Source organism: Marivirga aurantiaca (genome assembly GCF_016679925.1).
GTDB lineage: Bacteria > Bacteroidota > Bacteroidia > Cytophagales > Cyclobacteriaceae > Marivirga > Marivirga aurantiaca.
In genome coordinates this window covers 115344-173014 of the sequence record NZ_JAEQBW010000004.1, presented here as the reverse complement: position 1 = coordinate 173014, position 57671 = coordinate 115344, and the positions used below count along the sequence as shown (strand labels likewise).

At 38.1% G+C, this 57671-nt stretch carries 50 protein-coding genes (2 of these 50 cut by a window edge); 26 read left to right on the top strand and 24 right to left on the bottom strand.

All coding sequences use genetic code 11. The features are described 5' to 3' along the window. Positions 1 to 123 carry the final stretch of a hypothetical protein gene (locus tag JKA74_RS11075; RefSeq protein ID WP_201431257.1) on the top strand. 717 nt of this gene lie to the left of the window's left edge, so 123 of the gene's 840 nt are visible here — the last part of the coding sequence; the start codon falls outside the window, past its left edge; the stop codon is at positions 121 to 123. A 21-nt stretch (positions 124 to 144) separates the two neighbouring features. Here the strand turns inward: JKA74_RS11075 and JKA74_RS11070 are convergent, their stop codons facing one another. The 4 genes from JKA74_RS11070 to ppsA form a co-directional block, all read right to left on the bottom strand. Beyond that, a complete protein-coding gene (locus JKA74_RS11070) occupies positions 145 to 666 on the bottom strand; it encodes a VIT1/CCC1 transporter family protein (protein WP_201431256.1) in 522 nt (173 codons plus the stop codon). A 24-nt stretch (positions 667 to 690) separates the two neighbouring features. Further along, positions 691 to 1686: a 2-hydroxyacid dehydrogenase gene (locus JKA74_RS11065; RefSeq protein ID WP_236587710.1), complete on the bottom strand. Its 996-nt coding sequence runs from the start codon at positions 1684 to 1686 to the stop codon at positions 691 to 693. Continuing rightward, positions 1686 to 4928: a cation-translocating P-type ATPase gene (locus JKA74_RS11060; RefSeq protein WP_201431255.1), complete on the bottom strand. Its 3243-nt coding sequence runs from the start codon at positions 4926 to 4928 to the stop codon at positions 1686 to 1688. The genes JKA74_RS11065 and JKA74_RS11060 overlap by 1 nt, the downstream gene beginning before the upstream one ends. Positions 4929 to 4995: 67 nt before the next feature. Further along, positions 4996 to 7377, bottom strand: coding sequence for a phosphoenolpyruvate synthase (gene ppsA, locus JKA74_RS11055; RefSeq protein ID WP_201431254.1), 2382 nt, complete (start codon positions 7375 to 7377; stop codon positions 4996 to 4998). A 261-nt stretch (positions 7378 to 7638) separates the two neighbouring features. On the opposite strand from ppsA, the gene JKA74_RS11050 reads away from it, so the two are divergent. Further along, on the top strand, positions 7639 to 8070 hold the full coding sequence (locus JKA74_RS11050) for a glyceraldehyde 3-phosphate dehydrogenase NAD-binding domain-containing protein (protein ID WP_201431253.1): 432 nt from the start codon (positions 7639 to 7641) through the stop codon (positions 8068 to 8070). Between the two features lie 347 nt (positions 8071 to 8417). Beyond that, positions 8418 to 9422 carry a type I glyceraldehyde-3-phosphate dehydrogenase gene (gap, locus tag JKA74_RS11045; RefSeq protein ID WP_201431252.1) on the top strand — a complete coding sequence of 335 codons (1005 nt, stop codon included), beginning with the start codon at positions 8418 to 8420 and terminating at the stop codon, positions 9420 to 9422. Positions 9423 to 9494: 72 nt separating this feature from the next. On the opposite strand, the gene JKA74_RS11040 is transcribed toward gap, so the two are convergent. From JKA74_RS11040 to JKA74_RS11000, 8 genes are all read right to left on the bottom strand, one after another. Continuing rightward, the gene (locus tag JKA74_RS11040; protein WP_201431251.1) at positions 9495 to 10721 is read right to left on the bottom strand and encodes a cation:proton antiporter; all 1227 of its coding nucleotides are present in this window, start codon (positions 10719 to 10721) and stop codon (positions 9495 to 9497) included. A 34-nt stretch (positions 10722 to 10755) separates the two neighbouring features. Continuing rightward, positions 10756 to 12315 (bottom strand): 2,3-bisphosphoglycerate-independent phosphoglycerate mutase, encoded by a 1560-nt coding sequence (gene gpmI / locus JKA74_RS11035; protein WP_201431250.1) that lies wholly within the window; start codon positions 12313 to 12315, stop codon positions 10756 to 10758. Positions 12316 to 12355: 40 nt separating this feature from the next. Next, positions 12356 to 13306 (bottom strand): 1-phosphofructokinase family hexose kinase, encoded by a 951-nt coding sequence (locus tag JKA74_RS11030; RefSeq protein ID WP_201431249.1) that lies wholly within the window; start codon positions 13304 to 13306, stop codon positions 12356 to 12358. A gap of 12 nt (positions 13307 to 13318) precedes the next feature. Continuing rightward, positions 13319 to 16399, bottom strand: coding sequence for a cation-translocating P-type ATPase (locus tag JKA74_RS11025; protein ID WP_201431248.1), 3081 nt, complete (start codon positions 16397 to 16399; stop codon positions 13319 to 13321). Between the two features lie 20 nt (positions 16400 to 16419). Then, on the bottom strand, positions 16420 to 18843 hold the full coding sequence (locus JKA74_RS11020) for a glycoside hydrolase family 65 protein (RefSeq protein ID WP_201431247.1): 2424 nt from the start codon (positions 18841 to 18843) through the stop codon (positions 16420 to 16422). Positions 18844 to 18871: 28 nt separating this feature from the next. Further along, entirely contained in the window at positions 18872 to 20422 is a 1551-nt protein-coding gene (otsB, locus tag JKA74_RS20745) for a trehalose-phosphatase (protein ID WP_236587708.1), read from the bottom strand. An 87-nt stretch (positions 20423 to 20509) separates the two neighbouring features. Then, positions 20510 to 21127: an NAD(P)H:quinone oxidoreductase type IV gene (gene wrbA / locus JKA74_RS11005; RefSeq protein WP_201431246.1), complete on the bottom strand. Its 618-nt coding sequence runs from the start codon at positions 21125 to 21127 to the stop codon at positions 20510 to 20512. A gap of 70 nt (positions 21128 to 21197) precedes the next feature. Further along, a complete protein-coding gene (locus JKA74_RS11000) occupies positions 21198 to 22262 on the bottom strand; it encodes a class I fructose-bisphosphate aldolase (protein WP_201431245.1) in 1065 nt (354 codons plus the stop codon). Positions 22263 to 22562: 300 nt separating this feature from the next. Here JKA74_RS11000 and JKA74_RS10995 point away from each other — a divergent pair, with 300 nt between their 5' ends. Continuing rightward, entirely contained in the window at positions 22563 to 23249 is a 687-nt protein-coding gene (locus tag JKA74_RS10995) for a DUF6962 family protein (protein WP_201431244.1), read from the top strand. Positions 23250 to 23278: 29 nt separating this feature from the next. Here JKA74_RS10995 and JKA74_RS10990 read toward each other — a convergent pair whose 3' ends face one another. Beyond that, the gene (locus tag JKA74_RS10990; RefSeq protein ID WP_201431243.1) at positions 23279 to 23617 is read right to left on the bottom strand and encodes a tRNA-binding protein; all 339 of its coding nucleotides are present in this window, start codon (positions 23615 to 23617) and stop codon (positions 23279 to 23281) included. A gap of 136 nt (positions 23618 to 23753) precedes the next feature. Here JKA74_RS10990 and JKA74_RS10985 point away from each other — a divergent pair, with 136 nt between their 5' ends. Continuing rightward, a complete protein-coding gene (locus JKA74_RS10985) occupies positions 23754 to 24092 on the top strand; it encodes a hypothetical protein (RefSeq protein ID WP_201431242.1) in 339 nt (112 codons plus the stop codon). A 59-nt stretch (positions 24093 to 24151) separates the two neighbouring features. Here JKA74_RS10985 and JKA74_RS10980 read toward each other — a convergent pair whose 3' ends face one another. Next, positions 24152 to 24733 (bottom strand): hypothetical protein, encoded by a 582-nt coding sequence (locus tag JKA74_RS10980; protein WP_201431241.1) that lies wholly within the window; start codon positions 24731 to 24733, stop codon positions 24152 to 24154. 18 nt (positions 24734 to 24751) lie between these two features. Beyond that, on the bottom strand, positions 24752 to 27115 hold the full coding sequence (locus JKA74_RS10975) for a TonB-dependent receptor (protein WP_201431240.1): 2364 nt from the start codon (positions 27113 to 27115) through the stop codon (positions 24752 to 24754). A 174-nt stretch (positions 27116 to 27289) separates the two neighbouring features. Here JKA74_RS10975 and JKA74_RS10970 point away from each other — a divergent pair, with 174 nt between their 5' ends. The 4 genes from JKA74_RS10970 to JKA74_RS10955 all read left to right on the top strand — a co-directional run bounded on the left by JKA74_RS10970 (position 27290) and on the right by JKA74_RS10955 (position 33166). Next, a complete protein-coding gene (locus tag JKA74_RS10970) occupies positions 27290 to 29518 on the top strand; it encodes a M1 family metallopeptidase (protein WP_201431239.1) in 2229 nt (742 codons plus the stop codon). A gap of 188 nt (positions 29519 to 29706) precedes the next feature. Beyond that, positions 29707 to 31884 (top strand): B12-binding domain-containing radical SAM protein, encoded by a 2178-nt coding sequence (locus tag JKA74_RS10965; protein WP_201431238.1) that lies wholly within the window; start codon positions 29707 to 29709, stop codon positions 31882 to 31884. 21 nt (positions 31885 to 31905) lie between these two features. Continuing rightward, positions 31906 to 32301: a VOC family protein gene (locus tag JKA74_RS10960; RefSeq protein ID WP_201431237.1), complete on the top strand. Its 396-nt coding sequence runs from the start codon at positions 31906 to 31908 to the stop codon at positions 32299 to 32301. A 7-nt stretch (positions 32302 to 32308) separates the two neighbouring features. After that, complete coding sequence (locus JKA74_RS10955) at positions 32309 to 33166, top strand: ChaN family lipoprotein (protein WP_201431236.1); 858 nt, start codon at positions 32309 to 32311, stop codon at positions 33164 to 33166. A 145-nt stretch (positions 33167 to 33311) separates the two neighbouring features. Here JKA74_RS10955 and JKA74_RS10950 read toward each other — a convergent pair whose 3' ends face one another. The 3 genes from JKA74_RS10950 to JKA74_RS10940 form a co-directional block, all read right to left on the bottom strand. Continuing rightward, the gene (locus tag JKA74_RS10950) at positions 33312 to 34838 is read right to left on the bottom strand and encodes a sodium:proton antiporter (protein WP_236587706.1); all 1527 of its coding nucleotides are present in this window, start codon (positions 34836 to 34838) and stop codon (positions 33312 to 33314) included. Positions 34839 to 34916: 78 nt separating this feature from the next. Further along, complete coding sequence (locus JKA74_RS10945) at positions 34917 to 36143, bottom strand: Glu/Leu/Phe/Val dehydrogenase dimerization domain-containing protein (RefSeq protein ID WP_201431235.1); 1227 nt, start codon at positions 36141 to 36143, stop codon at positions 34917 to 34919. Positions 36144 to 36221: 78 nt separating this feature from the next. After that, positions 36222 to 37307 carry an anhydro-N-acetylmuramic acid kinase gene (locus tag JKA74_RS10940; protein WP_201431234.1) on the bottom strand — a complete coding sequence of 362 codons (1086 nt, stop codon included), beginning with the start codon at positions 37305 to 37307 and terminating at the stop codon, positions 36222 to 36224. Between the two features lie 33 nt (positions 37308 to 37340). Here JKA74_RS10940 and JKA74_RS10935 point away from each other — a divergent pair, with 33 nt between their 5' ends. The 12 genes from JKA74_RS10935 to JKA74_RS10880 all read left to right on the top strand — a co-directional run bounded on the left by JKA74_RS10935 (position 37341) and on the right by JKA74_RS10880 (position 48354). Beyond that, entirely contained in the window at positions 37341 to 38057 is a 717-nt protein-coding gene (locus JKA74_RS10935) for a type III pantothenate kinase (RefSeq protein WP_201431233.1), read from the top strand. Then, positions 38044 to 39345, top strand: coding sequence for a hypothetical protein (locus JKA74_RS10930; RefSeq protein ID WP_201431232.1), 1302 nt, complete (start codon positions 38044 to 38046; stop codon positions 39343 to 39345). Before JKA74_RS10935 ends, JKA74_RS10930 begins: the two co-directional genes overlap by 14 nt. A gap of 11 nt (positions 39346 to 39356) precedes the next feature. Beyond that, complete coding sequence (locus JKA74_RS10925) at positions 39357 to 40658, top strand: tetratricopeptide repeat protein (RefSeq protein WP_201431231.1); 1302 nt, start codon at positions 39357 to 39359, stop codon at positions 40656 to 40658. A 68-nt stretch (positions 40659 to 40726) separates the two neighbouring features. Next, on the top strand, positions 40727 to 41386 hold the full coding sequence (gene lptC, locus JKA74_RS10920; protein WP_201431230.1) for an LPS export ABC transporter periplasmic protein LptC: 660 nt from the start codon (positions 40727 to 40729) through the stop codon (positions 41384 to 41386). After that, positions 41373 to 41585 carry a hypothetical protein gene (locus tag JKA74_RS10915; protein WP_201431229.1) on the top strand — a complete coding sequence of 71 codons (213 nt, stop codon included), beginning with the start codon at positions 41373 to 41375 and terminating at the stop codon, positions 41583 to 41585. Before lptC ends, JKA74_RS10915 begins: the two co-directional genes overlap by 14 nt. After that, positions 41575 to 42861 (top strand): hemolysin family protein, encoded by a 1287-nt coding sequence (locus tag JKA74_RS10910; protein ID WP_201431228.1) that lies wholly within the window; start codon positions 41575 to 41577, stop codon positions 42859 to 42861. The genes JKA74_RS10915 and JKA74_RS10910 overlap by 11 nt, the downstream gene beginning before the upstream one ends. Before the next feature lie 66 nt (positions 42862 to 42927). Next, positions 42928 to 45036: a SurA N-terminal domain-containing protein gene (locus JKA74_RS10905; RefSeq protein WP_201431227.1), complete on the top strand. Its 2109-nt coding sequence runs from the start codon at positions 42928 to 42930 to the stop codon at positions 45034 to 45036. A gap of 92 nt (positions 45037 to 45128) precedes the next feature. Beyond that, complete coding sequence (locus JKA74_RS10900; RefSeq protein ID WP_201431226.1) at positions 45129 to 45389, top strand: DUF493 family protein; 261 nt, start codon at positions 45129 to 45131, stop codon at positions 45387 to 45389. A 61-nt stretch (positions 45390 to 45450) separates the two neighbouring features. Further along, positions 45451 to 45681, top strand: a complete 231-nt coding sequence (locus tag JKA74_RS10895) for a 4a-hydroxytetrahydrobiopterin dehydratase (RefSeq protein WP_201431225.1) — start codon at positions 45451 to 45453, stop codon at positions 45679 to 45681. 20 nt (positions 45682 to 45701) lie between these two features. Further along, positions 45702 to 46382, top strand: a complete 681-nt coding sequence (rsmI, locus tag JKA74_RS10890) for a 16S rRNA (cytidine(1402)-2'-O)-methyltransferase (protein WP_201431224.1) — start codon at positions 45702 to 45704, stop codon at positions 46380 to 46382. A gap of 11 nt (positions 46383 to 46393) precedes the next feature. Further along, positions 46394 to 47560 (top strand): lipoprotein N-acyltransferase Lnb domain-containing protein, encoded by a 1167-nt coding sequence (locus JKA74_RS10885; protein ID WP_201431223.1) that lies wholly within the window; start codon positions 46394 to 46396, stop codon positions 47558 to 47560. Beyond that, positions 47560 to 48354: an inositol monophosphatase family protein gene (locus JKA74_RS10880; protein WP_201431222.1), complete on the top strand. Its 795-nt coding sequence runs from the start codon at positions 47560 to 47562 to the stop codon at positions 48352 to 48354. The genes JKA74_RS10885 and JKA74_RS10880 overlap by 1 nt, the downstream gene beginning before the upstream one ends. Positions 48355 to 48437: 83 nt before the next feature. Here JKA74_RS10880 and JKA74_RS10875 read toward each other — a convergent pair whose 3' ends face one another. Further along, complete coding sequence (locus JKA74_RS10875; protein ID WP_201431221.1) at positions 48438 to 48932, bottom strand: DUF4168 domain-containing protein; 495 nt, start codon at positions 48930 to 48932, stop codon at positions 48438 to 48440. 117 nt (positions 48933 to 49049) lie between these two features. Next, positions 49050 to 49955, bottom strand: coding sequence for a TIGR01777 family oxidoreductase (locus JKA74_RS10870; RefSeq protein WP_201431220.1), 906 nt, complete (start codon positions 49953 to 49955; stop codon positions 49050 to 49052). 265 nt (positions 49956 to 50220) lie between these two features. Between JKA74_RS10870 and JKA74_RS10865 the strand changes: the two genes are divergently transcribed. Next, positions 50221 to 50919: a hypothetical protein gene (locus JKA74_RS10865; protein WP_201431219.1), complete on the top strand. Its 699-nt coding sequence runs from the start codon at positions 50221 to 50223 to the stop codon at positions 50917 to 50919. Positions 50920 to 51087: 168 nt separating this feature from the next. Here JKA74_RS10865 and JKA74_RS10860 read toward each other — a convergent pair whose 3' ends face one another. Both JKA74_RS10860 and JKA74_RS10855 read right to left on the bottom strand, forming a co-directional pair. Further along, on the bottom strand, positions 51088 to 51753 hold the full coding sequence (locus tag JKA74_RS10860; RefSeq protein WP_201431218.1) for a response regulator transcription factor: 666 nt from the start codon (positions 51751 to 51753) through the stop codon (positions 51088 to 51090). Continuing rightward, positions 51746 to 53008 (bottom strand): sensor histidine kinase, encoded by a 1263-nt coding sequence (locus JKA74_RS10855; RefSeq protein WP_201431217.1) that lies wholly within the window; start codon positions 53006 to 53008, stop codon positions 51746 to 51748. Before JKA74_RS10855 ends, JKA74_RS10860 begins: the two co-directional genes overlap by 8 nt. A 127-nt stretch (positions 53009 to 53135) precedes the next feature. Between JKA74_RS10855 and JKA74_RS10850 the strand changes: the two genes are divergently transcribed. Further along, positions 53136 to 53525 (top strand): DUF1573 domain-containing protein, encoded by a 390-nt coding sequence (locus JKA74_RS10850; RefSeq protein WP_201431216.1) that lies wholly within the window; start codon positions 53136 to 53138, stop codon positions 53523 to 53525. Between the two features lie 81 nt (positions 53526 to 53606). Here JKA74_RS10850 and JKA74_RS10845 read toward each other — a convergent pair whose 3' ends face one another. Then, on the bottom strand, positions 53607 to 53933 hold the full coding sequence (locus tag JKA74_RS10845) for a DUF721 domain-containing protein (RefSeq protein ID WP_201431215.1): 327 nt from the start codon (positions 53931 to 53933) through the stop codon (positions 53607 to 53609). Further along, positions 53920 to 55032: a DNA replication/repair protein RecF gene (gene recF, locus JKA74_RS10840; RefSeq protein ID WP_201431214.1), complete on the bottom strand. Its 1113-nt coding sequence runs from the start codon at positions 55030 to 55032 to the stop codon at positions 53920 to 53922. Before recF ends, JKA74_RS10845 begins: the two co-directional genes overlap by 14 nt. Positions 55033 to 55142: 110 nt before the next feature. Here recF and pdhA point away from each other — a divergent pair, with 110 nt between their 5' ends. The 3 genes from pdhA to ribH form a co-directional block, all read left to right on the top strand. After that, entirely contained in the window at positions 55143 to 56162 is a 1020-nt protein-coding gene (pdhA, locus tag JKA74_RS10835) for a pyruvate dehydrogenase (acetyl-transferring) E1 component subunit alpha (protein ID WP_201431213.1), read from the top strand. A 233-nt stretch (positions 56163 to 56395) separates the two neighbouring features. Next, on the top strand, positions 56396 to 57091 hold the full coding sequence (locus tag JKA74_RS10830) for a tetratricopeptide repeat protein (protein ID WP_201431212.1): 696 nt from the start codon (positions 56396 to 56398) through the stop codon (positions 57089 to 57091). Positions 57092 to 57196: 105 nt separating this feature from the next. Then, a protein-coding gene (gene ribH, locus JKA74_RS10825) for a 6,7-dimethyl-8-ribityllumazine synthase (protein WP_201431211.1) crosses the window boundary here: on the top strand, positions 57197 to 57671 show its 5' portion. 14 nt of this gene lie beyond the right edge of the window; 475 of the gene's 489 nt are visible here — the first part of the coding sequence; it begins with the start codon at positions 57197 to 57199; its stop codon lies beyond the right edge, outside the window.

The following is a 57671-nucleotide window of genomic DNA, read 5'->3' as shown; positions in this document are numbered from 1 at the left end:
TTGGACAGATGGAAACATTATGTGGATGATCCTGCTTACAAAATGATTTTTGACGATGAGCTAATCGATTTATCTCACCAGGTATTTGGTCATATTCCTGATGAAAGGTTGTTGGCCGGTTAAAGCAACAGTATTTAGCGAACTTTACTTCCATTGTTCGAGAAAGTTTCCAATAAAATAAGCTACCGAGGCTGCTGACCCTCCTATTAATAACATTTCAGTCCCCGCTCTTAAGGCACTGCCACCTGTGGCTTTTGTTCTTAATGCTCCTGATCCAAATAAAGCTATGGCAGTAGCAATACATGACAACAGGAAGGTATTATAATTGTCTGTTTTAAAAAAATAAGGAATTAAAGGGATAAGGCCTATTAAAACAAATGCTATAAAAGTAAATAAGGCTGCTATCTTAGGATTTTCTTTTTCCGTATTAGATGCTATTCCATTATTAGCTTTTCTTGCGTTTTCAGCTTTATTTGATAAAAAATTTGAAGAAGCCATAGAAAACCCATCAGCAAACAAAGAAGCAAAACCTACTATAAGTATAGCAGCTGTGCCTAGCTCAGCACCCTCAATACTGGCAACTATGGCAAAAGTGGTGACAATTCCATCATTTGCACCATAAACTAAGTCTTTAATATACCGTTTTAAAAGAATAACTGTTTTCATTTCCTAAACTTAAGAAAAACACAGTTACTCTAACTCATTTTCTGATGCTTCTCCATCAGCCCAGGCTTTTAAATTCCGAATAGTAGATTGTATATTATCTTTCAGGGCTTCATGAGTAAGAAAAGCCTGATGAGCAGTAATCAGCACATTTTTAAAGCCTGTCAAGCGCACAAAAAGATCGTCCTGAATAATATCGGAAGAATGGTCCTCAAAGAATAGGCCCTGTTCATGCTCATACACATCCATGCCCAAATAGCCAATTTTTCTACTTTTCAGCCCCTCAATAAGTGCCTCTGTTTTACAGATAGCGCCTCTGGCAACATTGATAATCATTACTCCTTTTTTCATCTTGTTGATTTTATCATGATCAATCAAATGATGAGTGTCATCCGTAAGTGGAGCATGAATAGATATAATATCTGATTGTTCACAAAGTTTATCAATCTCCACATAGCGGGCACCGTATTTCTCTTTCAATTCATCATTTTCTTTGATATCATAAATGAGCAATTTGCAACCGAAACCATGCAGAATTTTGGCGCTCACCTCACCAATATCACCTGCTCCTAAAATCCCGACAGTTTTACCATGCATATCAAACCCAACAAGTCCATTTAACCTGAAATCATTCTCCCTGATTTTTCTGTTGGCAATTACCAGTTTGCGGTTAAGGGCCAGCATTAAAGATATGCTATGTTCAGCCACTGAATAAGGGGAATAATCCGGCACATTGGCCACTTTTATTCCAAGTTCTTTGGCTTTTTCAGTATCAATATGATCCATGCCCATCGTGCGTGTAGCAACGTGCTTTACTCCTACATTTTTCAGTGCTTCCAGTACTTCGGCAGAAGCTTCATCATTGGTGAATATCACAACCGCTTCACTGCCATCGGCCAGTGAAACAGTGTCTTTGGTCAATCTTTCTTCTTTATAGAATAAAGTTAAACCAGAGATGTCCTGAGCTTGAAAGAATGGTCTTTCGTAGGGCGAAATATTATAAACAGTAGCTTTCATCATCATTAAAATAGGTTTTTCTTAAATTTTAGGTATTTGTATAATTCTCCGGCAGCTAAAATCAACACTGACATTATGATCAGTATGGCCAAATCCAAAACAGGTAAATCTTCAAATTTCATAAAATCTCTTATAGCCGGCACTTTTACTACTACGATTTGGAGTACTATTGCTGCAAGAAATGCCATGTTTACCCATTTATTTGTAAATACTCCTATTTCAAAAACTGAAAGCCTGAGTGATCTCAAATTATAGGCATTAAATAACTGGGTGGAAGAAACCACAATAAATGCACCTGTTCTGGCCATTACTTCTCCCTGAGGTAAATAATATTGAAAAGTCAACAAAGTAAGTGTCACCATTACCAAGGAGACCACAAGAATGTAAGGCACTACATCCCATTTAAGGATTTTCTCGCTTTTCTTTACTGGTGGTTGGTTCATGATATCGCCATGCCCGGGCTCCGTTGCCAGGGCTACATCCATTATACCATCTGTAATTAAATTCACATAGAGGATTTGTGCCGCTGTAAAAAGCAAGGGCCAACCAATAGACATTCCGAAAATATAGGCTATTGCAAAGGCAAAATTGGTAGTAAGCAGGAAATAGCTCGTGATTTTTACGTTGTTAAATACTATTCGCCCTTCTCTGATGGCATTAACAATACTACTGAAATTATCATCCTGCAATACAATTTCAGAGGCATCTTTAGCCACATCTGTACCACGGATTCCCATTGCAATGCCCACATCTGCCCGCTTTAAAGCAGGAGCATCATTTACTCCATCTCCTGTCATAGCAATTAAGGTATCTTTAGCCTGAAGCCTTTCCGCAATACGGAGTTTAGTACCAGGATTCATCCTGGCAAATACATTTATATTCTCAATATAATTATCAAACTCTTCATCGTCTACATCCAACTCTTTTGTTGTTATAGATGGTGGATGTTTATCATCTTCTTTTTCTTCTTTGCTTTCCAGTATACCCACATCTTCGGCAATGGCGGCAGCAGTTTTTTTATGGTCTCCGGTTACCATTATCACACGTATTCCTGCGGATTTACACTCTTTAATCGATTCTGGCACTCCTTCTCTCGGAGGATCAATAATACCGGTTATACCTACCCATACTATGTCTTTTACATCACCCGGTGAAATATTTTCTTTCCCTTCCGCTTTTTTATAGCCAAGAGCCAATACCCGCATAGCTTCACCTGCCCATTGATCCATTTTGCCATCTATTTCCTCTCTTTTTTCATCTGTAAGATCCTTTGGCCCTTCAGGAGTGAGGTATTGGGTGCTTAACTCCAATATCCTTTCCGGTGCCCCTATTGCAAATATTTCCGGCCCTTCTTCTGTATCTACCAAAGAAGCCCGAAATTTCTGTTCCGATTTAAAAGGTAAATCATCTAAAAGTTTGTATTGGTTAAAAGGCTCAGTTTCTTTCACTTTTGCTTTCTTTCCCACTACAAGCATGGCCGCTTCAGTAGGGTCGCCTGCTATCTCAGGTCCCTCTTCATTATCATTATCATCATCCTCTTCCTCCTCTTCTATTTCTTCCTCTTCTTCTTCCTCCTCCTCTATTTCTTCGTCTTCCTCATTAGTGTTTTTCTTTTTAGATTTCACGCTGACATCAATTTTTACTTTATCCGGCTCCACTTCTACATCAACATCTATGTCCTGATCCTTTTCCTTTTTACCTGCATCAGTTTCTCCTGATTTAGTTTCAGCTTTATCTTTTTGTGCTTCTTTCTCTTTACCGGATTCACTTTTCTGATCCACCTTTTTCTTTTGTTCTTCTTCTTTCTCCTTTCTTTCCATATCGTTTTGCTGTTTTCCTTTATCTCTTTCATCAGAATCAACAGAAGATTTTTCCTGTTTCTCTTTATCCTCTTCTGTTTTTATCTCCCCGGATTTTTTATTTTTATCGTGCCCGTCAGATTTGGAAGTTTCCTCCTTTCCATTTTTTTGTTCTTTAGCAGAAGGTTTATCTTGCTCATTTCCTGAGTCAGGTTTTTTCTCATGCTGATCATTTTCTTCTTTTCCGTCACCTTCTTTAATATGCGCATCATTACAAAAAGCGGCTATAGCCAAAAGCTTACTTTCAACAGGGTTGTCCTTTAAGTTAAATTCATTTCCATTATCTTTAAATTTACCTTCCAGCTGATATCCTGTGCCTGTGACAGCTAATTCTTTTCCGCTTCCGGTGAATATTTTCTTGATCACCAATATGCTTTGGGTGAGAGTACCTGTTTTATCCGCTAATATTACTGAAACAGAACCCATCATTTCGGTAGCTGTGAATTCCCTGATTAAAGCATTTTGCTTGGCCATTCTGTTAGCCCCAATTGCCAACACTATTGAGATTACTGCCGGTAAACCTTCCGGAATGGTAGATACCAATACAGCGATGGTTACCAACAAAATTTCCTGAAACTCATCTCCATGCACCCAATAGCCAAGGGAAAAAATTACGACAGCGGTAATGATGGCGATAACTGCCATTTGTTTACCTAATAAACTTGTCTTCTTTTTAAAATTGGAATCCTGCATCTCCATTTCGCCCATGGATTTGGCTATTTTTCCAATTTCAGTATTATTCCCAATGGCAGTAACTACAGCCTTGCCTTTTCCATTAACTACATTGGTGCTTTTCCATGCCATATTTATTCTGTCTCCAATAGGCGCATCTTCTTCTGCAGGCTCAGTATTTTTATCAACAGGCATAGACTCGCCAGTCAATGAAGCTTCGGCAGTACGTAATTCATGGGCTTCAATCAAGCGCCCGTCAGCAGGAATTGTATTACCTTCTTTTAAAAGAATTATATCACCGGGAACTACGTCTTCAGCTGGTATTTCCTGTTCTTTACCATCTCGCACTACAATGGCAAATTTTTGTTGAAGACTTTTAATAGCCTCAATAGCTTTTTCCGCCTTATATTCCTGGGTAAAGCCCATAATGGCATTAAATAATATCACTGCCAGAATAATATAAACATCCGCCATCTGATCGGCCCAAAATGCAACACCGGCCGCAATAAATAGAATCAGGATGAGAAAATCTTTGAACTGCTTTATAAAAAGTTTAAATGCATTAGTGCCTCCTTTTTCAGGCAACTTATTTTCACCAAACTCTTCCTGTCTCTTTTTGGCTTCATCAGAGGAAAGCCCTTCTTTTTTGCCTGATACTTTTTCAATTGCCTCATCAATTTCTATACTGTGATATGAGTATTTTTGATCAATTTCCATTATAGTTGAATTATTGTGGATGGGTTACAGCTAATGTTTATTGGTAACATTAGCATGGAAAAAGTATTTACTTGCTTTTTTCTGCTTCCAATATATTTTTTAATCCTTTTGCTACTGCATCCGGATTAAAGGAGATACTGTCAATTCCCTGTTCTACTAAAAATTGGGTGAAGTCTGGAAAATCACTTGGCGCCTGTCCACACAAACCTATTTTTCGATCTTTCTTTTTAGCGCGTTCAATGACCATACTGATCATTTGTTTGGCAGATGAATTCTTCTCATCAAACAACTTACTTACTAGTGCAGAATCACGATCAAGCCCCAAAGTCAATTGTGTAAGGTCATTCGATCCAATAGAAAAGCCATCAAATACTTCCGCAAACTCTTCTGCCTGAAGCACATTGGAAGGAATTTCACACATTACATAAATTTCCAGATCATTCCATCCTTGCTTTAAACCGAAATCGCCCATCAGGTTTATCACTTTTCTCCCTTCTTCGACTGTGCGACAGAAAGGGATCATCAGCTTTACATTGGTAAAGCCCATTTCATCTCTCACTATTTTCATGGCTTCACATTCCATCTGAAAGCCATCCTTATATTCTTCACTGTAGTACCTGGAGGCGCCTCTGAACCCCAGCATAGGATTTTCTTCATCAGGCTCAAATTCTTTTCCGCCTATCAGGTTCGCATACTCATTGGATTTGAAATCGCTCATTCTTACTATTACATCCCGTGGATAAAAAGCAGCAGCAATAGTGGCCACACCTTCTGCCAGTTTTTCAACAAAAAACAAATCTTTCTTTTCATGGGAGGCAGTAAGTTCTTTAATCTTCTTTTTAGCCTCTTTATCTTTTAATTGATCAAAATACCTTAAAGCCAATGGGTGAATTTGGATGGCATTGTTAATCACAAATTCCAGGCGCATCAATCCAACACCTTTTACAGGGTAATTGCTATAACTATAAGCAAGATCAGGGTCTCCCAATATGAGCATCACTTCTGTTTTTGGCTCTCCATGTTTACTGAAGTCAATTTCCTCCTCTTCCCATTCCAAAAATCCATCATAAATTCTACCCACATTTCCTTCTGCACTGGAAACTGTGATTTTCTGCCCGTCCTTTATTGTTTCAGTGGCATTTTCTGTACCAACAACTGCAACCGCTCCTAATTCGCGGGCTACTATAGCCGCATGGCTGGTTCTTCCTCCACTATTGGTGATAATGGCTGAGGCTTTTTTCATTACATTGTCCCAATCCGGATTGGTCATTTCGGTAACTAACACATCGCCTTCCTGCAACTTATCCGATTCGTCCGGTGAACTCAATATACGACTAACTCCTTTGGTGATTTTATCCCCAATTCCGGTGCCGCTAGTAAGCACTTTACCATCACCATTTAACCTATACTCTTTAATGGTGGATTTATCTTTTCCTGAATGAACAGTTTCAGGACGGGCCTGAACAATATACAATTCACCACTTTCTCCATCTTTTGCCCACTCTATATCCATTGCCCGTCCATACAACTCCTCTATCTCCAAAGACCAAGTAGCTAATTGTACTATTTCATTATCGGTCAAAACAAATTGATGTTGCTTTTTTGCGGGAGTCTTTTTATTGGTGGTTGTCTCATCACCTTTCTTGCCTGAAGCATAAACCATGGTTTTTCCCTTACTCCCCAGTTTTTTTGAAATGATGGAGCGCATACCTTTTTTCAGCGATTCTTTAAATACATAAAATTCATCTGCATTTACGGCTCCCTGCACTACATTGTCTCCAAGCCCCCAGGAGCCTGTCAGAAACAATACTTTTTCATATCCACTATCAGGTAAAATTGTAAAGCCTACTCCCGCACATGCCAAATCTGAACGCACCATTTTTTGTACCCCCGCAGAAAGGGCTACTTTCATATGGTCAAAACCATTATGCTCACGGTAGCGGATAGCTCTATCAGTAAAGAGGGAAGCAAAACATTTTTTACAGGCCTCCACGGTTTGTTCTGGCCCGGTAATATTCATAAATGAGTCATGCTGGCCTGCAAAAGAAGCTTCCGGTAAATCTTCTGCTGTTGCGCTGCTCCGTACGGCCACACTTGTTAATGACTCCTCCTGTTCTTCCAATTGATTGTAAGCTTGCGTGATGCTCTCTGCCAATTCATCCGGAAATTCTCCTTTCAATATGAGCTGCCTTATATCTTTACCAGTCCTTCTAAGATTCTTAAATGTTTCCTTATCTAATTCGTCAAGCTTAGAAGTAAGCTTTTCCCTCAGCCCGTTATGTTCCAGAAAATCCCAATAGGCTTGAGCGGTGGTGGCAAATCCTGCAGGAATTCTTATCCCTTTTGCACCTAACTGACTAATCATTTCACCAAGAGAGGCGTTTTTACCCCCTACTTCTGCAGTATCCCGGTTTCTTAAATCACTGAAAAATCGAATATAATTGCTCATCAAAAAAAATTTAGCTTTTAAAAAAATACCTCAACCAAAAGTGTCTAAGGCCGTAAAGGAGTTATTGAAAAATGCTTTCTAGCAATTCAAAAATGTAATTATTTCCATAATTCTAACGGATTAATTAATTAAAATATCATCCGTTTTTATTAACTGACGTATACAATTATATACAGAGATAAAATTTATTTGTTGTGCCTTTAGAGGCCTAAAAACTTGCTTTCTCTGTTAAATATATTTTTTAACCTAACAATTATTTTTATGAAAAATGTAGCAATAAACGGATTAGGCCGGACCGGGAGGGCCGCCTTAAAAATTATTCTTGCAAACGATGATCTAAACCTTGTAGCAGTAAATGACGCTGACCCTCCTGATGATCTTGAATTTCTTTTAAAATACGACACTCCCAGTGGTCGCCATCATACAAACGTTCAATTGAAGAACAATAAACTCCATATTGATGGAAAGGAATATCTGGTGTTTAATGAAAAAAACCCGGAAGATTTACCCTGGAAAGAATTGGAAATTGATTTAGTATTTGACTGCTCAGAAGTTTTCTCCCTTAGGAAAAATATCCAAAAGCACTGTAAAGCCGGGGCAAAAAAAGCCATGAGCTGGTATGATAACGAGTGGGGTTATATAAGCCAGATAGTAAGCAAAGCTAAAAACGTGCTGGGTCAGACAGCCGTCTAAACATTTAGATAATACTGTTCGAAAGCAAGAATACATTTTGATTAGGTAGAAAATGGGGAGTCACTTACATTCTTTAGACAAGTGGCAACCCTTCACTACTATGTTGTCCAACCAATCAGTTGGTTAGGAAAATTTTGTTCTCTTTTCTATTGAAAACTATTCCCCTGAACACTTCTATCCAAAAAGATAAGCGGCTTAATATTTAGCTGTAATTTTTGCCAAATATTACCATCCCTCTCTCATGAGTCACGTAATCTTAAATTAGAGGTAAGAAGTTTTAATGGGTATTAAAGTCCTTAATCCGTCTTAACCGCTACATACTTTTTTCACCTTAAAATATATTTTTTATGACAAATGTGGCAATAAACGGACTCGGCCGGATAGGTAGAGCAGCCCTAAAAGTAATCCTTGAAAGCGATGATTTAAAATTGGTTGCAATTAATGATTTGGTGCCTGCTGATAATCTCGCTTATTTACTCAGATATGATACGGCTTATGGTAAGTATCATAAAACTGTAGAAGCAAAGGATGATAAATTGATTATAGACGGGCAGGAATATCCGGTATTGAATCAAAAAAATCCTGCGGAAATTCCCTGGAAAGATTTTGAAGTTGAACTGGTTTTTGAATGCTCAGGAGTTTTTACCAATAGGGAAGATCTTGAAAAGCACTTAAAGGCGGGAGCTAAAAAGGTAATTTTATCTGCCCCTGCTAAGAGTGATGACATTAAAACGATTGTTTTTGGTGTGAACTCCGGTGAAGAAGAAGGGGATATTATTTCTTGTGCAAGCTGCACCACCAATTGCATTTCTCCTGTTGTAGAAATTCTCTCAAGAAGAATTGGCATCAAGAAAGCCAATATGACAACTATTCACGCTTATACTTCAAGCCAAAGCCTGGTGGATGGACCGCATAAAAAAGCCAGAAGAGGTCGTGCTGCAGGAGCCAATTTTGTGCCTACTTCTACCGGGGCAGCACAGGCAACCGCCAAAGCCTTACCACAGATGGAAGGTATATTTGATGGAGCAGCCATCAGAGGGCCTGTAGTAGTGGGTTCCATTGCAGATATTAATATGGTAATGGAGAAAGAAACAACGGTAGAAGAAATTAATGAAATTTTTAGAGAGGAAGCCCAAACTGAACGCTATAAAGGAATTATGGGAGCTTCTGAAGATGAATTGGTTTCCTCTGATATAATCGGGGACTCACGAGCTTCTATAGTGGACATGAGCATGACACAGGTAGTAGGAGGTGACCTGGTAAAGGTAATGAGTTGGTACGACAATGAATGGGGCTACGTGAACCAGATGGTAAGGGAAGCTAAAAATGTGCTGAGCCAGGTAGCTCATTAAAAAAATACGCTGCTAGTGGAAAAGAGGCTTTAAGGCCTCTTTTTTTTGAAATAAACAGAAGTTCATAATCAGCTATTCCTGAGAAATTTCCCCTGCTTTTTTAAATGCATATCGCACAAAGAATGGAGAAATCAATTCATTAATCAACGTTTTACCTATCACTATGCTTAACATGAGGTTAGCTAAAGCGGGTATTTCACTCCCCAATTTACCCTGTGCCTCGAGTATCAACCCTATTGCTACTCCCGCAGAAGGCAATAAAGCTAAACCTGTGTATTTTTTCACATTTATATGCGCATTGGTGAAATTAGCAGCTAATCTTGTCCCTCCATATTTACTTATAGCCCTGGCAATAAAAACCACAAGAACTAATATACCGGCAGAACCTGCCTTTGAAAGATCGAGATGTGCACCTGCAAGTAGAAAAAATACTCCTAAAATAGGTTCTTCTATTTTATCTATAGCTTTATAAGCTTTTTTAGCCAAATCTACCTGCGCAAAATTTTCAAGGTAAAAAGCAAAAACCATGATAGGTAACAAGTGAGAAAAATCAAATTTTTGAGCAATTCCAGCTATAAAAAATACAGCTCCTAATATAACACCTAATAAAATATCTTCTCCCGGGAAATACTTTATTACATATTTCATTATTATTCCAATCAGAAGGCCAAACGCAATAGCATAAAAGGTAGACAAGAGGGGCTCTAATAATCCTGACTGGAGATTAAAAGTTGAATCCGTTACTAGAACTTGAGCAATCGATAAAGCAAAAGAATAAAAGATCAATGTAATGGCATCATCGAGAGCAATAATTCCCAGTAGTACAGTAGTTAAATTCCCTTTCGCCTTATATTCGTGAATAAGACTCAAAACAGCAGCAGGGGCTGTTGCTGCTGATATTGCACCCAAAATCACACAAATGCTTAAGATTTCATTAACTGATTTATAGGGATAAAAGAAATATAAAACTGCAAATAATGTAATGGCCACAATTACTGTACAAAGTAATGCCTGTGTTAAAGTTATACCAAGAATAACCTTTTTATTGCTTTTGATTTTTTCTAGCCTTAAGGATGCACCTATAGAAAAAGCTATAATTGCCAAAGCCATTTCTGTAAACAAATCCATCTGTTCTACCAGTTGCTCATCAAACACCTTTAGCACATAAGGTCCAAAAACAATTCCTGAAATTAAATAACCCACTAAACGAGGGGCATTGAAGAAATTAGCGATTTTACCAAATACCTGACTAAGCAAAAAAAATAAACCTAGATAAATAAGTAAGTTCAAATCATTCATAGTGAAAACTTAATCGAACCAGATACTATTTATTCTACTTTGGAGTGCTTTGCATTTCTAGCAAAACATTCCCGCTCATTTCTTCAGGCTGCTCTATACCCATAATGGTAAGAATGGTAGGGGCAATATCACTTAGTTTTCCATTTTGCAGTTTCATCTCATCATCCACTCCCAGTAGGATGCACGGCACAGGGTTTACTGTATGTGCAGTAAAGGGTGTCCCATCTGGGTTTTTCATTTTCTCGGCATTTCCATGGTCCGCAATAATAATTACAGCATACTCATTTTCCAGTGCTGATTCCACAACTGCCTGGGTGCAAGCATCCACTGTTTCACAGGCTTTTATTGCGGCATCTATTTTACCTGTATGCCCCACCATATCAGGGTTGGCGAAGTTCAGACAAATAAAATCCGCTTCCTTATCTTTTATTTTGGGGATAATAGCATCTCGAATACCCTTCGCACTCATTTCTGGTTTTTCATCAAAAGTGGGCACATCCGGAGAATCGATCATTATGCGTTCTTCTCCCTCAAAAGCATCCTCCCTGCCATTGTTAAAAAAATAAGTAACATGTGGGTATTTTATTGTCTCCGCTATTCTGATCTGTTTTTTACCATTTTTCGCAAGCACTTCACCCATGGTGTCTTTCATTTCCCCGCTTTCAAATAAAATAGAAATGTTTTTATAGGTTTTATCATATTGTGTCATTGCCAGGTATTGCAGGTTCAGTTTCTTCATATCCTGATCACGATAATCCTCTTGTGTAAGTGCCTGCGTTATCTGCCGCGCCCTGTCAGTACGGTAATTAAAATTGATCACCACATCTCCTTCCCGGATAGTTGTCAAAGGCAGATCTTTATCGGTCATTACAATGGGTTTTAGAAATTCATCCGTCTCTTCCTTCTTATACTTTTCCTGTATAGCTTGTTTCCATTGATCAGCTGGTACCATTGTTTCAGCTTTACCTTTCACCATTGCATGATAGGCTTTTGCTGTTCTGTCCCAGTTTTTTCCACGGTCCATGGCATAATAGCGCCCCATTATTGTGGCTATTCTTCCTGTGGTATTTTGTAAATGCTGTTGCAACTCTTCAATGTAACCCATACCACTTTTAGGATCTGTATCGCGCCCATCGGTAAAGACATGGACGTATAGTTTGGATATTTCCTGTTCCCCTGCAATTGTGCATAAAGCTTTTAAATGATCTATATGCGAATGTATCCCACCATCAGAAACAAGGCCCATAATATGAACCCGCTTATCCTGAATATTGGCATAATCCAAAGCATCCAATAAAATTTTGTTTTTATGGAGGTTACGGTCCTCAATGGCTAAATTGATTTTCACCAACTCCTGGTATACCACCCTTCCAGCCCCTAAATTCATATGGCCTACTTCAGAATTTCCCATTTGGCCTTCAGGCAGGCCAACAGCAATGCCATGGGTTTTAAGCTGGGAATGTGGTTTTTCTTGCCAGACCTTATCCATAAAAGGAGTTTTAGCTTGTGCAATGGCAGATATTTCTTCATCTCCTTCGGCTGTAATACCCCAGCCATCGAGTATCATTAGCAAAGCTTTTTTGTTATTTTCCATCTTTGGTTCTTTTAAGGTTTTTAGTTGTTTAGCCCTTTTGTTATGTGCCGCCCCCGGCTGTTTCTTTTTGGTTCAACCAATCAAATATTTTTTCTGCATCCTTTTTACGGCAAAGCTCTGTACCGGGCGTCATAGTTGCCGCTGTACCGGCTGCAACTCCCCATTTTACCGCATCATGAAGTTCGTCTCCACGGGAAAGGGATAAAATCATTCCTCCCACCATGGAATCTCCTGCCCCGACTGTACTATTCTGCTTAACGGTAGGGGGCACAATGTATTCCAGATTGTCTTTTGTAACCAACATGGCACCTCTGGCCCCAAGTGATACTATCAATATTTGAGCTTTCCCTTCATCAATTACCTGCCGGGCTATTTCTTCCTGCTCCATTCCTGAAATTTCTTCTCTCCCTGCCAAACTGCTTAATTCACCCAGATTTGGTTTCATTAAACAAACACCTTTTTCTGCAGCAGCTTTAAGGGCTTTTCCTGATGTATCAATTACGCATTGAATATTTTTATTTCTGGCTATTTCCGCTATCTGAGCATAGAAATCGTCTGGTGCCCCGGGTGGAAGGCTTCCGCTTGCAACCAAATATTCTACATCTTCAGGCAAGTCTTTTACTGCATCTATGCATTGCTGTAGTTCTTTATCAGTTAGCTTGCTTCCGGGCATTCCAAACCTGTATTGATTTCCGGTGGATTTTTCCATCACCATCAGGTTTTCCCTGGTGGCACTTTGTATAGTTATTCGCTTTTGGTTAACACCTTCCTCTTTCAGGAGCGACTCTATTTTATCGCCTGCAGGGCCGCCTGCTGCATATATGGCCAGTGACTCCCCACCAAGTATATTAATGGCACGGGAAACATTAATTCCGCCCCCTCCGGGTTCATAAGAAGGTTCTTCGCAGCGGATTTTCTTTTCGGGTTGCAATAATTCAGTATAAGTGCTTTTATCAAGTGCCGGATTTACAGTAAGAGTTACTATTTTCATGTCATTTTATCTTTAGAGATTTTTTTTGAAAAATTTAAGACTTTGGATGATGATCAGAGGCAAAATGCTGGTAATTAATATTAATAGCCAGGCTCTTAGCTCAAGATTCTGGAATGAAAGTACTTCTGCAACAGGCGGTATAAAATAAGCCGCAATTAAGGCTACCAAACAAAAAGCAAGTGCCATCCAGATAAACTTATTATTAGTTACTTGATTTTTAAAAATCTGTTCCGAACCTTCCCGCATATTAAAAACATGTAGCAACTGGGCTAGGGCCAGGCTGAAGAAAGCGATATTATTGGTGACTCCTTCGGATTCCTGCCAAACAAAATGAGCATACAAATATGCTCCACAAATACAAATGGCTATTATGATACCGTAAATCACTATCTGTATCCAGTTATTCTTATTCAGAATTGGCTCTTCAGGATCTTTAGGTTTTTCTTTCATCACTTCAGGGTTACCCTTTCCAACACCTAAAGCAAGGGCAGGAAATACATCCGATAATAAATTCAGAAAGAGCAACTGCAAGGGAAGTAAAGCCAGGGTAAAAAGAGAAAAGCTTATGGCTGCTATTATAATAATTTCACTCAAATGGTAGGATAATTGATAAATAATAAACTTCCTGATATTTCCGAAAATAATACGCCCTTGCTCAATGGCATTAACAATGGAACCAAAAGCGTCATCTTTCAGCACCATATCGGAAACTTCCTGGGCAATTTGAGTACCTCTCTTGCCCATAGCAATTCCTATATTGGCTCTTTTGAGGGCGGGCGAATCATTTACCCCATCTCCTGTCATTCCTACCAGCTCTCCGGCCTCCTGAAAATGCTTGATCAGGCTTAGTTTTTGTGCAGGATCAACCCTTGAAAAGACATGTGTATTAACTAATTTTGAATCATCCTCGTTTTCAAGCTCTTTTTGCAAATCCTTCCCTGATATTACCAGGGCATCCTTTTCTTCCCCATCAGCGTAAATCCCTATTTCTTTTGCTACATTTTTGGCTGTTCCGGGATGGTCACCTGTTACCATTACTACTTTTATGCCGGCATCAGAACATATTTTTATGGCATCACCCACTTCTTTACGGGGAGGGTCTATGAATCCTATTAAACCTGTAAATGTTAAGTCGTGCAGGAAATCTTCCGCCTCTTCTCCCTGAGGGAGGGTATCAGTATTTTTATAGGCAAAGGCTAAAACCCGCAGGCCTTCATCAGCCAGTTGATCATTTTTATTATGCCAGTATTTCTTATCTTCTTCAGAAAGATCTGCTACCTCTCCATTGGAGAGTATTTTGGATGAGCGGTCAAGAATGGCATGGGCCGCACCTTTTCCTGCTACATAATATCCTCCGTTATCCTGATGTATCGCACCCATTACCATATTATCGGAATCAAATGGGTCATGAAGCTTTCTTTCTAAGCTTCGGTTTTTCTTATATAAATCAGCATCAAATTTTTTACTAAAGTTGAGCAAGGCTATATCAAGAGGATCTCCTTCTCCTTTTTCACTTTCTTCTTCATTACCATCGTCATTTTCTTCCTTCTGCTCTTCTTCCTCTTCCTCTTCTTCTATGTCATCATCTTTTGAAGCTTTCTTCTTATTCTCTTCCTGATTTTCCTTTTCTGTATTTTTAGTGGAAACGTGGATTTTAACCCGATTTTCATCTGCTGAAACATCTACATCTAAATTGGCTTTATCATCACTTTCAGTTTTTGCATCTACATCAACTTTGTCTCTTTCTACATCCAGACTAACATCTATTTCGCTGTTTCCCTCTTCATTACCTTCTGTTTCCTTTTGTCTGGATTTATCCTCAGTTTGCTCTTGAGAAGTTTTATCAGAATCAGCTTGTTTTTTAGTATTCACACCTTCTTCAATTTCCTTCCCGCTATTGAGTGTGGCATCATTAGCCAATGCTGAAATTTTAAGAATATGGCTGAAGTTTTGATTTCCATAAGGATCATCATGTTCCTTTATAGCCGGTTTAGCTCCTGAATGCCAATCCACATCCATTCTCACACCATCCGGAAAAGAGAAAGTATTTACCGTTAATTGGTTTTTGGTGAGGGTGCCGGTCTTATCAGTGAAAATTACTGTGGTTTCCCCCAATGTTTCAACTGCTTCTAATTTTTTAACAATTACATGCTGTTTACTTAAGCGCAACATTCCTCTTGCCAAAGCAATACTTGCCACTATAGGAAGTCCTTCAGGAATAGCTGCTATCGTCCATGCTATTGAGGTTTGGATAAGAGGATATATTTCTTTTCCTGCCAACCAGCCAAACAAGAAAAAGGCTGCTGCCAAAGCTATAGTGACAATTATCAGGTTTTTAGTGAGTTTATTGAGCTTTTGATTTAAAGGAACTTCATCTTTTTCCTCCTCACCTACCATTGCAGATATATCGCCCAATTCCGTTTGCATTCCGGTTGCGTACACCACCGCTTTAGCGGAACCACCTGTTACTGCTGTGCCTTTAAAAATAATATTTGTTCTGTCCGCTACACCTTTTTTCTCTTCCAAAGGCTCTGTTTGTTTGGTAACAGGAACCGATTCCCCTGTTAAGGGAGATTCATCCACACCTAATTCAGTAGCCTCAATAACCCGAGCATCGGCTGCTACTAAATCTCCTGATTCTACCAAAAGAATGTCTCCCGGGACAATTTCTTCGGCATTTATCTTTTTCTTCTCTCCGTTTCTCAATACCCTCGCCTGAATTTTATCCATTTGTTTGAGGGCATCCATAGATTTCTGAGCTTTATACTCCATCCAAAAACCTATGAGGGTATTAATCAAGAGCACCACTACTATTGCGATACCTTCCGGTATGTCACCATAAACGAAAGCCAATATAGCTGCAGCTGTAAGAAGATAAATAACAGGATTAGTTACCTGGTCAAGTAAAATTTGCCATACACCCCTCTTTTTCTGCTCCTCCAGAATATTGCGGCCAAATTTTTCTTTTCTTTTCTTTACCTCATCATCTGTAAGGCCTTTATCAGGATTAGCAGAAACTTTTTCAATTACTTCTTCACCGGATTTTAGATAGACATCTTCTATCAGCCTCTTAGATTCTTTTTTTTCTGCCATTTTTCACGCTTAAAATTGCTCTATTCTTTTTCTGCCTCTTCAGAAGACTTTACTCCTAGGGAAAACTCTCTTACTTCACCTTTCTCAAACTCATAAAGCTCACCCGCTACTCCTATATTTACTTTCTTACTCCAACCTTCTTCAAAAGCAATTTTTAATTTTTCGTGGGTGATAGTCACAAATATCCAGTGCTTTCGGTATTTGATACGCATTGAGACTTCTTTGATATTTTCAGGTAAATCAGGATTTATCCAGAGTGCATCATCACATATTTCCAAACCGGAATAACACCTTTGTATCAGGTTAAGGGAACCTGCCATAGCGCCTAAGTGAATTCCTTCAGGAGTGGTACCGCCTTGTATATCTTCAAAATCGCTGGTAAGCAAGGTTTCGAAATTCTGCCACGATTCCTTTTTATCATACTTGGCCAGTATCCAGGAGAAAACAAAGCGGCTCAAAGTTGACCCATGCGAAGTGCGGCTTCTGTAATAGTCAATATTCTTTTCAATTAGATCTTCACTAAAATCATATCCCAGCCTTTCGAAAATTGTCTTTACCTCATCTTTGCTAAAGAGGTAAAAAAGCATCAAAACATCAGCCTGCTTGTTTGCTTTATAATTATTGGGGCTATCTCCTTCACTTTCCAGCACGCGGTCCAGTCGCTGAATATCATCATACTTTTCCCTGTATTCTTCCCAGGGAAATTCTTTCAGCTCTTCATAGCCTTCAAACTGGCTGATAATATCATCCTCAATAAAAGGAATATACATTTCCCGGCTGATTTTATCCCAGAAATTAATTTCATCTTTATCTATTTCCAGAGCCTTTAATAGTTCCTCTTTCCGGGTTTTTTCAATCAACTCAAGAATTTCTACCGCTTTATTCATTAGCCAGGCGACCATCACGTTGGTATAGGCATTATTTTTCAGCCCCTGTTCATCCGAGTCAGGATAAGAAGTATGATATTCATCAGGCCCAACCACTCCATGGATTTCGTAGCGGTCTCTTTCCTTATTAAATTCGACCTTACTGGCCCAAAATAAAGCAATGCTTAGAAATATTTCTGCCCCCATACCGGAAAGAAATTGCTGATCATCGCTTGCCAGGAAATAATTCCAAATATTGAAAGCAATGGCGCAATTCACATGTCTTTGTAAATGTGTATCATCAGGAATCCAGTTTCCTGATTTGGGATTAAGGTGCACCACCTGACTTTCTTCACGGCCATTGCTCCCACTTTGCCAGGGAAACATTGCTCCTCTGTAGCCTGCTTCCTTTGCCGCATAGCGTGCTTCATCCAACCTTTCATAGCGGTACATGAGCAAACTACGAGTGATTTCCGGAAAGCGAAGGTTTAGAAAAGGAAAAATATACAATTCATCCCAGAAAATATGTCCGCGATATGCTTCGCCATGCAAGCCTCTGGATGGTACTCCTACATCCAGCCCAATAGTATTAAAAGATACTGTTTGCATTACATGAAAAATATGAAGTCGTAAAAGTTGTTGCTTTTTATCTCCGTCTTTAAGCACTATATCTGCCCGGTGCCAATACCTTTGCATTGCCTCTTCATGGCGTACTAGTAATTCCACAAAACGGCCATGACGTTCAATATCTTTTATGACTTCTAAAACAGGCTCTGTAATGGCCCTATCCTTAGAGGTATAAATAGCTGCTATTTTTTCAATAGTATAATTTTCTCCTTCTTTTACCTCCAAACGGAATACCTGGCCGATGGCTCCTTCTTTCTCATTGGTTTCTATTACTGGTTCCAGGGGCTCATCATTGAAATAAAAGGTGGTGCGTGCTGCCTGAGCCATCCTGATTTTAGATTGCTTTGTTTCAACAAGCAGTAAAATAGAATTGTCATTAATTTTCCTGCTCTCCAGAGCATTTAAATGCTGGCTTTCCAAATCACGATACCGCTCCACATTATCATTAATAACTGTTCCATCCAGGGCAGATCTAAATTCCGTTCTACCACTCCAGTTCTCAGGGGTGAAGAACCACTCAATGCCTACAAGATGTTTGTCGCGCATACTTACTATCCTGCGGCTACGAATTTTAGTTCTTCTTCCTTGGTCATCTTCTACACGAAACTCCCGAACCAAAACCCCTTTTTTCATTTCAAGAACTTGCCGGTAATCCAACACTTTCACTTTCTCCAGGTTCAGCCATTCACCTTCCTCAGGTCTGAAGTTCATGCAAAGCCAGTTGGGGAAATTGACAAAATCTTCGTTTTCCACCATTTTACCGGAAACTTCTGTTTTAGCCCGGTTATAACCTCCGGCTAAATAAGTGCCCGGATAATTGAATTCATTGTTTTTATTTTCCTCAGCAGCACCCCTGGTAGCAAAATAGCCGTTGCCTAAGGTGCAAAGTGCCTCCCTTAGCTTTTGTTCTTTTGGTTTCCATTCAGAATATTCAATATTGAAGCCTTCCATAATAATTGATTAATTGCTGGTGAAATATTCATTTCAATAACCTCTTTTGCAGACGATCAAGAAATTCAATAGCCTCTTCTGTATTCTTCAGGCGGTAAGTGGCAGCTGTTTTTTGATCATGTGAGCCTACCATAATCCCAATACCCTTATCTTTTACTGCTTGCAGTGCATCTTCATCAGTAATGTCATCTCCTATAAAAATGGGGATGTATTCATTAGCATCTAATTTCAGCTCCTCCATTAACCAGTTCAGTGCTTTCCCTTTGTCCCAGTCAATATCAGGTTTGAGTTCCAGGATCTTTTTGCCGCTTCCTTTTTTCAGTTCCCTATAAACTTCCAATTCTTCCAAAACAGCATTTTTAACAACTTCCACTTTTTTATCCGCTACATTTCGGTAATGAACTGCAATGGCAAATTTTTTACGCTCCACCCATGCACCTTCAACGTCCTGCAGTTTTTCATTCAGCCTTTTTTCAGCTTCATCCAGTGCCGGTAAAGTTTTTCTGCCTGGCTCATACTGCATTTCCATTCCGTCAGGACCGCTAATATCAAACCCGTGGCTTCCGGCATAAATAAGGCTGTCCAAATTTATTTTAGATTGTATATCTTTTCTGTCGCGACCGCTGATGACTGCTACAGTAATCTGTTTGGACAATTTAGAGACTACATTTCTGGCTTTATCAGAAAGTATGGCCTCATCAGGGTCTGAAACAATAGGTGTAAGCGTGCCATCATAATCAAGAAAAAGTACTGGTCTCCTGGAACCGGATTTGTCAAATATTTCTTCTATTCGTTCCAATGCATATGGTAGGTTTTCTGCTGAATTTCCTGTTTCAATTTCTGTCATAGCCTCTTCCAATTCTTTAAGGTTTTTTACAACAATATCGGCACCCGCCTTTTTTAATTCATTTTCCTCACCACTTCGTGCTACACCTACCACCAAAGCAAAATTTCCTTTTTTACCTGCTTTTACACCTGAAATGGCATCTTCCAATACAATTGCCTGACTGGCATCAATTCCCAGCAAATCACTTGCTTTCAAAAAAATATCAGGTTCAGGCTTTCCATTAAGGTTTTCTTCCTGAGAAATTTCACCATCTACCCTGACATCAAAAAAATCAGAAAGGCCGGATGACTCTATGATATGTTTGCAATTACGGCTGGAAGAAATCACTGCGAGTTTCATGTTTTCTAGCTTCCACTTTTTTATTACCTCCAGTGTATCTTCATATACCTCCACTCCCTCAACTTTCAGCAATTCAAGAAATATTTTATTCTTTCTCATGCCTAATCCATAAACCGTATCCTTCTCAGGTCCGTCCTCAGGGCTTCCTTCCGGTATTTGTATATTCCTTGATTTTAAGAAAGCACGTACGCCATCAAACCTCGGAATTCCATCTATATACTGTTTATAGTCTTTTTCTATTCTTAATGGTTGGAAATCATCTCCTTCTTTCTTACTTAAAAAATCATCAAACATCTCTTTCCATGCTTTGGCATGTAACCTTGCAGTTTGTGTAATAACACCATCCATATCAATAATGGCGGCTTTGAAATTTCTAGAGATGTTGTTTGCCATAATCTACTGAGATTCTTTTGTACTTATAATTTAAATTTCAGGAAGATTTTATGTGGTAAAGAAAGAAACTAATCGCTTCAGAAAAGCTTATTGTTGTGACATTCCAGCCTTTACCCATCCTGCAACCGTTAAAGTTCTTTCTACCTGGTGGGCTACTGCTTTTTTAATTGCTTCGGTCAATCCCCCACTCTTAGGGTTTACACTTACACCATATGGATTTCCTCCGGCTTCAAATTGAACTTCAGCTGTATAGGCTGGAGTTACTACCAGAGCTCCCCAGTGGTGCATGCTCTTATAAAGTGAAAGAAGGGTTGTTTCCTGACCTCCGTGCATATTTTGTGAGCTAGTCATGCCCGTTACTACTTTATTGGCTAGTTTCCCTTTAAACCATAGCCCTCCGGTTGTATCTAAAAAAGAGCTAAGTTGAGACGGGAGGTTTCCATAGCGGGTGGGTGCACTAAAAACGATGGCATCAGCCCACTCAAGGTCATCTAATGAAACAGTAGGCATATCTTTGGTTGCTTCCACATGCTTGGCCCAATCTTCATTTTGCTGAATAGCTTCTTTTGGTGCCAGTTCCTGCACTTTTCTGAGCCTAACCTCTTTTACTCCGGCATTTTTTCCGGCTTCTTCAGCCCATTTGGCCAATTGATGATTTGTTCCTGTTGAGCTGTAATAAATTATTGCTAGTTTAACATCTTTCATGATTTCTAAAATTTTATTGATTAAAAAACTTTATTGACTTCTGTTTGTATGAGATAGTATTGTTGTCTTTTTAGGCCAAATCTATTTTCTTATCCAGGTATACATCCTGAATATGGTTTAGCAGTTGCACGCCTTCCTTCATTGGTCTTTGAAATGCTTTTCTCCCTACAATCAAACCCATACCTCCAGCCCTTTTGTTAATAACTGCCGTTCTTACTGCTTCGGCCAAATCACTTTCTCCTTTTGATTCCCCTCCGGAATTAATCAGGCCTATTCGCCCCATATAACAATTGGCTACCTGGTATCGGCATAAATCAATAGGATGATCACTACTTAGCTTCTCATACATGTCAGGATGAGATTTGCCAAAATCAATTGCTTTGTAGCCTCCATTATGAGTGGGTAATTTCTGCTTGATAATATCCGCCTGAATGGTAACTCCCAAATGATTGGCTTGTCCGGTTAAATCGGCAGCTGTCTCATAGTTTTTGCCCTCTTTTTTGAACTCGTTGTTTCGGGTATAACACCAAAGAATAGTGGCCATTCCCAACTCATGGGCTAGTTCAAATGCTTGAGATACTTCAATGATTTGACGATTGGATCCCTCTGATCCAAAATAAATTGTAGCCCCTACGGCAGCAGCCCCTAAATTCCAGGCATCCTCCACTGATCCAAACATAATCTGATCATGGGTATTTGGGTAGCTAAGCAATTCATTATGATTAATCTTTGCTACAAATGGTATTTTATGCGCATACTTTCTGGAAAGAATAGCTAGTGAGCCCATAGTAGTGGCTACTGCGTTGCATCCTGCTTCTAAAGCTAGTTTTATAATGTTTTCAGGGTCGAAATAAATAGGATTGGGTGCAAAAGCGCTTCCACCGGAATGTTCAATGCCCTGATCGACAGGTAGTATGGAAAGATAACCTGTACCTGCCAATCGGCCGGTGTTATAGATAGCATTGAGATTTCTAAGGGTCTGAGCACTTCTGTTACTATCTCTAAAAACCTTGTCCACAAAATCCGGTGAAGGATGGTGGAATTCATTTTTATCAATGGTTTTACATTTGTGGCCTAGTAAGGATTCCGCATCCTTACCTAATAGTTTTTCGATGTTTTGTGTGTTTGTTTCCATATTAATTTGGTTCATTTATAAAATATGAAAGTTGGATGAGGCAGTCTTACAGATTGAAAAACTGTCTCTTCTGCTTTGACTCAAATAGATGATCTCCATTTTTCATTCAATCACCTTCATTTACAAGCCTATATATATTATATGGAATCTTCCAAAATAAGTTTTGATAATCAAGGAAAATACATCTATGTGCTCTTCAAAAAACAACAATAACTTTCTGGGCAGATCATTCCCGGCTAAACGAACTTTCTGATGGGCGGCTTTAATAACAAAAAATAAAATATTACGCTATAAGACACAATGGATGAAATTATTTCAGTAGAGCTTTTTGGCATTAGGGTAGATGAGCCCATTGTTTCCCTTACAGACTTAATTGTGAGTTTTCTCTGTTTCCTGTTTTTCTACAAGCTTCATAAAAGTGCACAAGGTGGTATGACCATCATGTATTTTAAATATTATTTTCTCATAATGGGAATTGCCACAACTTTTGGAGGTTTAGTGGGCCATGCTTTTTACTATGAGCTCAGTAAAAGTTGGAAGTTGTTAGGGTGGATAATTAGTATGGTGGCCATTATGCTCATTGAAAGAGCAGCCATTGAGCATACACAAATGGTGCTAAAAAAGAAATACATCAAAATCCTGCGGGTAGTTAATCTGGTAGAATTTGCTATTTTTCTGGGACTTACATTATATACAGTGGATTTCTTTTATGTACAGTTACACTCAGGCTACGGATTGATGTTTGTAGTTTTAACAATCGAGTTCCTGTTGTTTCTCAAAACCAAAAATGAGGCAAGTAAATATATAATGGCAGGAATAGGCTTTGCAGCACTTTCTGCATTGACTTTCTCTACACAATTTTCTATTCATGAATGGTTTAATTATTTATCACTAAGTCATATCTGGATGGCTGTTGCAACTGTATTTATCTATTTGGGAGTAACAAAAATCAGTGTCGCCAAAAAGAAAAAACTAGCCGTGAGTTAAAAGTGTATTTACTCAATTAACTTACAAAGTCAATACAATTTTGATCCATTGGGGATATTGGCATCTACCGTAGCCAGCACTATATTTCCGCTTTCATCTTCATAACCCGTTACCAGGATTTCAGAGAGAAAATGGCCGATCTGCTTTTTGGGAAAGTTAACCACACATTGTACTTGTTTGCCAACAAGTTCTTCAATTGTATAGTTTTGGGTGATCTGGGCACTGCTTTTCCTGATACCAATTTCCTGCCCTAAATCCACCCACAGCTGAAAAGCAGGTTTTCTTGCTTCAGGAAAAGGCTCTGCCCTAATGATAGTCCCTATTCTTATATCCACCCTGGTAAAATCATTCCATGTAATTAATTCCATCTATAGGTTATTTGGTTTAAAAAACTTTACGCAAAATTACATACATATTACTATAGGAATATACAAAGAATATGTTTTTATAATAAAAAAATTGTATATTTGATACTGACCATAAGCCATTTAGATGATGATAAGCATGAAAAAACCGCTCAAATCCATTGGACTAGCACTGGTACTCGGGATATTTACTATCACGGCTGGGTTTGCTTCCAACCTTCACACAGAGGATAAAGAAAAATTACCCGATCCCAAAAAAACTGCAACAAGCAAAGATCCTGTTAAAAAAACCATAAAAACTGATTCCCTAACTAATTACAACAAGGAGACAAAAAGTGACTCAATAACTGTTCATAAAGCCCACAATCCAAGCTCTATGTCCTCCATGTCATACAATATTCTTTTCCAGGTAATTTATCGTTACAGCTTTTCGGAAATATTTGACTCTCCTTCAGGTTCTGAAATTGTAACGGATTAAAAAAAGCCTTTCCGAATGTTTTCGAAAAGGCTTTTTGTATAGATGTAAGTATTCTTAATCTATTGGATCACTACATCAAATACTGCTTCAACGTCTGTTTCTCCACCCGCATTGGCAATATCCCCACTCTTAACACCTTCAGCTTCTTTATTGGGTTCATGCCTTAATGTCACCGTAAGTGTTCCTTCACTAGCCTCACCAGTAACAAAAACCGTACTTAATCCAATTGGGTTGCCATCACCATCTGTATCATTGTAGGCAAACTCAAGGTTCAATCCATTGCTGGTTCTGAAGAAGAACTGATGCTCTTCATCTTCCTCCAAAATTTCTTCTGTAATATCCTCTCCTTCTTCCTCGTTTAAAACCTCTACAGCAACCGTGTAGGTAGTATTCGCCTCTAAAATCCCGTTTGTATAAACAGGTTCAATCGGTCCGTCACCATCTTCATCGTACACTCTAAAAAGCACATCTTCCCCATCGCCCGCAGGGCTAAATGTAAGGGTTACAGTAGTGATTAATTCTTCTTCGTTTTCCGGTTCAGGATCTTCTGTATCACATTGAGAGAAAAAGAACACAGCTGCCAACATTAGCATACTTCTCATTAAATTGTTCATGCTTACTTTCATTTTTGGAATTCTCATTTTAATAATTGTTTTGGTTTAAAAGATATAATTAATACGTAATTCAATGTTCCTGCCAGTCTCTCCGGCATAGAAGCGTAGCCTGTTCAAATAATCGGTATAATCTCTATTTAAAACATTATAAATACTCACACCAATATTGAGTTGGGCATTCTTTAATTGTTTTTCAGTATCTATTGAAAAATTAGTGATGAAATAAGCTTCCGGCACAGGAACTGTAGCCTCCTCGTATGCTTCTGTTTCCGTTATGGGAGCCCTGGTTTGTTTGAATACTTGCAGACCGGTTAAATTGAACTCTATTTCTTTAAAGTCCCATTTGTTGGCCAGACGCCATTTCAATGTATTCTCCCATCGATCGGCAGGTATAAAAATGAGAGGCAAATCATTATCAAGATCATTTCCACGAATAACAGAAGCCTTGCTGTTAACAGAAAAATGATGAAACAGTTCATAGCTTCCTATGGCATCAAATCCAGAAATGGTAGCCAATGTTTGTTGATACTGGTAAACAGGGAATGCTCCTCTAATAGTCAAGCGGGGTTCTTTCGGTTGCAAATAGATATAGTTGTTGATTCTGCTGAAATGACCATCCAGATTGAATTTCAATCTATCTGTTAATTTGTACTGAAAACTAGTCAGGATTTTTGCAGATTGTTCTGATCCTAACGTTTGATCCCCCTCTTCAATAGCTGCCACGCTATGATGCAAACCCTGGCTATAAAGTTCATTAATATTGGGGGCTCTTTCACTCCAGCTTAAATTTCCTTTAAATGTTAAGTTTCGGTTGAATTGATACCCTCCGCCAGCTATGGCAGCGAACATATCATAACTATGGGTAGGGTTAATAAGGTTTCCATCAGCATCAAATTTTAACACATCTAGAAATATCCTATCATACCTGAGCCCTGCCTCTATATTCCAGTTAGTTTTGATCCATGATTCCGAAATAAACAAACCGGTCTGGAAGCTTTGATAATTGGGTATTAATGGTTTTGTTCCTGTTCCCGGAACGTTTCTATTGTTCTGATATTCATAGTCAATCCCAATGCTTCCTACTAAATTATCCAATACGGGATCGTGCAAAAAGTGAAGTTTTGCTACATGACTGGCCAATTGCAAATCTATTGAAGCTCTGTTGTCATCGGAAGACCTCCTGATATCATACTCTCTCCTGTTATTTTGCTGAAACCCATAGATAAAATCTATAGCTCCCTTCTCCTCCCAATCGTGATGAATTTTAGTTTTCAAAAGATGGTGTACAACTTCCTGTCGCGGATTATTAATTTCATAGGAAAATGGCTCAGTATAAAACGGTGGCCTTCTTTCCAGTGCTTCAAAAAAGTTATCAACGTTCCCGATATGGGCGCCCCTTAAAATCCCTATTTCAGTTTGAAAGCGACTGTAGAAAACATCTGCCTGAAAATTTTCATTGATATAATTGGCCGCAGTAGAGAAATTCAATTCCTGGCTTCCGGTATTGGTTAAATTATAGTTGGCCGCTTGCTGATCTCCTGATTTTTTCCCTGAAGCTTGAATTCTCCAGTTGAACGATTCGTCTGTATTATTGGTCAATATGCTCCCTGAAAGCATTCCTGAACCTATTCCCCCACGGCCATTGGTAAAGCCCACTAAATCAACACTTCCATGCAATGCAGAATCGGGCAATAAAGGCTCCGGTTCTAAAAGCAATGCTCCTCCAATAGCCCGAGGGCCATACTTCACAGCCGAAGCTCCTTTCACAACAGTAATACGGGATGCTATAAAGGGGTCTATTTCTGGGGCGTGGTCCACACCCCATTGTTGCCCCATTTGTGCCACTTCATTATTAACCACCTGGATTCTACTTCCATACAATCCGTGGATCATTGGCTTATTAATACCCGGGCCTGTTTTTATATTATATACTCCAGGCAAAGTGCTTACTGACTCAGATAAAGATTTTCCTTTAAGTCTTTTGAGTTCTTTGGATGTTAAGACGTTTTCCACATTGGACCTCAAAATATCGTCCCTCTTATGGGCATGAACTGTGACGGTTGACAGATGCTCATCTTTCTGCTTTAAGTAAATCTCTTGTTGCAAATCCTCTTTGCCTTTTTTTACCTGAATAGTCAACGCCTGATACTCCAATTGTCTTATCTCAACCTCCAGGTTTAGGTTACAAGGAATATGTATGGAGAAATATCCATGTTCATCACTTTGTGTGCCAGTTTGCAATTCAGGAAAATAGATCGTTGCAAAAGAAACGGGCAAATGCTGTCCCTCAGTAAGTACCTGGCCGGAAAATATTTTTTCACAATTATCCTGGGCACTGCTTAATCGAACAGTACACAACACCGCAACAAGTGTGAAAACAAATAACTTTTCCTGAAGTAAACGCAACATGGTTGCAAATATAATAATTTACTTTATAAACAATAACAGTTTCGTATAAAGATTATGATGTGGATGTAAATCAGCCTTTTTTTTGTCATTTATTCATAATTTTTTCTTAGTATTGGCTTGAATTTTAATCCGTTATAACAGAAAACAATATTAACTACTCAACAAAATTATAAAATGAAAAAATATCTTATTTGGATAGCCTTCTGCCTTCCCTTTGTGGCAATGGCTCAGGACGATTACAAAAGACGCTTTGAACAGCTTGGCACTACTTTACCAACTCCCAACAGTTACCGAACTGCTGCCGGAGCACCTGGCGAAAATTATTGGCAACAAAAAGCTGACTACACTATAAAAGTGAAATTAGACGAAGCCAATAATAAAATTACAGGTTCAGAAACTGTTACCTACTATAATCAATCACCCCATCCATTGGAATATTTGTGGTTGCAACTTGATCAAAACATGCGTGCAAAAGGTTCGGACTCTGAATTGGTAGGTACAGCCACTTTTTTTAACGACACTATTCCTGCCAAATTCCTGGAGCAATACATTGCCAATGGCGGAAACTCCTACGATTTCGATGGTGGATTTAAGATCGAATATGTAAAAGATGCTTCAGGTAAACCAATGGATTATTTGATTCAAAAAACAATGATGAAAATCCGTTTGCCGGAACCATTGAAGCCGGGAGAAAACATCTCATTTTCCACAGCATGGTCATATAATGTAAATGATCGTATGAAAGGTGGCGGACGCTCAGGTTTCGAATATTTTGAGGAAGATGGAAACTCTTTATATACTATTGCCCAGTTTTACCCAAGAATGGCTGTTTATAATGATGTGGAAGGCTGGCAAAACAAGCAGTTCCTAGGCTCTGGGGAGTTTGCACTTACTTTTGGAGATTATGATGTGGAAATTACGGTTCCTGATGACCACATTGTGGCCGCTACAGGTATGATCCAAAATGCTAAGGAAGTATTGACAAAAGAGCAGAACAACAGATATGAAAAAGCTTTAAAGTCTACAGAACAAACATTTATAGTTACTCAGGAAGAAGCTGTTGCTAATGAGAAAGAGAAATCCGATGCATATGAGACATGGAAGTTTAAAGCTGAAAATGTAAGAGATTTTGGTTTTGCTACTTCCAGAAAATTCATATGGGATGGTCAAATGGTTGAGTTGGAAACAACTAAGCCTTTCGCACAATCATTTTATCCTAAAGAAGGAAACCCTTTATGGGAAAAAGAATCAACCAAAGCAGTTAAAAACACTTTGGTTTTATATTCTGAAAGAACTTTTGATTATCCTTATCCACAAGCTACTTCAGTACATGCCGCTTCCATAGGTATGGAGTATCCCATGATTTGCTTCAACTTTGGCAGACCAGATGCTGATGGCACTTACTCTGTAAGAACCCAATTAGGAATGACTTATGTAATTGTGCATGAAATAGGACATAATTATTTTCCTATGATAGTAAACTCTGATGAGCGTCAATGGGCATGGATGGACGAAGGGCTTAATTCATTTCTTGAGTCCAATGTAATGTGGAAGTACTATCCTGACCTTCCTTATACAGACAATTCGCCCCAGGCTATCACTGGATATATGAAAAGTAGTAAAGATGCCCAGAGACCAATCATGACTAACCCTGAACAAGTATTACGCTTAGGTCCAAATGCATATACCAAACCTGCGGCAGCGCTTAATTTATTAAGAAATACTGTGATGGGGCCTGAGCTATTTGACGAGGCTTTTAAAACTTATGCCCAAAGATGGAAATTTAAGCACCCAACTCCTGCTGATTTCTTCAGAACAATGGAAGATGCTTCCGCTGTAGATTTAGACTGGTTCTGGAATGGTTGGTTTTATACTACTGATCATGTAGATATTGCCATTGATGAAGTAAAATATTTCAGAATCTCTACTGAAGAACAATCTAAAGAGAAAAAATCCAAAGCACCTAAAGGAGATTTGGGCAAGTCAGATGAAGAGGAGAAAAAGACAGACTTTAGTGAAGGACCTTCTTTTATAACCATTGATAAAACTCCTGATTTCTGGTATGGTGAGTATCGCTCCAAAGTAGATGATGAAGCCATAAAAGCCAATTATCAAGACAAACACTTTTATGAGGTAACTTTAACCAACGAAGGTGGATTAGTGATGCCAATCATTGTGAAATTTGATTATAAAGACGGAACCTCTGAAACTAAACAAATTCCTGCTGAAATTTGGAGAAAGAACGAAATGAAAACGCGCAAGCTGTTTATTTTAGATAAAGAAGTTGAGAAAGTGACTTTTGATCCTGAAAACGAATTAGCAGATACGCAGATATCCAACAATGTATTCCCTAAAGTTGAAGAGTCTACCAAGGTAGATGAGTTCAAGAAAAAAGGTAAATAATTAGATCAGAAAGAACTCAATCAAAGCAGCTTTCCATTGGAGAGCTGCTTTTTTTATTAAACTCAACAGGCTGAAGCCTCCCCAAAACTGCCCACATCAAAATTCGCTCGCTTTTCTGAATTATTCCCTTCCTTTCTTAGTTAAGCCACTCAATCATTATCATCACAAATTTGCTTAAATTGCACGCATTGAAAGATTTATTACTCATAACGCCCCCATTTACCCAACTTAATACGCCTTATCCGGCCACTGCCTATTTAAAAGGTTTTCTTAATACTAAAGAAATCAGTGCCTTTCAAATGGATTTAGGGATAGAGGTAATTCATCGTTTATTTTCTAAAGAGGGATTAAAAGAAGTTTTCAGGAAAGGAGCTCAAAAAGGCATTGCTTTTTCTGAAAATGCACAAAGAATTTATGCACTGAAACATGAGTATATTAAAACAATTGATGCGGTAGTAGCTTTTTTACAAGGGAAAGACCTCACTTTTGCCAGACAAATTTGTTCTGAAAACTTCCTTCCTCAAGCTTCCCGCTTTGAGCAGTCACAGGAACTGGATTGGGCTTTTGGCACCATGGGTATGCAGGACAGGGCTAAACACCTTGCCACCCTTTATCTGGAAGACATCTCAGATTTTATCATTGAAGTACTTGATGACCACTTTGGTTTCAGCCGCTATGCAGAGAAATTGGGGATGAGCGCCAATACCTTTGATGACTTATATAATGAATTACATAAGCCTTCCACTTTTGTAGATGATATTACTTTAGAAATATTAGACAAGCAACTTCAATCTCTCCAGCCAAAACTGGTGTGCTTTTCAGTACCATTTCCGGGTAATTTATACAGTGCTTTAAAATGTGGCCAATTTATGAAAATCCATTACCCTGGTATTAAAATAGCCATGGGAGGAGGTTTTCCAAATACAGAACTTCGAACTTTAACTGATGCACGGGTATTTGAGTTTGTAGATTTTATTACACTGGATGATGGTGAATTGCCTATTGAGCTTTTGTCTTCAAATATATTAAGCCCTACTCCGGACAATCCTGATTTTCAGTTTTTCAAAAGAACTTTGTTACTGGAAAATGGGAAAGTTGTTTACAAAAACAATACCCTTCGAAAAGATTATAAACAAAGTGAAGTAGGCACACCGGATTATTCGGACCTCTTACTTTCGAAGTATATTTCTGTCATTGAGGTCACCAACCCCATGCATAGCCTCTGGAGCGATGGCCGGTGGAACAAACTCACCATGGCCCATGGTTGTTATTGGGGAAAATGTACTTTCTGCGATGTCTCTCTTGATTATATAAAAATATACGAACCTATTGCTGCTAAATTACTGGTAGACAGAATGGAGCAGTTGATAGCTCAGACTGGCGAGAACGGATTTCATTTTGTAGATGAAGCAGCGCCACCGGCTTTGATGAGGTCCTTGGCCTTTGAGATTATTAAAAGAGAGCTTACTGTTACCTGGTGGGCAAATATTCGATTTGAAAAAGCCTTCAGCAGAGACCTGTGCAAACTGCTGAAAGCTTCAGGTTGCGTGGCTGTTTCAGGAGGATTAGAAGTGGCTTCAGATCGATTATTGAACCTTATTCAGAAAGGGGTAACAGTAGCACAGGTAGCGCAGGTAACCCGTAATTTTGCCGAAGCAGGCATCATGGTTCATTCCTATTTAATGTATGGTTATCCGACCCAAACCATTCAGGAAACTGTTGACAGCCTGGAAATGGTAAGGCAAATGTTTGAAATAGGAGTGATCCAATCTGCTTTTTGGCATCAGTTTGCCCTTACCGCACATAGTCCCATCGGTTTAAACACAGCAGAATATGGCATCATTCCGGATTTAAAAGACAGTCCTTTCGCCAATAATGATATTCAGTTTGAGGATAGCACAGGCATTGATCATTCACAATTTAGCTACGGATTGAGGAAATCTCTCTATAATTTTATGCAGGGGCAGTGTTTTGAATTGCCCTTACAAGAATGGTTTGACTTTAAAATACCCCGAACCTCTATTTCCCCCAATTTCATCATGCAATGCCTGGAGCAGGAACATCAAACCAGTATAAAAGAAAATGCAAAAGTAATCTGGTTGGGCAGTCAACCGCAAAGCAGCAATAAAAGGAAGTCAAAAAACCATGTACAATTAACTTTTCATGATAAATCTGCTATTATTGAAATTGAATTAGAGAAGGATAAAGCGCTGTGGTTGGCCAAACAATTAAAGGAATTATCAGCCGGTCCTATAACTTATGGCACAATTCGCCAAAATTATGAAAGTGACTTCCGGAATTTCGAACAATTTTGGCATTCAGAAGAAATTCAGGATTTAAGAGATAATGGGTTATTGGTTTTGTAAAGTGGATCAATTGAGAAAATTATGAATCAACAAAAATTAGGGTTAATCACTCTGATGGTATCTGATTATGATGAGGCCATTAACTTTTACACTGAAAAGCTGAAATTCAGACTGGAAGAGGATGAAAAAATGAGTGATACAAAACGATGGGTAGTAATTTCACCTCCAGGCGAAAAGTATTGCAGTCTTTTGCTAGCCAAAGCTACCACAGATGAGCAAAGGAGTAGAATCGGCAATCAAACAGGTGGAAGGGTATTTCTTTTTCTCTATACCAATAACTTTCAATACGATTACCAAAATTTAATTTCCCAACAAATCAATATAGTTAGAGAGCCTATTGATGAAGTTTACGGAACTGTGGCTGTTTTTAGTGATTTATATGGGAATTTAATAGATTTAATAGAGCCAAAGCTTTAAAACAAATATGAAAAGTCTAAAAATCTTTATCTTACTTCAGTTTCTCACTCTTATAGGTTCCGCTCAGCATCTCCCAGCCTATCAGATTTTTGACGAAAAAGGAAAGAAAACCTCCTATAAAAAGATGCTTAAGCAGGTTAAAAAAAGTGATATTTTTTTATTCGGTGAACTTCATGATAATGCCATAGCCCATTGGCTTCAACTGGAACTTATAAAAAATGCTTACTCTCACAATGAAAATTTATTATTAGGTGCTGAAATGATGGAAGCTGATAATCAAGCATCCTTAAACGAGTTTTTGGAAGGAAAAATGGATCAAAAAGGTCTTGATTCCACAGCACGCCTGTGGCCAAATTACAAAACTGATTATGCTCCATTGGTAAATTTCGCCAAAGAGAATGAAATCCCCTTCATTGCCACAAATGTTCCCAGAAGGTATGCTAACCTGGTTTATAAAAACGGCTTCACAGCATTGGATAGCTTATCAAAAGAAGAGAAAGAGTGGATAGTTCCTCTTCCATTCCCCTTTGATAGTGAACTCCCCACTTACAAAAACATTTTGGCCATGATGGGCGATCACGGTTCTGAAAAATTAGTAATGGCCCAGGCATTAAAAGATGCTACCATGGCCCATTTTATTTTAAAAAATTACAAAGAAGGCCATCTATTCATTCACTTTAATGGAGCCTATCATTCTGATTTTTATGAAGGAATTCTTTGGTATTTGCAACAGGAAAAGCCAATGCTTAATTATCTTACTATTTCTACAGTAACTCAAAATAATCTCTCCAAGCTGGAGGAAGAACATGTAGGGAAAGCTCATTTCATCATCTGTGTGGATGCTGATATGACTAGTACTTACTGAGTAGTATTATAAATACTTCTTAACTCCAATTTTGAAATTTCAATTCCATTAAACAAATAGTTATTCTATTATACCGTGACCTTTTATACTATTAGGAATCATTATTAATTCAAGCAACAAAGGAGTCTGCCAGACAAAATTAGAATTAATAAAAAAACAACAACCACACTAAAAACAAAAGTGGCAGTAGGAAAGGAATTGAGTATCGAATGATATACCCAAAGAACGATGGCATTTTAATCCCCACCTGCTCTGCAATTGATTTTACCATGAAATTTGGTCCATTACCAATGTAAGTCATGGCGCCAAAGAAAACCGCAGCAATAGAAATAGCCTTTAAATCCAGTACTGAATCATAATAAACTCCGCCATTGGCAAAATCTATTACATGAGGCACTACCGATAAACTTGCTCCTTGAGAAGCCATCGCAGCAGCAAGGAAGTTAAGATAGGTGGGGGCATTATCTAAAAATCCTGACAGAATCCCTGTGCCCCAAAAAAGCGTATTATGAGTAATTAAGGAAGCTCCTGCATCAGATTTTGCAAAATCACCTACCAAATCCAATGCCGGCATCATTGTGCCAAAAATTCCAACAAATATGAAAGCAACTTCTCTAATCGGTTCAAAGCTAAATTCATTCAGCTCATGTATATCTTTCTTGGCAAACTTATACGACAAGTAGGCTACACTTAACATAATAATTTCCCTGATAAAGGAAAAGGTCTGTCCATCGTAAGTAATGCCCGGAACCCCATCTATAATATTAGGATCAATAAAAACAGAGATGATTATAATTGCCAGCCAAATAAAATTACGTTTTCCGTTGATGGTAATTTTATTATCATAAACCATCTCCTCTTCAAGGTCTTCCTCCTTTACTTTATTTCTTCTATCTAAAAAGTAAAATACGACTGCCAAAACAATTAGGGCAAAAAACCATGCATCCCAGTTATGCTCCAATGTCCAGAAAAAAGGCACTCCTTTCAAAAAGCCCAGGAATAATGGAGGGTCACCAATCGGAGTTAAAGAGCCCCCAATATTGCTGACCATAAAAATAAAGAAGATAATATGATAAGCTTTAATCCTATTCCTGTTGAGTCGGATAAAAGGACGAATTAATAACATGGAAGCCCCTGTTGTACCAATTAAATTTGATATGGCTGCACCAATCAGTAATATTACTACATTCACCAATGGTGTCGATCTTTTATTAACATTAATCACTATACCACCAGAGGCAATATAAAGCGAAGCCAATAGTGCAATAAACTGTATATACTCGAAAGCCGCATGAACTGGTCCGTGAGTATTATGGAGCACGAATAAATAATAGCTAATTACTAAAGCCGCTAATATTACAGCAATTTTTGGATAGTTTTTATGCCAGAAATGTTCATAAAATAATGGCCCTGAGGCAATCATTAATAGCAGCAAAACAAAAGGAATTACAGTCCAGGCTGGTGCAGGAGAATGAGTTGCTTCTGCAAAACCTTCTTCTGTTTCCACTTCCTCGCCTTGATCCTGCTGTGGGTTAGTATCATAAGCTACGTTAGTTATTGTATTTTCGCCACTTTTTGTCTCTACAGCACCATAAAGCTCAATGCTTGAAGAAAGAGTAACAATAATTACGGTAAAAATGGCTGAAGCAAATAGAAGAAGTGAATTTCTCATGCAGTTATTTCATTTTTTAATCATGCCCCAAGTTAAAGATTTCATTGAAATCTATTAACAGGATAGATGAATTATATATTAAATTAATTGACTCAAAGCGATTTCAAAAGATGTTTTTGAAATATTCACTTTCGAATTACTGGCCTCGAAGGATTTACGTAAAGCCCTTTCAATGGTTCGGGAGGTATCTTCGAAGATAGCTTCATCAGTTATCTCGGCTCCACTAGTCATTAAATAAGCAAATACTCTTGCCATTCCACAATTCGCAATAAAATCTGGAATAACCGCTACTTGTTTATCAGCAAAATCAGCAATATGTCCGAAAAATATTTCAGGGTCAGCAAAAGGCACATTGGCCCCGGCAGAAATAACTTCCAGCTTAGAAGCCAGCATTTCCTCTACCTGTGATTTAGTAATTAGTCTTGAGGCTGCCGCAGGAATAAATATTTCCGCTTCCAGTGCCCATATTCTATCTTCAATCTGATCAAATGGAATTAAATCATCTGATATAAGTTCTGTTCCCTTTCGGTTTAAAAACAATTCCGTTATCTCCTCAAGACTGAAACCATTTTCTTTGATCAGACCACCATTCCTATCAATAATACCCACTATGGATACACCCGCTTTGGATAAATAATAAGCTGCTGCAGCACCTACATTGCCCCAACCTTGTATAATGGCTCTTTTTTTATCAAGAGAACCACCCCAAATACTATAATAATGCTCTACAGACTTGGCAACTCCAAAACCTGTAATCATATCGGCAATAGTATATTTTCTTTTAATATCGGGCGTATAGTTAACGGCTTCTATTACCTTAATAACTCCCTGGCGTAATTGTCCCAATTTTTTAATTTTCTCAGGCTCTGTTGCGTTAAAATGTCCGTTCACAACACCTTCCTGTGGATGCCAGAGACCATATTTTTCTGTAATAGGAATCACCTCATGGATTTCATCAACATTAAGATCACCACCTGTACCATAATAGTTTTTCAATAGCGGAATCACTGCTTTGTACCATCGCTCCAATACGCCCCTTTTCCTCGGGTCGTTAGGATCAAAGTTAATTCCTGATTTAGCACCTCCAATAGCCGGTCCGGAAACAGTGAACTTCACTTCCATTGTTTTGGCCAAAGATTCTACCTCTCTCTTATCAAGTCCTTTACGCATCCTGGTCCCACCACCAGCGGCACCACCTCTTAAGGAATTGATCACTACCCAACCTTCTGCTTCTGTTTCAGAATCATTCCATTCAAATACTACTTCAGGTTTTTTATTTTCAAATTTCTCTAAAAGTTCTTTCATCCTACTAAAAATATCTATTCGTATTACTTATTGTTTTATCTTAATGGCGGTGTTTTTCAAAGTGCCAAAACTACAAAATTAAATGGGAAACTTCCCTACACGTTGGCCGGATACGCTATCTGAAGATGCTCCGGTAACTGATGATAAAATATTCCTCTCATTTTTTAAATTCAGCACACCCAGGAAAGCAAAAATCAATGCTTCCTTATAATCTATCAATTGGTTGGGAATATCAGGTACAACAATATTGCGGCCTAGCTTATACTTTATTTGTTCAATAAGGAATTGATTGTAAGTACCACCCCCCGTTATCAAGAGCTTTCCCTGGGAAAGGTGGTTTTTAATAGCCTCCACAATTTTTTCGGAAATATGTTCCACTGATGTGGCCAGTAAATCTGCTGTACTCGCAGAACTGTTCTTAAACAAGGGATAAATGTCTTTTTCTATTTGCTCTAAGCCAAGACTTTTCGGGAGTGTTTGTTCATAGTAAGAAAATTGATTAAGTTCCTGTAATAGTTCAGGTTTCATGGTGCCGGAAGCTGATATCTCTCCATTTTTATCATAATCCAGCCCATCCGCTTTTGCTAAATGATTCAATAGCAGATTACACGGGCAAATGTCATACGCTATTCTTTTATCAGCGTCATTTTGAAAAGATAAATTAGCTATGCCACCCAAATTCAAACACATGTTATATTCTGAAAAAAGCAAGTTATCTCCAATAGGAACGAGTGGAGCCCCCTGACCTCCCTTTAATACGTCTATTTTCCTAAAATCACCTATTACTGGCAGATTACTGGCTAAATGGAGAGCTGTAAGATCACCAATTTGCACAGTGATCCCATTTTTGGGTTGGTGAAAAACAGTATGGCCATGTGTAGCCACAAATTGAGGCCTTATCACATACTTATTCTTAAAAACCTTTACCTGCTCGCCCATCCAATATCCGAGTTTCACATCCATTGAAACTAACTCCAATGCAGAGAAATGAATAGCTGACTTCAAGGATTGCTGCATTTCTGAGGGATAAGCAATGGTTTCGGCCTCCATAATCTCCCAGTGCCATTGCTCTTCTTTTTTCTCAAATTTGCAATACGCAATATCAAGTCCATCCAAGGAGGTGCCAGACATCAATCCAATCGCATGATATGTTTCTGTTTGCATATTTTTATTAGATTTACGTTGAATAAAGAAGCAATGAATGCAGCAATTGATATAGGTAATACAAAAGTAAAATTAGGGATTTTTGAGGACGAAAAATTAGTTTCCTTTGAAACTTTCAACTCCCTGGAAGATTTATCCATTGAAATTAAGAAAAAGGATATTGCCAAAATAATAGTTTCGAGTGTAAGAGAGTCCAATGATTTCATTTCGGAAATATTACGTCTGGACAATGAGGTTGTTTTTCTCGATTTTAATACGCCCCTTCCCTTTATCAATCATTATCAATCGCCCACTTTGGGGCTCGACAGAATAGCTGTTGTTGCAGGAGCTCAAGCACTATTTCCTCACAAAAACAGCTTGGTCATCGATATGGGAACCTGCATTACCTATGAAATTATAGAGGGTGGAAAACATTATTATGGAGGCGCAATCTCCCCCGGAATGCACATGCGTTTTAAGAGCTTACATAATTTTACGGCTCGTTTGCCGTTAGTCACAGTCGAGCACCCGATAGAGCAAGTGGGTAAAACTACTGAAAAATCTATTCAAAGTGGTGTCGTTCACGGGGTTATCGGAGAAATGGAAGCATTTATACAAACTTACAAGGAAAAATACAGTCCATTAAATGTAATTATCACAGGTGGAGATGCAAAATACTTTGAAAGTAAAATAAAAGCTACCATCTTTGCAATCCCAGAATTAGTTTTAGTGGGTTTAAATGCGATTTTAAGACATAATGCATCAATTTAAAACAGGCTTTTTAGCCTTTATACTTTCAATTACTTTTGTTTCTCAGTTGTTTTCACAGGGTACTGTGTCACCTTACTCTGCATATGGAATAGGGCTACAGCCGGAGAAAAGCTATGCTTCCAACAACGGCATGGGTAATGCAGGTCTTGCTTATAGCAGCCCCTGGTTTATTCCTGTGCTTAATCCAGCCTTATTGGGAAACCAAACATTCACTTCATTTGAGGCGGGTTTAGGCATTACACAAACGGCTGTCCGGGATGAGATCAATCGTTACAATCAGGTAAATGGTGGTCTTCGCTATATATCCCTGGCACTTCCTATAGTAGCAGGCAAGTATGGAATATCCATTTCCTTAAATCCCTATTCTGATAAAAATTATAACCTGGTGCAAGCCCAGGATGACACACAAAACTTACGGGCAGGCACAAAACGATATGAAGGAAGTGGTACTATTTCTCAACTGACTCTGGCCAATGGTTGGAATATTACTAAAAACATTTCGATAGGTGCAGAAGCCAACTATAATTTTGGTAAAATAACCGACAGAACAATTTATCAAAACATTATACATGGAGAGGATTCTATACGAATACCTTATGTGGTTTCAGGAGAAACTGTTCATAACTATTCAGACTTTAGTTTCTTATTAGGTACCAGGCTTCAACATAAAATAGGTAAAAACAATTTAGGCCTGGGGATTACCTACGATTTACCTGCCAATTTAAATACTACCAGAAATACATTTTTACAATTTTTGTCTACCACAGGCACACCTCTTGACCCCCAAACGGGCCTAACTGATTCCACTAACTTTAGCACTTTCAATCAGGAAGGTAATACTGCCATTCCCGGGAAATTAAGTGTTGGCTTATCTTTCTGGAGACAGAATAAATGGGCTGTTTCAACAGATTTTACTTATCAGGATTGGGAGCAATATGAGCTGTTTGGTGAAAAAGATTTAAACCTTAGCCGTAAAACAGAAGTTAAAATAGGTGCTGAATATACACCGGATGTACAAGCCGGAGATAATTACTTTAAAAGAATGACTTACAGGGCAGGCTTACATGTAGATAATGGCCCAATTGTAATTAACAATACCAGTATTAATTCTTTTGGCATTACTTTTGGTACCACACTACCTATAAGCAAGGTTTCCAATGTTAACCTTGCGTTTGAAGTAGGACAAAGAGGAACACTTATAAATAATCTTGTGAGAGAAGATTATTTTAGTTTTAATTTAAGTTTTACCTATAATGACAGATGGTTTTTAAGAAGACAGTTTGATTAAAATAAAGAAAGATGAAAAAAACACTTTTAACACTAGTGGTGATAATGGCTGGCCAGCTGATGGCATTTGGTCAGGATGGTTGGAACTGGCCTGAAGAAGAGGCCAAAAAAGCAACAGCAATGGAGAAAAACGCTTTGTACTCTGATTTATTAAATACAGAAGATTATGAAGCGGCTAAAAAACCATTGGACTGGCTATTGAGGGAAACACCGGATTTAAATCCTTCAATTTACATTCAAGGTGTAAAAATATATGAAAACCTTGCCCAAACAACTACAGGTAAAAGACAAAAAAACCTGCAGGATTCCACTGTGCTTTTGTATGACTTACGCATGCAATATTTTGATGACAAACAAAATGTAATGAACAGAAAAGCATTTGATGCCTATTCTGTATGGAGGGAAAGATCTGATAAATACAAGGAATTGTATGAGCTGGTAAAAGAAACATTCGAATTGCTCGGTAATGATATTTTGTTAGGAAATACAAGAGTTTATATGGATGCTGTTCGTAGGTACAAGCTATCCGGTGGAGAAATTTCTAACTTAGAAATAATTGATATTTATGATCAGATCAATAGTATTTTAGATTATAAACTTGAGCAAGGAGAAAGTGCTGAAAAAATAGATAAGTATCGCGATTTTATTGATAAGCTATTTAACGCAACAGTAACTATCGATTGTACTATTATAGACAATCAGCTGTATCCTAAGTTTCAGGAAAGCAAAGATTTAAAAGGGGCTAAAAGAATTATAAAATTCGCTTTGGCCGGTGGTTGCACCAGTTCTGATGCTTTCATTGAAGCAGCTAAATATTTAATAGAAAAAGAACCTGATTTTGGTATCATCAGATTAGTGGCTACCAGAAGTAAATCATCAGGAGATTATGAAATGGCGGAAGAATATTTTAATGAAGCCATTAAATACACTGAAGACAATATGAAGCAAGCTGATATTTATATTGACCTGGCTGACATTGCTGCTAAACAAGGCCGTAAGTCTGAGGCAAGAGCTTATGCAAGAAAGGCTTTGGAGGCTGACCCTTCAAGAAAAGAAGCTTATGCTATTATTGGTGATTTATATTTAAGAAGTTTTGAAGATTGCAAAGGTGGAAAAGACATTGTTGTAGACAGAGCTGTATATCTGGCGGCCTACAAGATGTACGAAAGAGCCGCAAATGCCGAAAGAATGGCAATGGCCAAAGAACAGTTTCCTTCTAAAGAAGATCTTTTTAACTATAATTACAATGCTGGCCAAACAATGCAGGTAAACTGCTGGATTAACGAAACGGTAACTCTTACTACAAGAGATTAATTAAAATTAAACTATATTTAAAAGCGGTTTCCGGAATTTTCCGAACCGCTTTTTTTGTTGAATGCAGTATGAATAAAGTAATTGTGCTTTTTATCGGTTTTTTCTTTTTGGCAGCTTGTTCTGACGACCTTGGTGCCAAAAAAGAGTTTGAGGCTTATACTGGCCCTATCATGGAGGTGGATAGTGCTACTATACTCTATTCAGATTCCGCAGTATTGAGGGTGAAAATCAATGCCCCCAAACAACTGGAATTTGAAAACGGTGACAAAGAATTCCCTAACACCATTTTTATTGAATTCTTTGAGCCGGACGGAACACTATCCTCCACTCTTGATGCGAAAACAGCTTATTACACCAAGGAAACAGATATTTACAAAGCTGAGGGGGATGTTGAAGTAATCGGGTACATTGAACCACAGAAAATGAATTCCGAAGAGCTTTACTGGGAGCCGAAAAAAGAAGAAATTTACACTGAGAAATTTGTACGGATTGAAACGGAAGACCAAATATCCACCGGAGAAGGTCTCGTAGCCAAACAAGATTTTTCAACTTACAGAATACTGAATCCTTCAGGCACAATTTATTTGGATGAAAGTCCTTCTAATGATGAAAATTCTGAAAAAAGCGCTATGCCTGTTCGTCCTACAAAAGATACTCCTGATAAAGCCAAAAGTAAAACCCAACCTGTTTCCAAGAAGGAACTAAAATTGAAAGATGGAAGACCCTAAAAACTATAAACGACCAGGATCCGGTTTAAAATTCTTTTTACTTGCATTAGCATTTGCTTTTTTGGTAATAGGTTTGCATCAATCTATTACGGTGGGATTTGAATATTCTTACTGGATTTTTATGTTGTCATTAAGTCTTGTACTTTTACATAGATATATTAGCCAAAAAGGAGGAGTAGATAATAAAAATGGAAAGTAACTACATTCTATACATTGTAATTTCTTTGTTGTTTTCTGCTTTTTTTTCAGGTATAGAAATTGCATTTGTCTCTTCCAACAAATTACACATCGAGTTGCAAAGCCAACAAGGGGTGATTTCAGGACGGATTCTTTCTAAATTTCTGAACAAGCCTTCCTCTTTTATTGGCACAATGCTGGTAGGAAATACTATTTCTTTAGTTGTGTATGGTATTTACATGGCCAAAATGATAGAGCCAGTATTGATAGAACACCTTCCTCTGTTTCTGCAAAACGATGCCTTTATTTTACTAAGTCAAACAGTTGTTTCAACTTTGTTGGTATTAACGGTAGCGGAGTTTCTGCCCAAAAGTATTTTTCTGTTGAACCCAAACGGCCTGCTCATCTTTTTTGCCATTCCTCTTTGGATCATCTATTATGTGACTTACCCTGTCGTATTTGGCATCGTGGGGTTGTCAAAACTATTTATAAAACATATACTGCGACTAGACTACTCAGAAGATAAACCGGTTTTTGGACTGACGGACCTCGATCACTTTGTAAGAGCCACTGCTCAATTGGACCATCAGGAAAATAAAGTAGAGCTGGACAGAAGGATTTTCAATAATGCTTTAGAGTTTAAAACCATTAAAGTGAGGGAATGTATGATTCCACGGACAGAAGTAGTTGCTGTTGATGTAGAAGATGAAATGAATGAACTACGTGAGGCATTTACCGATAGCGGCCATTCAAAAGTCTTGATTTACAAAGAATCCATAGATGACATCATTGGGTACTGCCATTCACTTGCTCTATTTAAAAAACCCAATAAAATTCAGGAAATTCTTACCCCTATTATCATTGTACCGGAGACCATGCCGGCAAATGAATTGATGATTCAATTTATTCAGGAAAGAAAGAGCCTTGCCCTGGTAGTAGATGAGTTTGGTGGCACATCAGGCATAGTAAGCCTGGAAGATATAATAGAGGAGATATTTGGAGAAATTCAGGATGAACATGACGATGAAGACCTAACGGAAATTCAAATCAGTGAAAACACCTACTCTTTCAGTGCCAGACTTGAAATTGATTACCTCAACGAAAAGTATAATCTGGATATACCGGAAGGGGATTATGATACTTTGGGAGGATTTATTTTGTCCATTACAGAGAACTTTCCTACCCTTCATGAGGTAGTGAAAAAACCGCCATTTACTTTTATTATTGAGAGTATGGAAGAGAATAGGATTGACTTAGCGAAGTTAATAATCTCTGATCCGAGCGATAACACAAAGTAAAGAAGCAAATCATTTTGATATTAAGCTTTAAAGCTATTATTTTGCGAATCTTTGAAAAAACATAACATGGGAGTATTTAACACATTACGAGTAAAAATGGGTTCGGTCTTGATTATCCTTATAGGATTTTCAATTTTGGCATTTCTAATGACTGACCTTTTAGGACCTGATTCCAGACTATTAGGTGGAGGCGGTGGCAGCAATAATGTTGGGGAAATAGCCGGTGAAAACATTAGCATGGAACAATACCAACAACAAGTTGAGGAATTTAAATATAACTTTCAGGCCAACAATGGTAGAACACCATCCGATTCTGAAATGAACTCTCTTCGTCAGCAGGCCTGGGACTATTTAATCATTAAAATTGCTTTCCAGGAGCAATATGATGAATTAGGTCTGCAAGTGACTAATGAGGAACTGGTAGATATGGTGCAAGGTGACAACATCAGCCCGATCGTAAGACAAAACTTCACAGATCCCCAAACAGGTGAGTTCAATAAAGAGCAAGTGGTAAACATTATCAGGAATATTGCCCAGGCACCTGCAGAGCAGCAAAGCCAATGGTATTCGTTCGAAGCTTCTTTATTGCCTGCCAGGAAAAGAACAAAATATGATGAATTGCTCATCTCATCTACCTATGTTACCAGTGTAGAAGCAGAAAGAGCTTACAGGAAAGAAAACGCAACAGTAGAACTTGACTATCTGTATATCCCTTATACATCTATTAGTGATTCTTTGGTAACTCCTACAGAGGATAGATTAAAATCTTATTACAATGAGCATAAGGAAGACTATGAAACGGAAGCTACACGCTCTATCAAATATGTGGCTTTCGAATTGTTGCCATCAGCTGAAGATTCCCTTTTTATAAGAAAGGAAATGGAAAGCATGAAAGAAGAATTTAAGGAAGTTGAACAAGATTCTTCCTTTGCCAGAGCTAATACAGATAGAAGAAACGCTTTTCGTGCCTACCCAATAGCTGAATTGCCGAAAATTCTGGCTTCCAACACCAATATCCTTAAGGAAGGTGATGTGATGGGACCTTATATAGAAAATAATGCCTACACGCTTTATAAAGTATCAGAAATCTATGATGATTCATTATATTCAGCAAGAGCAAGTCACATCCTAATAAAAGCAGAAGGAGAAGAATCTGATGAGGATGCTAAGGCAAGAGCCAACGATGTGTTGCAAAAAGCACTTGCAGGTCAGGATTTCGGGGAACTAGCGAAAGAATACAGCAAAGATCCCTCTGCTACTAAAGGTGGAGACTTGGGTTGGTTTAAAGAAGGTAGAATGGTGGAGGAATTTGATAAAGCTGTATTCGAAAAAAGTGGTACAGGTGTTATCAATAAAGTGGTGAAAACCAATTTCGGATACCACATCATTAAAGTAACAGAAGAAAAAACGGCTAAAACATATAAGATAGCGACCATTGAAAGGGAGATTCTGCCAAGTGAATCAACAAGAGATCAAGTATTTAGAAAAGCCGATTTCTTTGCAGGTTCAAACGAAAATTACAAAGAGTTTCAGGCAGCTGCCGAAGTAGAAGGTTATAACATAAGAGAATCAGGTAAAATGACCACAGACCAAAGATCAATCGGTAATCTGGGCAATGCAAGGGAAATAGTAAGATGGGCTTTCACTGACGCTAAACTAAATAAAGTTTCAAGTGTGTTTGAGGTGTCCGACTATTACGTGGTAGCTGTACTCACAAATAAGAGTGACGAAGGAGTAGCCTCTTTTGAAGAAGTGAAACCACAGATTACTAGGGAAGTCAAAAAAGAATTACAAGCTGAAAAAGTAAAAGAAAGGCTAGCTTCTCTTTCAGGTTCTTTAGATGAAATTGCCGAAGCATATGGCAATGAAGCCAGGGTGAACAGTACTGCAGATTTAAAATTAGCCGATAATTCTTTACAATCTGTGGGTCAGGCACCTGAGATAATAGGTAGAGCTTTTGGTATGGAAGAAGGTCAGGTTTCAGAACCTTTGGAAGCAAAAAACGGTATAGTTATATTGAAAGTATTGAGCAAAACACCAGCAGGTGAAATAGCTGATTATGCTGCTTACAAAGAGCAAATAGCTCAAAGAAGAAAAAATAGTGCTTCTTTCAAGATCAAAGCGGCAATTGAAGCAAATGCCGACATTGTTGATGAACGCTATAAGTTCTATTAATGAATTTTAACACTTCAGGCAAAAGAGTTTTGCTCTGCCGTGAAGCTAGGATTAAATTTATAAAGGGGCTTTTAGCCCCTTTTTTTTATGTTATGGAAGATAAAATTGAATCATTCAGATTAAAATTAGAAGCTGTTACCGTATGGCCCACTTTGTATATGTTTAAGTTTATTGTGCCTGCAGAAGACAAAGACAAAGTAAAGGATATCTTCAATTCCCACGAGGTAAAGGAAAGGCCTTCAAGAAATGGGAAGTATGTAAGTCTAACAATTCATATGTTGGCCAATTCTGCCGAACAAATCATTGATAAATATTTGGAAACCTATAAGGTGAAAGGTATTATTGCTTTGTAAACATCAGGAACATTGATCAACTTAGTTCGTTAACCTCTGTGAACAAAAACCCTGAAATATTATGTGGAAAGAAGAAGACAATACCCTAAAAAGAACTTTTGAATTTAAGGATTTCAAGGAGGCATTCGGTTTTATGACCAAGGTGGCTATAACTGCTGAAAAGATGAATCACCACCCCAACTGGTCCAACGTATACAATAAAGTGAGTTTTGAATTAACCACCCACGATGAAGGCAACAAAATAACTGAAAAAGATAGAAAGCTTGCCCGGGAAATTGACCAACTGGTTTAATTTTTGCATAATTTTAGGGCATGGAGCAAGCTACTCAACTTTACCTGGTGCCTACACCTATCGGAAACCTGGAAGATATCACTTACAGGGCAGTAAGAACACTCAAAATGGTAGATGTAATACTGGCCGAGGACACCAGGACTTCAGGAAAGCTCTTGAAGCATTACGACATTCAGAAGCCGCTGAAGAGCTTCCACATCCACAATGAACATCATAAGGTAAATTATATTATCGATGAGCTAAAGGCAGGAAAAATCATGGCTTTGGTATCTGATGCGGGCACACCCGGAATTTCGGATCCGGGTTTTCTCCTTGTGCGGGAGGCATTGAAAAATGATATCATACTGGAATCTTTACCTGGGGCTACTGCGCTGATTCCTGCATTGATAAAATCAGGCTTCCCAAATGATCGTTTCATTTTTGAAGGTTTTCTTCCACATAAAAAAGGGAGAAAAACCCGCATTGAAAAATTAATTGATGAGGACAGGACTATCATCTTTTATGAATCCCCACACAGATTATTAAAAACACTTACCCAATTGGCTGAAATACTGGGAGAGGAAAGAGAAGCTTCAGTCTCCAGGGAAATTACCAAAATATACGAGCAAACACTTACAAGCACTTTGGCCGATTTAATCATGCATTTTACGGAAACTGCCCCAAAGGGGGAAATTGTGATCGTGTTAAATGCTAAACATTAACTTCAGAATTTATGAAAAAAATATTCTTGCCCTTTTTACTGTTTTTTTCCTTCAACCTAATTGCGCAAAATCAATTCACTTTATCCGAAGACTCTGAGATAAGTTTAATAACTGTAGCCCCCGGGGATGAGTTATATTCCGGCTTTGGTCATTCGGCCCTATGGATTGAGGATAAGAAAAATGGTTTAAGCATAGTTTTTAACTATGGTACTTTCGATTTTGAGACTCCCGGATTTTACCTAAAGTTTATTCGCGGAAAATTAAACTATATGCTTTCCGCAGGGAGAATTACTTATCTGGTTAATTCCGCCAGGCAGGAAAACAGAACAGTCTATCAGCAGAAACTTCAGCTATCACAATCCGACAAAAATGCCATTTATACTTTCCTTGTAAACAACATCAAGCCGGAAAATCGCTTTTATCAGTACGATTTTTTCTACGATAATTGCTCTACACGTTTTAGGGATTTATTAGAAGATGTATTAGGGGAAGAATTAAGCTGGAACAGAAAAGCCGAAGGTTATACTTTCAGGTACTTTCTGGATATTTACCTGGCAGATAAACCATGGCAGGATTTCGGAATAGACCTGGTATTGGGTCAACCCACAGATAAAGTTGCCGACAAAAGAGAGGAAATGTTTCTACCTGACCTGCTCATGTACCACTTTGATGCTGCTACACATAACGGCCAGCCTTTAGTATCGGAAAAGATAATCCTTTTTAATGCCCAGGAGGAAGAAGAAACAGCCTCCTTTGGTTTATTGCCACAACACCTTACCTGGTTTATCTGTCTTTTGGGTATTTTCATGAGCATTAGGCATTATAAGGCAGGGCTAAATGACAAACTTTTTAACCGTATACTCTTTTTTGTGACAGGTTTGGTAGGCTGTTTGATTTTCTTTTTATGGTTCTTATCGGATCATGTGGCCACCGTCAACAATTGGAATATTCTTTGGGCATTTCCTCTGAATGTGGTATTTGCTTTTTTACTTTTCCGGAAGCCGGCCAAAAAATGGCATACTTTCTACTATGCCGCATTCGGAATTGTTTGCTTTATTGTACTGGGGTTCTTCTATACTCTTCCTCAACAATTACACGCTACCGTCTTCCCCATTGTACTTTATTTTACGTTTATTTCCTTTAACTTATTGTACCGAACCAAAAAGATGAATGTGTAATGGATTTAGCGATAGTACAAACAGAAGCCATTGAATTAGTAAAAGAAGTAGGAGCCTTTATCAGAAAAGAAGCTGAGGGTTTCCAATTGGATAAAGTAGAAAAGAAAGGCTTTAATGATTTGGTAAGTTATGTGGATAAGCAAGCTGAAATCAAATTGGTGGAAGGCTTGAGTAAAATTCTTCCCGAGGCAGGCTTTATAGCTGAAGAAGGAACTTCCGATAAAACAGGGGAGGAATATAATTGGATAATAGACCCTGTGGATGGCACCACCAATTTTGTACATGGCCTGCCCATCTATTCCATTAGTGTGGCCTTACAAAAAAACGAGACCACTATTGCAGGAATAGTATATGAAATCAATCGTGATGAATGTTTTCATGCCATTGAGGGAGAAAAAGGGTACTTAAACCACCATCCCATCCATGTTTCCAAAAACATTGTTTTAGCTGAAAGCCTGATAGCCACTGGCTTCCCTTACTATGACTTCGATAAAATGAGTGTTTATTTCACTATTTTGCAGGATTTAATGCAAAATAGCCATGGCATAAGAAGGTTGGGTAGTGCGGCAGTGGATTTGGCCTATGTGGCTTGCGGGCGTTTTGAAGGATTTTTTGAGTATAACCTGAATTCCTGGGATGTGGCAGCTGGCGCTTTTATTGTACAACAAGCCGGTGGAAAAGTAAGTACTTTCAGCGGTGGAAATGATTTTAATTTTGGCAGGGAAATTATAGCGGCCTCTCCTAAAGTTCACGAAGAAATGTTACACTCTATCCAAAAAAGATGGAAACAATAAAAGCTGATATTTTTCCAAACCCATAAAAAAAGCAGATATCACTATCTGCTTTTTCCAATTAAACTAAACAAGGCAATTTTTAATTACCCTTTACTTTTTTTTTGTACCACAGCGTCTACTTTGGCTCTAAATTCTTCATCTTGTTGATAGGCCATCATAATCTGTTGGTATTCTTCCTCACTTACATCATGTGCTTCCAGGGCTTTCACCATTTTAGCTTGATTCTTCTGATTAACTGCCATTATCTCCTGAGCAGCTTCATTAAAAGCAGCCAGCTCTTCAGGCGTGGCCTCTTCTTCTGACTGTCCTTGCTGGATGGCTACAATTTCATTAAACCTTTCCAGTTCCAAATCTTTTTCTGTAATGATCTGGATAGCCTCTTGCTCTGCTTTTTGCTGCACTTTTGTTACTTCAAGATTCGCATCAACAAATTTTTCAATTTCTGCATCATCAAAATCCGTTTTCACTTCCTGTTGTTGCTGACCCGCAGGAGGTAGTTGTGCAAACAAACCAAAAGATAGCAACATTAAAAATGCAGTTGAAAATAATCTGGTTAAAACTCCATTACTCGTTTTCATAGTATTATATAATTTGTGGTTAGAATAGAGAACGTTCTCAGAAAAGAATGTTGTACTTCACCGCAACTAATTATAATATTCTTTATATCCTACAATCTTATCTCCATAAATTAAAGGTTACTGATAAATTTCTTTCAAGGCTAATTCAATATTATCAAACTTAAAAGAATATTTGGCCTCCTCAATTTTCCCGGAACTAGCTTTTACACCTCCTAAAATCATAGCAGCCATCTCACCTAACAGCAATTTCATGGCAAACGGTGGTATATTGGGTAACCACAATGGCTTATTAAGTTCCCTGGCTACGGCTTTAGTCAATTCTTCATTAGTCACAGGATTTGGAGCTACGGCATTAAAAGTTCCAGCCGGTTTATTCTTAAGCATGTGCAAAAATATGCCGCACAGATCATTAATATGGATCCAGCTCATAAACTGCTTGCCTGAGCCTAAAGGTGCCCCCACTCCAAGTTTAATAGGCTGTTCCAGCTGAGACAAAGCCCCACCTTTTTCCGCTAACACTACCCCTATCCGTACTTTTGCGGTTTTTATTCCTAAAGCAGCAATTTCATCCGTTGCCTGCTCCCACTTTTTACAAACATTAGGCAAAAAACTCTCTCCTGCAGGATCCTCTTCTGTCATCAATTGATCTCCTGTATCTACACCATAATAATTGACACCACTGGCACCAATAAAATATTGAATCTTTCTGCCCTGTCTTTCAATTGCCTTTCTTAACAATGACGCTGATTCCGTCCGGCTTTTAATAATCTGTTTCTTTCTTTTATCGGTCCACCTTTTATCGGCCACACTGGCTCCTGCCAAATGAATCACTGCATCAGCAAATTCCATAGCCTCCTCTTCTATTTTCTGTGCAGGAATGTCCCATTCAAATTGCTTGTAAGGAAAATTTGCTTCCTTGCTTCTTGTTAAATGAGCTACTTCAAATCCATTCTCCATCAACAACTTTGACAACTCCATTCCTATTAATCCGGAACCTCCACTTATAAGTATTTTATCTGGCATATTTCTTTAGTTTCGCATTACAAATTTTTAACCTAAAATCTCAAAAGGTTCCAGTTTATTGCACCTGATTCTCAACATGAGCAGATACCCTATCAATTAACTGCATTTTAGTCTGAAAGTTGGATATTTGTTACATACCATAATCTTTGGGAAAAGATAAGGTTATTTCACAATTCAATATGCATTGCTTTTCCGCTTATATTTGTACTTTGTTATTGTGTTAGGCATAATTATTGACTTCACACAAAGTATAAAATATTTCCTAATGAAAATAAAATATCCGGTTACGCTCGCTCTTCTTTTATTATATACTATTCCTGGTTTATTGGCGCAACACACGCTCATTAAAACTTCTCATCACTTGCTGGGAGTAGACGTGGAAGGGGCTGAAATTGAATTGCCTTTCAGTAAAACTGAAACAGAAATTGCCTGGAAAGATTATGCCAAATCCTTTGGAAGAAGTGAAGCCACTCAAGGACATCAGGCTTATGAAACGGTATTTAAACAAGAGATCTATTCCAATAAAATATTGGTTTTCACAGAAATAAAAGGCAATACAAAATCCGGTAAAATTTGGGCAGGTATTGACCCTCAAGGCATTCCAAAAGACATTTACCCTAAACTTCAAATGGAGATGCAAACCTATCTTCACGATTTCAATATCAAAATGAGAAAAGATGCCGCACAAAAAGAAATTGAAGAGTCCGAAAGAGCTGCTTCCTTTCTAAGCAAATCCTATGAAGAATTAAAAAGGGAGGAACGCAAAAATGTGAGATCCCAGGAGAAAAATCATCAAAAAATAAAGGAATATGAGTTGGAGCTAAAACAAATGAGACAGGATTCTATCAACTATAATCATACTTTAGAAGCACTGAACATAAAGCTTGATTCAGTTTACCTGGAAATCGAGAAAGTGAAGAAAATGGTTGATTTATATAAAGTGAAGTTGGAGGAGATTAAGTAGTAAGTTATTTGAGTATTCAATAGGCAAGTCTATTAGTGTACTCCTTAACTAACAGATTGCGTCTCATGAATTCCGCTGGCACGGAATAGCATGCTCGCAATAACCAGCCCATTGCGATCGAAAATTATTGGTTATTGAAAATTGAGGTATATTTTTTCACAAGAGAACCTACATGAGCAGTTTAAAGCCCACTCCATGGTAATTCTTTATTTCAATAGAGGAATCACTGCTTAAATATTTACGCAATTTGGAAATAAAAACATCCAAACTCCTGCCCATAAAATAATCATCATCTCCCCAAAGTTCCTTCAGTATGGTTTCTCTCTTCACCACCACATCTGCATGCATGCAAAGAAATTTTAGTAAATCCGCCTCCTTTTGGGTAAGAATAAATTGTGTTTCACTACACTCCAATTTTAAGTTGGTGTAATCGAACTTAAACTTACCGATCAGACACTGGCTTGTCTGGCTTGTCCTTCTCAAAAAAACCTCAATGCGCAATTTCAATTCCTCGAGGCTGAATGGTTTTGTAATGTAATCATCTGCCCCCAGTTTAAAGCCATTGATTTTATCTTCTTCAGCATCTCTGGCAGTAAGAAACAGAATGGGCACACTTCGATCCATCTGACGAATATATGAAGCCAGGGAAAATCCGTCTAATAAGGGAAGCATCACATCAATAATACACAAATGATATGCTCCTCTGGAAAAAGCAAGCCTGGCGGATTTCCCATCATAAAAGTTGCTTACTTTATAACCTCCATTCTCTAATGAGTCTTTCAGAATATAAGCCAGTGATTCATCGTCCTCCACCAAAAAGATATGATTACTCATAATTCGCTAATTTTAAAATGAAAATACTGCCTGACTCATCAGATTTTTGAATAAATACATCTCCTTTTAAGACTTTGCTCATCTGTTTTACATAAAACAGGCCTAAACCAAAGCCCTTTACATCATGTATGTCCCCGGATGTAACTCTGAAAAAGCGCTCAAAAATATTTTGCTGCTGTTTTTTAAGAATTCCTCCTCCATTATCGGAAATACTTATTTGCACCTCATTTCCATTGGTTGCTGAATTTATTTCAATAAGCGCAGGATCTCCCCCATATTTAATAGCATTGTCCAACAGATTATAAATCATGTTGCCCAGGTGAAAGGCATCAGTTCTCAATTTAAGCCCCTTTAAGTTTTCAGTAAAAGTGACCCTTCCTCCCGCTTTCTCAAATACTGGCTTCAATTGCTCAATACACTCATTTATAAGGCTGGAAACCTCCACCTCTGAAATATTCAATTGGACTACTTTCTGCTCAATTTTAGAAGCCTGCAACAACTTTTGTACATGACCCGCCAACCTTTCCGCTTCTTTGTGAATGATGGATGTATATTGCCATAGTCTCTCCTGATCATTCAAAATGTTTTTATCCGAAATCACCTCTGCACAAACTGAAATGGCTGTCAGCGGAGTTTTAAATTCATGAGTCATATTGTTAATAAAATCTTTTTGAATTTCCGACAGGCGTTTTTGTTTAAAAAGGGCGTAAACTGTATAGGAAAAGATGATGACGATAATTAGTAAAATAATGATGGAAATAACCCAAATCTGCATTTCCTGAATTAACTGAAAAGAAATGCTTGGGAAAAGCACGCTGAAATAATAATCATCTTTATTAATCTCGGGGAATTCCGTTCCCAGCTTTTGCTTTGCCTCATTGCTGATATAATTTCCAAACACAAGTTTTTCGTTAGAACAATCGTAGATGCTAAATTCAAAATCAAGGTTTACATTCCTTAATGTCAATTCCCTTATTAAAAGTGTTTTAAGTGTTTCCGGCTGAATGGCCCCATTGATCATTACCACAAAATAATTGCTAGAAAGTTGCTCAACCGGATGCATTTGTTTTGAATTTGCCTCATTAGAACTTATGATGGCCTCACTTGTAGCCCTCAATGCCGCCTGTACATTTTGAGTAAACTGCCTTTTCCTGCTATCAAGACTTCTCGACAGCCAAATGCTTTGTACTATCAGCATACCTATGAGAGCAATTGTTCCAAGAATAATAATTCTGGAGATGATTTTCCCTTGCATACAGATAAATATACATGATGAAAAATTGATTTTATACTTTTTAACAACTCGTTAACAAATGTTGTCATTTCATTAACAGCAATCCATGAAAGAATAAAGCAATTTTGATGCTCACTAAAAATAAAAAATGATGAAAAATTTAATGAAAATTACAGGAGTATTATTAGTTGTATTGATCGCATTTAGCTCGTTCAAGTACAGTGACAACCGAACAGAAGTAATTGTATGGGAAACCAAAACAATTGATTTAGGGGAATTGGAAAAAGGGGATGCCGTTACCAAACAATTTGTTTTTACCAACCAACATGATGAGACCATCAAAATTGTGAGAACGAAAGCTTCCTGCGGATGCACAGTAACAGAGCATACAACAGGTGAAATTCTTTCAGGAGAAAAGGGCTATGTTTCTGCAAAGTATACTGCCAAGCAATCAGGTCCGTTTCAGAAAACCATTCAGGTTTTCACTACTGCAGGGGAAGAAGCCATTACACTACAGATAAAAGGAGTGGTGAAATAATTTTCCACACACCGGCTTCATTCACTGATGCCGGTGTAATTTATTTTGAATTACAGCGTATTAAAATTTATCTACTATTTCTTACAATAAAATCACTTCCTTTATTACTTTCTTGCCCAGTTCTGCCTCGAAAAGAGCAATTATTTTCCCTTTGTTCATATGTAATTCCTGTTTCAATGGGCTCGATTCAACATTGATAAACAGTTTATCATCCTTCATAAAAATGCCCTTGGTACGGCTGGCAATAGTATTGCCCATCAATTTGGGCCATAGGTTAATCACAGTAGTCTGATCGAACTTCTTGTTCAAATGATAGGCATCAATCATATCCTTGATCACATCCCCCAAAGGAGTGGCTTCTGATTTACGGATACTGGCGGCATGTGGCTTTTTCTTATATTGATTCATCTGTTGTAATATCTTTATTATCATTCAACTGAAAATACTTCTTTTCAATTTCCAGTGCATCCAGGTAATTCCTGCTGCGTTCCGGCCTCGCATCTGTAAGGAAAATCTGCCCAAATCGGCCATCAGCCATCATTTTCAATAAATAAGCAATTCTTTTATCATCTAATTTATCGAAAATATCATCCAAAAGTAAAAGTGGCTTTTGGGATTTAGCTAAATGTAGCAATTCAAATTGAGCTAACTTCAATGCAATCACAAAAGATTTCTGCTGACCTTGCGAACCAAATTTTTTCAGAGGATAAGCATCAATGGTAAATAAAAAATCATCACGATGGGCTCCGAGAGTAGTACGGCCTTGCTGAAAATCCTTCTGCCTGCGGCTTTTAAAAATTTCTGCGAAATTGTTATCCACTGTGGTTTGATAGATGATGTCAACATCCTCTCTGCCATCAGATAAATCCTTATAGTATGTACTAAAAACGGGGAGAAATTGCTTCATTAGTTGCTTCCTGCACTCCGCAATTTCAATAGCCAAAGGAATCATTAATTCGTCATATGGTTCGATTCTGGAAATTTCAAAACGATTTTGTTCCCCCAGGCTTTTCAATAAAGCATTTCTTTGCTTAAGCAAATGATTGTATTTCACCAAAAGCTGTAAATATTTCTGATCGACCTGACACAATAGATTATCAAAAAACTTTCTCCTCATTTCGCTGGCTTCCCTTACAATATCGGTATCCTGAGGTATGATCATCACCAATGGTAATTTCCCGATATGGTCGCTTAACCTTTCATATTCTTTTCCCTCCCACCTAATCATTTTCTTTTCCCCCAATTGCACAGCACAAAGCATATCCACTTTCTTTCCATCCTTTTGGAATTGGGCTTTTATGGAAAAGAATTTCTCGTTGTGAAGAATATTGTCTTTGTCTACCGAATTGAATGCACTTTTGGTAAACGCCAAATAATGAATAGCGTCCAATATATTGGTCTTACCCACTCCATTTTTACCTAAAAGGCAATTTATTCCTTCCACAAACTCAAAATCCGACTTCGAATAATTTTTGAATTGAATAAGACGGATATTTTGAAGCTTCATTTTTCTTAGTTGTGGGTTTTTTCGTTATTTTCGCATCCCGGCTTCAGGAATAACAAAGTTATGCTTTTCCTGTGGCATGGGAGAAGGAAAGACAAAAAGAAAAAAGCAATATGGCTACAAAAAAAACAAAAACTGCCACTAAAAAGAGTTTCGATAAGGAAACCTACATGACCTGGTTTGAATCCATGTCCTTAATGAGGAGATTTGAAGAGAAGGCCGGGCAGTTATACGGGCAGCAAAAAATCAAAGGATTTTGCCATTTATATATAGGTCAGGAAGCTTGTGTTGCCGGTGCGGTAAGTGCCTTGAAAGAAGGTGATAAATACGTAACGGCTTATCGCGACCACGCACACCCAATTGGGTTGGGAACAGATCCGAAAAAAGTAATGGCTGAATTATATGGTAAAGCTACCGGTGTTTCCAAAGGAAAAGGCGGATCTATGCACATGTTTGACAAAGAACACCACTTTTTTGGCGGACATGGTATTGTGGGTGGACAAGTTCCCCTGGGTGCAGGAATTGGATTCGCTGAAAAATACAAAGGCACAGATAATTTATGTATCACTTATATGGGCGATGGCGCTGTAAGGCAAGGCGCTTTTCATGAAGCCTTGAACATGGCCATGTTCTATAAAATCCCTGTTATTTTTGCTATTGAAAACAATGGGTATGCAATGGGTACTTCTGTAAAAAGAACTTCCAATGTAACAGAGCTTTATACTTTGGGTGAAGCATACGATATGCCCTCTAAAGCTGTGGATGCCATGAATGTGGAAGATGTACACAATGCTGTGGCGGAAGCTGCTGAAAGAGCAAGAAAAGGTGAAGGACCTACTTTATTGGAATTCAGAACTTACAGATATAAAGGCCATTCCATGTCTGACCCTGCAAAATACAGAACCAAGGAGGAATTAGAAGGATATAAGGCAAAAGACCCTATAGAACAGGTAAGAGCTACTATTCTTGAAAAGAAATATGCAACTGAGGACGAATTAAATAAAATTGACAAAAAGGTAAAGGACATCGTGAAAGAAGCGGTTGATTTTTCTGAAGAGTCAGAATGGCCGTCTGTAGATGAGGTATACAAAGATGTATATGCTCAGGAAGATTATCCGTTTATAATTGATTAATTACATTTAGTCGATCCATTTTTAAACAAAAATGTTCTTCTCTCACTATTAGTGTCTTAGAGTAGAAATAAACACCAAAGTATCATTTAAACGCCTCAAGCTTTCCCTTCCGTAAGAAGAATGGAAAAATGAGGCTTTACTTATTGAGTTTGTAAGATAAATAGCAATTAAGTTGATAGCATTGGGTTTTAATTCACATTTTTTTATAGCTTTGCGGTCTTAAATAAATTACAATGGCAAAAAATAAAGGAAAGGAAAAAGGAACGGAGTTTTACGAGAATCCTGAAGTCCTTGCTCAACAACTCTCTAAAACAGAGCAGTTCATAGAAAACAACAAAAAAGTGGTATTAGGTGTTGGTGGCTTAATCGCAATCATAATCGTTGCATTTTTTGGCTACAAATACTACATGGACAACCAAAATGAGTTGGCTCAGAAGGAAATGTTTCAAGCTGTTTATTGGTATGAAAATGGTGAGTTCGATTTAGCACTTAATGGTGATGGTAATAATTTAGGCTTTATGGATCTTTTAGAAGATTTCGGAGCAACAAAAGCGGGTAATTTATCTTCTTTTTATATTGGAAGCATTTACTTACAACAAGGTGAATTCCAAAAAGCCATTGATCATTTAGAAGATTTTAGTGCGGATGACCTTTTGGTTCAATCAAGGGCTTACGCTCTAATTGGTGATGCTTATCTTGAATTAGGAAATTATTCTAAAGCAGCTGACCATTATGGAAAAGCAGCTTCCACAAACAGCACAGAGGAATTCAGCCCTATTTATTTACTTAAACAAGGCTTAGCTTACGAAAAGGCTAATGATACAGAAAAAGCTAAGGATAGCTATAAACAGATTATAAAGGACTTCAGCAAATCAGAGGAAGTTTCAGAAGCAAAAAAATACCTGTCCTTATTAGAAGCAAAAAAATAATAGACACTTCAAATAATAAAATGCTAAAAGGGATAGGTTGATAAAACTTATCCCTTTTTTGTTTTATTGATGATAAATAAAAACCTCAGCTAATAAATATAAACCATGGCAACAAAGCTTAAAAACCTTAGTGATCACTCGGCAAAAAACATTTCCAACATAGGCAAAAAGAAATTTGCAGTGATTGTATCTGAATGGAATGAAGAAGTAACAGAATCCCTTTTTAGTGGTGCTTACCAAACCTTGATAGACCAAGGTGCCCAAAAGGAAAACATCATTAAACATTATGTGCCCGGAAGTTTCGAGCTTTCCATGGCAGCACAATGGCTGGCTGCCAAAAAAGAAATTGATGCAGTGATTTGCCTGGGTTGTGTAATCCAGGGAGAAACAAAACATTTTGATTTTATTTGCGATGCTGTAGCACATGGTATTACCAATGTTTCCCTAAAATATAACAAACCGGTAATTTTTGGGGTTTTAACCCCCAACACACAACAACAAGCTTTGGACAGAGCCGGAGGAAAACACGGTAACAAGGGAGATGAAGCAGCGATTACCGCTATTAAAATGTTAGGATTAG

Bases quoted from the DNA above. Each gene is read 5' to 3' on its own strand.
- JKA74_RS10895 (WP_201431225.1), top strand. From the start codon at position 45,451: ATGTGGAAAGAAGAAGACAATACCCTAAAAAGAACTTTTGAATTTAAG.
- JKA74_RS10960 (WP_201431237.1), top strand. From the start codon at position 31,906: ATGAATCAACAAAAATTAGGGTTAATCACTCTGATGGTATCTGATTAT.
- JKA74_RS10955 (WP_201431236.1), top strand. From the start codon at position 32,309: ATGAAAAGTCTAAAAATCTTTATCTTACTTCAGTTTCTCACTCTTATA.
- JKA74_RS10970 (WP_201431239.1), top strand. From the start codon at position 27,290: ATGAAAAAATATCTTATTTGGATAGCCTTCTGCCTTCCCTTTGTGGCA.
- lptC (WP_201431230.1), top strand. From the start codon at position 40,727: ATGAATAAAGTAATTGTGCTTTTTATCGGTTTTTTCTTTTTGGCAGCT.
- JKA74_RS11060 (WP_201431255.1), bottom strand. From the start codon at position 4,928: ATGGAAATTGATCAAAAATACTCATATCACAGTATAGAAATTGATGAG.
- JKA74_RS10995 (WP_201431244.1), top strand. From the start codon at position 22,563: ATGGATGAAATTATTTCAGTAGAGCTTTTTGGCATTAGGGTAGATGAG.
- rsmI (WP_201431224.1), top strand. From the start codon at position 45,702: ATGGAGCAAGCTACTCAACTTTACCTGGTGCCTACACCTATCGGAAAC.
- JKA74_RS11000 (WP_201431245.1), bottom strand. From the start codon at position 22,262: ATGGAAACAAACACACAAAACATCGAAAAACTATTAGGTAAGGATGCG.
- JKA74_RS10875 (WP_201431221.1), bottom strand. From the start codon at position 48,932: ATGAAAACGAGTAATGGAGTTTTAACCAGATTATTTTCAACTGCATTT.
- recF (WP_201431214.1), bottom strand. From the start codon at position 55,032: ATGAAGCTTCAAAATATCCGTCTTATTCAATTCAAAAATTATTCGAAG.
- JKA74_RS10900 (WP_201431226.1), top strand. From the start codon at position 45,129: ATGGAAGATAAAATTGAATCATTCAGATTAAAATTAGAAGCTGTTACC.
- JKA74_RS10860 (WP_201431218.1), bottom strand. From the start codon at position 51,753: ATGAGTAATCATATCTTTTTGGTGGAGGACGATGAATCACTGGCTTAT.
- gpmI (WP_201431250.1), bottom strand. From the start codon at position 12,315: ATGGAAAATAACAAAAAAGCTTTGCTAATGATACTCGATGGCTGGGGT.
- JKA74_RS11050 (WP_201431253.1), top strand. From the start codon at position 7,639: ATGAAAAATGTAGCAATAAACGGATTAGGCCGGACCGGGAGGGCCGCC.
- JKA74_RS10940 (WP_201431234.1), bottom strand. From the start codon at position 37,307: ATGCAAACAGAAACATATCATGCGATTGGATTGATGTCTGGCACCTCC.
- JKA74_RS10935 (WP_201431233.1), top strand. From the start codon at position 37,341: ATGAATGCAGCAATTGATATAGGTAATACAAAAGTAAAATTAGGGATT.
- JKA74_RS11030 (WP_201431249.1), bottom strand. From the start codon at position 13,306: ATGAAAATAGTAACTCTTACTGTAAATCCGGCACTTGATAAAAGCACT.
- JKA74_RS10910 (WP_201431228.1), top strand. From the start codon at position 41,575: ATGGAAAGTAACTACATTCTATACATTGTAATTTCTTTGTTGTTTTCT.
- JKA74_RS11040 (WP_201431251.1), bottom strand. From the start codon at position 10,721: ATGAATGATTTGAACTTACTTATTTATCTAGGTTTATTTTTTTTGCTT.
- ppsA (WP_201431254.1), bottom strand. From the start codon at position 7,377: ATGAGCAATTATATTCGATTTTTCAGTGATTTAAGAAACCGGGATACT.
- pdhA (WP_201431213.1), top strand. From the start codon at position 55,143: ATGGCTACAAAAAAAACAAAAACTGCCACTAAAAAGAGTTTCGATAAG.
- JKA74_RS10975 (WP_201431240.1), bottom strand. From the start codon at position 27,115: ATGTTGCGTTTACTTCAGGAAAAGTTATTTGTTTTCACACTTGTTGCG.
- otsB (WP_236587708.1), bottom strand. From the start codon at position 20,422: ATGGCAAACAACATCTCTAGAAATTTCAAAGCCGCCATTATTGATATG.
- JKA74_RS10915 (WP_201431229.1), top strand. From the start codon at position 41,373: ATGGAAGACCCTAAAAACTATAAACGACCAGGATCCGGTTTAAAATTC.
- JKA74_RS10985 (WP_201431242.1), top strand. From the start codon at position 23,754: ATGAAAAAACCGCTCAAATCCATTGGACTAGCACTGGTACTCGGGATA.
- JKA74_RS10925 (WP_201431231.1), top strand. From the start codon at position 39,357: ATGAAAAAAACACTTTTAACACTAGTGGTGATAATGGCTGGCCAGCTG.
- JKA74_RS11065 (WP_236587710.1), bottom strand. From the start codon at position 1,686: ATGATGATGAAAGCTACTGTTTATAATATTTCGCCCTACGAAAGACCA.
- JKA74_RS10990 (WP_201431243.1), bottom strand. From the start codon at position 23,617: ATGGAATTAATTACATGGAATGATTTTACCAGGGTGGATATAAGAATA.
- JKA74_RS10880 (WP_201431222.1), top strand. From the start codon at position 47,560: ATGGATTTAGCGATAGTACAAACAGAAGCCATTGAATTAGTAAAAGAA.
- JKA74_RS11070 (WP_201431256.1), bottom strand. From the start codon at position 666: ATGAAAACAGTTATTCTTTTAAAACGGTATATTAAAGACTTAGTTTAT.
- JKA74_RS10830 (WP_201431212.1), top strand. From the start codon at position 56,396: ATGGCAAAAAATAAAGGAAAGGAAAAAGGAACGGAGTTTTACGAGAAT.
- JKA74_RS10905 (WP_201431227.1), top strand. From the start codon at position 42,928: ATGGGAGTATTTAACACATTACGAGTAAAAATGGGTTCGGTCTTGATT.
- JKA74_RS10950 (WP_236587706.1), bottom strand. From the start codon at position 34,838: ATGAGAAATTCACTTCTTCTATTTGCTTCAGCCATTTTTACCGTAATT.
- JKA74_RS10850 (WP_201431216.1), top strand. From the start codon at position 53,136: ATGATGAAAAATTTAATGAAAATTACAGGAGTATTATTAGTTGTATTG.
- JKA74_RS10945 (WP_201431235.1), bottom strand. From the start codon at position 36,143: ATGAAAGAACTTTTAGAGAAATTTGAAAATAAAAAACCTGAAGTAGTA.
- wrbA (WP_201431246.1), bottom strand. From the start codon at position 21,127: ATGAAAGATGTTAAACTAGCAATAATTTATTACAGCTCAACAGGAACA.
- JKA74_RS10865 (WP_201431219.1), top strand. From the start codon at position 50,221: ATGAAAATAAAATATCCGGTTACGCTCGCTCTTCTTTTATTATATACT.
- JKA74_RS10845 (WP_201431215.1), bottom strand. From the start codon at position 53,933: ATGAATCAATATAAGAAAAAGCCACATGCCGCCAGTATCCGTAAATCA.
- JKA74_RS11020 (WP_201431247.1), bottom strand. From the start codon at position 18,843: ATGGAAGGCTTCAATATTGAATATTCTGAATGGAAACCAAAAGAACAA.
- JKA74_RS10885 (WP_201431223.1), top strand. From the start codon at position 46,394: ATGAAAAAAATATTCTTGCCCTTTTTACTGTTTTTTTCCTTCAACCTA.
- JKA74_RS10870 (WP_201431220.1), bottom strand. From the start codon at position 49,955: ATGCCAGATAAAATACTTATAAGTGGAGGTTCCGGATTAATAGGAATG.
- JKA74_RS11025 (WP_201431248.1), bottom strand. From the start codon at position 16,399: ATGGCAGAAAAAAAAGAATCTAAGAGGCTGATAGAAGATGTCTATCTA.
- JKA74_RS10855 (WP_201431217.1), bottom strand. From the start codon at position 53,008: ATGCAAGGGAAAATCATCTCCAGAATTATTATTCTTGGAACAATTGCT.
- gap (WP_201431252.1), top strand. From the start codon at position 8,418: ATGACAAATGTGGCAATAAACGGACTCGGCCGGATAGGTAGAGCAGCC.
- JKA74_RS10980 (WP_201431241.1), bottom strand. From the start codon at position 24,733: ATGAGAATTCCAAAAATGAAAGTAAGCATGAACAATTTAATGAGAAGT.
- JKA74_RS10930 (WP_201431232.1), top strand. From the start codon at position 38,044: ATGCATCAATTTAAAACAGGCTTTTTAGCCTTTATACTTTCAATTACT.